We start from the raw sequence: 41,986 nt of genomic DNA, 5'->3' as shown, positions 1-41,986 counted from the left end.
GAGGCGGGGCATTCCCCGCCTCTTACACCACATCTCTGCGCGCTACCATGTAATTCCTCATAGGTCCAATAAAATAGGCTCTTTATCGATAATAAATATCGTTAGAGAGCCTATTTGACCTAAAGAATATGTGACTATCTTGGCAACAGTACTCATATTTGGCATTTTTTGTCCACGGGGTATAGAGCTAACCCCTCAAACAGCCCAAAACGCCTATTTCGATGCGCGCTCGGCCGCCTCGATCACGTGTTTGGCGAGGATCGCCGTCGTCACAGCGCCCACGCCGCCCGGCACGGGCGTGATGGCGTTAACGACCGGCTCCGCAGCATCAGAATCGACGTCACCCACCAACTTGCCAGCGGCCTCGTCCCAATTAATGCCAACATCAATGATCGTCTGGCCCTCTCGAACCGCATCCACGTCAATCGTACGCGCGCGTCCAACGGCGGCAACCACAATGTCGGCAGCACGGCACTCGGCAGCAAGGTCGTGCGTATGCGTATGGCACGTCGTCACTGTGGCATTGCGAGCCGTAAGCATGGCGGCAACGGGACGGCCAATCACCAGCGACCGACCAACGACCGCGACCTTGGCCCCATCCAGCTCAACGCCGTAATGATCCAGCAAAGCAAGCACGGCTTCGGCTGTGCAGGGGGCAAAACCCTCGCCGCGCCCCGAAAGCGTGGTGAGCAGCGAAGCCGGCGTCATGGAGTCAACGTCCTTGGCAGGATCGAGTGCCGCGGCAACCGCGTCCTCGTCAAGGCCGGCGGGCAGCGGGCGGAACATCAGGCAGCCATGAACAGACGAATCGGTATTGATGTCCTCGATGGCCGCCAACAGCTCGTCCTGCGAAACATCGGCGGGAAGCAAAACGCGGCGAGCCTCAATGCCAACCTTTTCGCAGCGCTTGAGCGCACCGCGCTCGTAGGATAGGTCGTCCTCGCGTTCACCCACGCGCACGATAGCCAGCGTCGGCACAACGCCGCGCTCGCGCAAAGCCACGCAGCGAGCAGCAAGTTCCTCAGTCAAAGCGCGAGCAACGGGGGCACCCTTCAGCAGTTCAGCCATGGCTATCCCCTCTTCCTTGCGGCGTCGGCGGCGCGGCGCGCCAGCGCATCGGCGCGCGGCAACCACATGTCGAGCAACTCATCACACGCCGTCTCGAGCTCCTCAGCACGAGCGCGATCCTTCATAGACGTGGTGTTCGCAAAGAGCGTCAAGCTCGCGCCCTGCATAGCGGAACGGCAGAACACGGCGCCGCACGCCACATCGGACAGCAGCTGACGCGAACCCTTGTCAGCCATGTCCTCGAGCAGCGCCAGTGCACGCCCGCAGGCATCCATAATGCGATACGGCGGCATAGCGGCCACATGCAGCGCATCCTGAATCGCGGTCGCTCGAGCCGGATCGCCACGCGGAATACCGTACGCCGCGGACACCTGCCCATATGCACGAACGTCCTCGGCAACCAACTCGACAAGCTCCTGGGCCAACTCATCTGCCTGGGCAAATGCGCGCGTCAGGTCATCCGCGCGATCGGCAAGCGCAGGATTGGTCGCACCATAACGAGCGACCATTCCGCAAAGCGAGGCGCCCAGCGCGCCCACAAAGGCGCTCGCGCTGCCACCGCCGGGAACCGGCTCGCGTGCGGCAAGTGCCTCGGCAAACTCTCGACAGGTTTTATCCATCATCTCTTGGCTCATACGCACGCACCTTCAAGTCATATACATCGGTCAGGCGGCAACCGCCGACCAACCGCATCGAACACGTAATGGTGCTAAGTCTAGCCCATAAGCACATGGGCGTCAGCGCACCTGGCCATCGCGGATTTCTATGACGAACGATAGGCCATGCCAACGCAAACATGGGACACATGGCCCACGTTTCGAGACTCCCGGGCAGCGGCAACTGGGGCATACATATAGGTAAGGAGCCCCATGTTGGGGCAACGCTCATCACGGCACCGGACGACGAATGGAGGAATCACCGCACAGCAAACAAAGTCATCATGTGCACGCGCAACCGCCGCCCCAGCGATCCGCGGCACACGATGTCCCTGGCAGACAAGGAGGACGCCACCATGAAGAAAAAGACCCTATCAATCCTTTCCCTTTGCATCGCCCTCTTTGCCGCATTTGCCCTTGTCGGCTGCGGCGGGAACGCATCGGGCGGGGGCAGCAGCGCATCCAAGAGCGAGGGCAAGGAAAAGGCCCCCGTCGCCAAGAAGACCGACTTTATCTGGTTTAAGGTCGAGATGCCCGAGGGCGTCGGCGTAAGCGACTCCGCCGGCAAGAATGCCGACAGGGTCCAGCTCACCTTCCCCGAAAACGAGAACGCCTCGGCCGATCGCTTTATCCCCGTTTGGAAAAAAGCGATGACAGCCGAGGAATCCCACGCCGACCAGGCAGAAAAGAAGGGGGATACGTTCCAGTGGAAGGATGGCGGGTCCGTCGAGTATAACGGCAGGACGTGGCTCGTCGGAACATACGAGGACAACAGCGGCATCTCAACCATGCTTTTTACCGACGTTGAGCCGGGAAGCGTCTACGTCCTCATCTCGAACTTCGACCAGCACAAGAAAGAAGCCGAGACGCTCCTCAACTCCATCGAGTTCCCCGATGACATGGCAGAGGCAGTTTCCGAGGCACGCGAAGTCGAGATTTCGAGCATCGAGATCAAGTAGCTGAACTCCGCATACGCCTACGTGCACGTGCCCCATTAAAACAACGGGCGCCCAACCCAGGGAGGGTCGACGATGTCGGCCCTCCCCTCCTTTGCGACCGCGCATATTGCCACTTGTCGGCGCAAATCCGGCCCTCAGAATGGGACACATGGCCCACCCTAGCGAACCGTCCACGCGTACAGTAAAGGCAGGTAATCCATGGGCGGTTACAGATCGAGGAGGACACGACCATGAAAAAGAAGGCCTTTGCGATTCTCACACTCTGCATCAGTCTCCTTGCCGCGGTTGCCCTGGTGGGTTGCGGCGGAAGCGGCGGCGCTACCGGCAGTGGCGGTGGCGGCGGCGCAGAAAAGCCAGCCGTGGATATGAGGACCGACTTCATTTGGTTTAAGGTCGAGGTGCCCGAGGGCGTCGAGATCACCGACGTTGCCGGCGACACCGCCGACAGGGCCCAGTTTAAGTTCACCGAGAGCGAGCACGCCAGCGATCGCTTCATCCCTGTCTTCGACTCTGACAAGAACGCTGACGAGCTGTTCGACTACGAGGCCAAATGGAAGGCCAACTTTGAGTGGACCGAGAATGATCCCGTCAAGTACAACGGCAAGACTTGGCGCAACGCTTCCTATACACACTCGGGCGGCGTAACGACTGAGTACTTCACCGAAGCAGGCGGCGGCAGCGTTTACGTGAGCATCGACAATGTCGAGGAGCACAAGGACGCCGTCGAGACCATGATGAAGTCTCTGGAGTTTGCCGATGACATTGCCAAGGCCAAGACCGAGGCCATGGACGTCAAGCTCGACGATATCGAGATCAAGCGCTAAGCGACTGGCGAGCGCAACGGGAAACACGGTCGCAGAGCAAACAAGCGACGGTACCCCAGCGCTTCGTACCCAGGGAGGGCCGGTAAACCGACCCTCCTTTTCTTATGCCGATAGCCGGCGAACGCGAGGGTGCCGGGCGGCAAAACCACCCCCAGCGCGGTAGCAGCACAAATAGACAAGCGCCCCAACGCGTCCGCCCACCGATTTATGGCGCCACGCAGACAATTAAGCCAACACGTTTAGACATCCGGGCAGTATAGTGAACAAAATGAGTGCATAACCGCGCCCTGCGAACGGAGGAGTTATGACCGAACACCACGCCATCAGCCGTCGAGCATTCACGTTGGGCCCAGGACTCGCAGCATTGTCGCCATTTGTAAGCCTGCCCGAAACCGCGGGATTGGGCCTTCCCGTGCGCGCGGCATTTGCAGAAGACGCTGCCACAGCGTCAGTCAGCCTCGACAATTTCGTCATTCGCCTTCGCCCCGCGGGCTATTTTCGCACCGCGAGCGTCAACCAAGACGGCAACGTTCGCGGCAACGTCTGCCACCTGTTTAACGACGGCACGTCCAGCAAGCTCATCCTTGAGAACGTAACGACCAAGAATGACGATACAAACTGGTATGCTATCCGCACCTTGCTCAATTTCGAAGAGCATAAAAAGACGGGCTACAGCATTTGGTCGGTCGACGACGACTCGGACAAAGATGGAAAGGTCATCCACGTATGGAGTGGCGAGTATGACGACAAGCCCAGCCGCGCTTTTGCGTTTAAACGCCAGTCAAACGGAACCTATATCATCCGAGACCGCACGGTCGAGAAAGAAACCGAGAAAAAAGACATTAAGTACCTGGCAATAGAATCGAACGGCGAAGACCAGGACAACAATAAGATCTGCCATAAGAGTAAGAGCATTCCGTGGGAGCTCGAACTTATCGGTTACGACATGAAAAAGAACGATGCCACGGTTAGCAGCCTCGACTGGATCACGTACAGCAGCTACGTCGATGGGCCATGTTGGATGAAATACGTCGACGACAACAAGTTCCTCGACGAACTGAGCATCCCGGGCACGCACGATTCGGGCACCTGCAGCGTGGACAACGACACCGAGCCCCAATCCTCCCAAGCAAAATGCCAGCAGGATTACATCCCCACGCAGTTGCTCGAAGGCGTTCGCTATTTTGATATCCGACTTGGAAAGAACGACGAGAACGGCGACCCCGGCATCGACCACGGAGCTTGTTACCTGCTCAAAAAAGACGGGAACTTTATGCATCTCTCCGATGTCATCGGGTACTTCAATACGTTTTTGAGCGAAAACCCGACAGAAGCGCTCATCATGCTCGTGTCGCGGGGCAATGACGAGGCTACCGACGAAAGCCTCACGACGGCCTTGGGCAAGGTTTTTGATGAGAACCCCGACCTGTTCTACACATCGAGCCGCATCCCCACGCTGGGCGAGGTGCGCGGAAAGATCGTCCTGCTGCGTCGGTTTGGGCTCGCCGGCAACAGCGTAAGCAGCCACACATGGGGCCTCGACCTCACCCAATGGGACGACAAAATCGCAGCACACACCGACAGCACCTCTATGTGTCTCGTTCGAGACGAGCGGGGCTTTGAAGCCGTGGGGAAAACGGGTGACGAAGAGCCCTATTGCACCAAGGTATACGCCCAGGACCATTACGAATGCACAGGAACCGACAAAATCGGCTGGGTCGATATGGCGCTGCAGGAGACAACCAAGCTCGCCCGCATCATGGTGGACGTCGAGGACAATGACGGGGCCAAGGTAAAGGTCCTGGAGCACAGCTGGTGTATCAACTACACCAGCTGCACGAACTACAAGCAAGGAAGCAATCCTTTTACCGCAGCACGAGTGGTCAACGAGCATCTATACAAGAGCCAGTATATAAACAGCACCGGAAATGAGAGCACAAAGGAGGACTGCCTCAAGCACATTGGCATCATTGCGTCCGACTTTGTTGATGCGGCACTGGCCCGAAGCATCTACCAGCGCAATTACGATGCGAAGCACAAGCAGACCGTTTCGTACTACCTCCCGACCCGCATGCGCATGACGTACGGCGACTCGCTGAGCGATGCCTCATTCCAGGATGGCAAGACCGTTGGCGAGGGTCATTTCCGCCTTGTCGACAGCAGCAACGTACTCAACGTGGCGGCTTCGGGCTATGCGTTTACCATCGAATATGTGGATGTCGACGCCCTGGGTAACGAGACCGCTACGGGGCTGCAGGGCTCTGTGCCCATCGATATCGATCCACGCGCGCTGACGCCCCACTTTGAAGGGCTCGAGGGCCTTAAGGCCGGCGAGGACGTGCGCGCAAAGATCGCGGCGCCGCTCGAGGGCAAGCTCGAAGGCGATGCCTGCACCGCCCAGCTCGAGTTTATGCACGATGCAAACGGCGCTCCGGGCACGGCAATGGCCGAGGATGAGGCATTTGCCGCGGGGACGTATTGGGTGCGTGCGAAAGGCCTGTTGGGCGACGCGGCGCAGAACTACGAGCTTGCTAGTGACGAAGCCGCAAGCTTTACCGTGACGGCTTCGGGCAGCGCGGGCGGCACCGGCGCCGGTAACGGTAACGGTGGCGGCAACGGCGCAGGCAGCGTCGACAAGAACAGCAAGGGCAACAAGAGCAAGGGCTCGGGCAAAAAGCTCGCCAACACGGGCGACGGCTCTGGCATTGCCGCCGGGCTCGCTGCCGCCGCCGTGGCGACAACGGTCGCCGGCGCGGCAATGCTTGCCAACGACCGCGAAGACAGCGAAGGCGCTAGCGAATAGGCGAGCCGGCTTTTCAGACGCATCGGCTCAATCAGGGGCGCAGAATACCGTTCTGCGCCCCTATTTTTGACATGAAGGAGTAGCAAAGTGTTGGTGTCCATGCGTGTCACCCCCATGAGTTTCGTTAAAACTGTCTCTATGGCCACATTTTAGTCACCGCAAGGCCCATGCGAAGGTGCCAGACAGCACAGCAATTCGTGTCCGCGCGAGGCTTTAAACTAAATACGATAAAGATGCATTCCACAAGAGGAAAGTGGGGCGACAGTGATGGGCGAACTGGTAAACCGTGGAGAATCGGCAATCGTGCCAGAAGTTTTTTACAAGCAGGTTTCCTCGATTCTCAACGCCGCTCGCGACAAGGCCTATACCGCCGTTAACTTTGCGATGGTTGAGGCGTATTGGGAAATCGGCAAGAGCATTGTTGACGAGCAGGGCGGAGAGGAGCGCGCAGCATATGGAGAGGCATTGATTGCAGGCCTCTCCAGAAGGCTTACCGCGGATTTCGGAAGAGGCTTTGGCATCGCAAACCTTCGCAATATGCGTCAGTTCTTTCTTGCGTTTCCAATTCGCGACGCACTGCGTAGCGAATTGAGCTGGACTCATTACCGCAGGTTGATGCGCATTCCCGACCCTGATGCTCGCGCCTGGTACATGAACGAATGCGCCGATTCTCGTTGGAGCACGCGTCAGCTCGAGCGCCAGATCAACACCATGTTCCGCGAGCGCCTGCTTGCCAGCAAGGACAAGGAGGCCGTCACCCAGGAAATCCAAAAGAGCGCCCCGGCTCGTCGCCCCGAGGATATCATCCGCGACCCATATGTACTGGATTTTTTAGGTTTCTCGGACGATACTGCGTTTCGCGAGAGCGATCTAGAGCAGGCGCTCATCACGCATCTTCAGAAGTTCCTGCTGAAGCTTGGCCGTGGTTTCGCTTTCGAGGCGCGCCAAAAGCGCATCACCTTTGATGGGCGCCATTTCTATATTGACCTTGTGTTTTACAACTATCTGATGCGCTGTTTCGTGCTCATCGACCTTAAGACCGATGACCTTACGCATCAGGACCTGGGCCAGATGCAAATGTATGTGAACTACTACACGCGTGAGCTCATGAACGAAGGCGACAATCCGCCCATAGGCATCGTGCTCTGCGCGGACAAAAGCGATTCGATCGTCGAGTACACGCTGCCCGAAGACAACGACCAAGTGTTTGCCGCCAAATACCTGCCGTATCTTCCAAGCAAGGAAGAGCTGGCACGCGAGCTGAGTGCCGAGTACCGCGCCATCAACGAAGCGACTAATGGCGAAGTGCAAGGATAGCAGCACGTTGCGACCGATACCCCCGACGGCGCTCCACATCACCCGGGAAAAGAGGAGCTTTCCATGACACACAGACCGAAAACAACACTGCGCGACTGCATCTATGGGCTTGCCGTCGGTGACGCGCTGGGCGTTCCCTACGAGTTCAGACCTCGTGGCACGTTCGAATGCACCGACATGATCGGCTACGGCACGCACGAGCAGACCGCCGGCACCTGGAGCGACGACACATCTATGACGCTCGCCACCTGCGACTCCATCAGAGAGCTCGGCCGCATTGACACCGAGGACATGCGCGACAAATTCGTGAGCTGGATCGCCAACGACGAGTACACGATTGATGGCGTCTTCGACTACGGAGGAACGACCGCCCGCGCCCTTCGCTCCGGCAAGGGTGGCTCCGGCGAGCGCGACAACGGCAACGGCTCGCTCATGCGCATCGCACCCCTGGCGTTTGCCGATGCAACAGACAAAGAGATCCGTGAGGTCTCTGCAATCACCCACGCTCATAGAACATCGACCGAGTCATGTGTCAAGTTCATCGAACTGTTGAGGTCCGAGATGGACGGCACGCTCCCCGAATGGACACTCTGTCTGAAAGATGCACCCGAGCACGAAATCAGATCCGGCGGCTTCGTGCGCGACACGCTTAAGGCAGCCACTTGGTGCTTCGTCAACACTAACAGCTACGATGATTGTGTGCTTGCCGCCGTCAACCTGGGCGACGACACCGACACCACCGCAGCCGTCGCAGGCGCCCTCGCCGGCGCAGCATACGGCATGGACGCAATTCCGCAGAAATGGATCGACACCCTGCGCGGTAAAGAGTTGATTGAGAGCTGCTTGTTTTAGGGCGCCATTCAAGAAATAAGGTAGGAGGCATCATGGAGAGGAAGATCGCGAATATCGATGAGTTCCAAATGGGCGAAAACGAGACCCCGATACTCCCAACGGGACTGATGGAGGAAGAAAACCTTTACGTCCTTCCCGACGGGCGCTACCTCCCCTGCGGGGTCTACCGGACCGAAGATGGCGGCTCACTCATTTATGAGCCATCCGGGCTCAGCTTCTTCGGGCAGATGCTTGCTCAATTCAAAGAGAGCTAAAGGCTTGATTGCCCGTCAGATCGACACTGCTCCAAACCAGGGGGTGGATAGGATGTCTCCCACCGCGGCCTGTGAGGTAAAATCTTGACCGCCGCGGAATCCGCCTGCGGGCAACGCTCCGATCTCCGATTGGGGTGAAGCCTATGAACTTGTTTCTTGAAATCCTGCGCCTCTCGATGTATGTGACCGGCATTGCCCGGAACCTCTACTCGATCTGGCGGGAATATAAGCAGTAACGGATAGCGAAGGGAGTCATAGAAAAGGGTCGGTTGCAGCCGACCCTTTAAGACGATAGCACCTGCGTTGCCCGCGCTTCCAAAGTTGACCGACTGAGGAGCGGGTTCCGCGGCACATCCTGATTTTACCCAGTGGCAAGGCTCTTTTACAGCCGTTCCACCGTTTATTTACATCTGCCAATCAAGACGAGACTACTACGCACCTTTATTACACACGATATTTTCAGCCTGGTATAACCAAGTTCAATAATAGAATGCAAATCCAACCACCGTGTCTGATTACAAAAAGATTTTTGCCTTTTCTGCAGCAAACTCTTCCTCGGTAAGCACTCCACTATCACGCAGCGTTGCAAGCCTCTCAAGCCTTGCAACTACATCAATCACTATCCGCCAGCGTCTCAATAGTCTGTGAAACCTGCGGATACCGCTCAAGCTCCTTCGATAGGGCATCGACTATCTCGGCAATATTCTTTGCATTTTTGCCCCCGTTTAATACGTTTGCCCTGACCTTAGATGACAACTTGACAGTAACGCCAGATCCGCCTTCAACTGGAACAACCGAAATACTGATATTTTCGCCCCAAGACCAAAGGCTCATACCAATCTCGGCTGCAACTGTTCTTGTTGTGGGCGATGCACTATCAACTTTTACTTTAGGCAGCTTTTCCATAGCTGCCTTCAAGGCATTAAACGTGTCGTCAGGAGAATACGGTACCTGAAGCTGAAGCTGCTGATCCGCAAAACCCATAATCTGGCCTCCGCTTCTTACAAGATTAAGGCTATCGGCAATGGTAGCACGTTCCCAGCAGTCTTAAATTCGTCTCATGACCTTGCGATGCAGCCCGACGCCCCGGCTCCGCTTCCCTACTTCCCAAAGATCGCAGCGAACAATCCCTTGCGCTTGGGTTTTTCTTCTCGGTAGGAACCCTCGGCAGCCGCTGCCACCTGACGTGGCTGCTCGTCGCCTCCACGGCGCACAATTTGGTACAGGAATGGCGATTTGATGTATTTGACCTCGACGGGCGTGGCGTGAACGGTGCTTTCGCCGGACAGATGCAGGCTCGGATTGAGCGGCGCCACAATATGCGTCTCGCGCTTGTCGCTAAACACCACCGCCGCCGCACGGCCCGTCTGGCCGTTCACGGCAATGCGCACCTGCTCGCCATTACGTCCATCCGACGCGGGACGATCGACAAAGTAGGCCGGCACCATAACCAGGCCGTCCTTGTGCTTGCGGGCCTTGCGCGCCCAGGTGCGGATGCTCTTTTTATTGAGCCCCAGGAAAGTCTCGGCATCGTTGCCGACAATGTCGAGCGCCAGCTTGTCAATGACCACCTGGTCCTTGGTGGACGCATCGACGGAGACAACGCGGAAGTCGCCTTCCTGCATGGCCGGGTCGAACGACCCAACCTTGGCAAAGTCCCATGGCTCCAGAATGCCCATAAGGCGAACGTCCAGGTAGTTTGCCCTGGGATATGCCCAGTCGAGCACCTCGTAGTACACCAGGGTCTCCTTGCTCAGGCCCTTGCCCGGGAAGGACGCCATCATGCGCAGGTCCGCGAGCGCCATGGGGAAGTAGAAGAGCATCATGTCGTTTTGAATCGCGTCTTCCACATCGTGACCGGCAAAGGCGTCTGGATATCGGCGCACCAGCTCAAGCGCATTGGCGCGCGCCTGCTGCGGCGTTATCTCGCAGGGAATACCCTGTTCGGGCACATATTCCGCACCAACGCCCATGGTCAGGCGCTTGCTAAACGTCCCCGGCTTGAGCAGGTCGGCGACACCGATCTTGTTGCCGCAGGACGGGCACTCAAACACGCGCTGGGTCGACTCGCCCTCAAAGGACGCTCCGCAGAAGGGACAGGGGATGCTCACGTGCGTGGCCTCTTGGAACTCCTGGGCCGTGCCGCGATCCTCCCACAGCAGATGTTCCAGGACCGACTGATTGCGCCAGTGCGAATTGAAGAAATACCAGTCCGGGTCCTCCGGGCGCTCGAGTTGCGACACATGCGTGAGCTTGAGTAGTCCATCCACTACCGTCAACGGCGTATGGCGAATGCCCAAAGCGCTCTTGGGCTCTCCGGCGTCCGCCTGCCACGGAATGACCGCACCGCAATAAGCGCACTCAAAGCTGCGCTTAGCTTGGTGCGAGTACATAGGGCCGCCGCAGTTTTGACATTTAATGGCAAACATCTCGTCCATGGAAACGTCCTCCTTTGCACAGGGGCTGTCGACATTAAGTATGTCGAGCAAACAGGCACATGCCCATACCCATGTGGCCCAAAATGGACCACCCAGGCAGACGAGAAGGCTCGCTCGTTAGCACCGGCAGACTATTGCTGCATTTTCTGAGCATCGGTGCACGGCGCCCCCGCGCGAGCTACACTATCCCCTTAAACATGATTGTGAGGACGACCGCTATGCTATTTGTAAATCGGCTGGTACATACGCTTGTTCCCGGCAGCGAGAGCGAGCCGGTCGATGCATCTTGCCGCACCAACGCGGGCTTTTCCGCAAGCCTCGTCTGCATTGGCCTCAACATCACTCTGTGCCTGGCCAAGGGCATCGCGGGCCTGCTCGCCGGCTCTGTCTCGCTCATCGCCGACGCCTTCAACAACCTCTCCGACGCCTCGAGCAACATCGTGAGTCTGCTCGGGTTCCGCCTTGCCAGCCGCCCGGCCGACGAAGGCCACCCCTATGGCCACGGCCGCTACGAGTACCTAGCCGGTCTGTTCGTCGCCGTCCTGGTTTGCGCCGTCGGCATCAACCTGATCCTCGAGTCGGTCACCAAGATCATCAAGCCCTCCCCCACCGCTTACACGCTCGTTTCCCTTGCGGCACTGGCTACATCCATGCTCGTTAAGCTCTGGATGGCCGCATTCAACCGCGCGCTGGGCAACCGTATCGATTCCGAAACACTCATTGCCACAGCACAGGACTCCAAAAACGACGTCATCACCTCGGGCTCGGTCTTAGCGGCGGCGCTTATTTCGCAAACGACCGGCTTTGACCTCGACGGCTGGGCGGGCTTGGGTGTGGGCATCTTCATCTGCATCAGCGGCATGGGCCTAGTGCGCGACGCCATCAGCCCGTTGCTGGGGCAAGCGCCCGATCCCAAGCTCGTCCAGGCAATCCGCGACAAGATCATGTCCTATCCGCAGGTCTTGGGCACACACGACCTGATGGTGCACGACTACGGCCCCGGTCGTCAGTTTGCCAGCGCCCACGTGGAGATGCCCGGCGAGGGCGACGCATTTGAGCACCACGAGATCCTAGACACCATCGAGCACGACATCAAGCGCCAGATGGGCATTGGCATCACGTTGCACTGCGACCCCATCGCCACCACCGGCGACGACCTACGCGGCTGGGTCAAGCGTGGCGTTACGCAGATCGATCCCGCGCTCTCCATCCACGACCTGCACGAGCACGACGGGTTCGTTTCGTTTGACCTTGTGCGTCCCGACGGCTTTGACATATCCGACGAGGAGCTGCTGGAGCTCGTCACGCGCATCGTGCACGAGCGCCGACCCAATGCCTCATGCGTCGTTACGTTTGACTCGGGCTTTAGCTCGCCCGACCGTCCGGCCGAGCAGCTGTAGCCCGCTTAACAGCTAGTTTCCCTGCGTGCCCGAGATGCCGTTTTGTAGGGCGTTCCAGGCATCCGTCGCCATGTCGCCCAAGTTCTGAGCGGTGTCGCCCAGGTTCTGGGCCGTGTCGCCCAGCTCTTGGGCCTTATCCCCAAGCTCCTGTGCCTTGTTGCTCAAGTCCTCCAACGTATTGGAACTCGAGCTGTCGGTACCGCTTTGGCCGTCGGGTGAGTTGCCCGAGCTATTCTTGTGCGTGAGTTGAATTTCGAGGTTGCCGCTGTCGTTATAGTAAGCAGAAGTAACGACCCAGTTGGCATCGATGACGGGCGTTGAGCCATCATCAGTCAGGACCACGGCATTCGAAAGATTGGCGCCGCGCGACTTGAGGAGCTTCTTGGCGTTGGACCAGTACTGCCCCGGGATATCGCTCAGATCGACGGTGCTAGACGAGGCGGACTCGGTTTGCTCGGCAGCGGTATCAGCCGTTGAACTCCCTCGCTTGTTGAGCATGCCCGACACAATGGCAAACACAACCGACAGCGCAAAGAAGATCGCCAGCACGATGAGGATCTTCTTGATCACGCTCGACGAACGCGACGGCTTCTTCTCCTCGTCCTCGCCATATTGCGGAATCGACTTGGGGTACTCGCGATACGGCTCGCGCGACTCGTAGCGAGGCTGCGCCGTGCGAGGCATATACGTCGTCTGCTGAGGCTGCGGAATGGGATTTTGCGGCAGGTCATCATAGGGATTCGGCGTCGAGGCGGCATAAGAATCCTGCGGCGCGTAATCAAACGGGTCCGGAGCTGCGTTGCCATAGGGGCCTTGCGAAGATACGGCATAAGAATCCCGCGCTGTGTCGCCATAGCCCATAACCCGGGTTGGCTCGGCAGAAGGCTGCGTCGCGGCGGGGTCGGTATAACCGGGGTTGGGAACAACGCGGGTCGCATCGGCGCTATCGCCAGCCTGCGCGGAACCGTAGCCGCCCATCACGGTTGTCTTGTCCTGATCCATGCAACGATTCCTTTCCGTCGCCCGTAAGCATCAAGTTATCCATGCATTCTACCCGCGCAAAAGCCCGTGACGGACAGAGCCCGTCCATATCTACAAGACAAGCGCGGCTAGAAAACAAAAGCCCCGCCGGGCCTTGGTAGGCGCGACGGGGCGGGCAAGCAGCTATGGGCAACAAGCTTAGAACAGGCCGGTGATGTTGCCGTCGTTGTCGACGTCGATGTTCTCAGCCGCGGGGACCTTGGGCAGGCCCGGCATGGTCAGAACACTGCCGGTCAGTGCGACCACAAAGTGGGCACCGGCGGAAACCTTGAGCTCACGCACCGTGATGCGGAAGTTCTCGGGAGCGCCCAGGGCCTTGGCGTTGTCGCTAAAGCTGTACTGCGTCTTGGCCACGCACACCGGCAGGTTGCCAAAGCCGTTCTCGCGCAGCTCGGCGAGCTGGCGCTTGGCGGCCGGCGTAAAGTCAACGCCATCGGCGCGGTAGACCTTGGTGGCAATGGCCTCAAGAGCGTCGGCGACATCGGCGCCGTCCTCATAGGCAAACTTGAGCTCGCTCGGCTGCTCAATCAGACGCATGACCTCATCGGCAAGCTCGAGCGCGCCCTCGCCGCCCTTGGCCCAGACCTCGGAAAGCTCAACGTTGACGCCGAGCTTCTGGCACTCGGACTCGATGAGCGCAAGCTCGGCCTCGGTGTCCGTCGGGAAGCGGTTGATGGCGACCACGCAGGGCAGACCATAAACGTTCTGGATGTTGTCGACGTGACGCAGCAGGTTGGGCATGCCGGCCTTGAGTGCCTCGAGGTTCTCCTCGTTGAGGTCGGCCTTGGCGACGCCACCGTTGTACTTCAGCGCACGAGCGGTCGCGACGACCACGACGGCGCTGGGGCGAACGCCCGTCATACGGCACTTGATGTCGAGGAACTTCTCGGCACCCAGATCGGCACCGAAGCCGGCCTCGGTAATGGCGACATCGCCAAAGCGCATCGCCATACGCGTGGCCATGATAGAGTTGCAGCCGTGGGCGATGTTGGCGAAGGGACCGCCGTGGACAAACGCGGGCGTGCCCTCGAGCGTTTGCACCAGGTTGGGCTTGAGCGCGTCCTTAAGCAACGCGGCCATGGCACCCTGGGCCTTAAGGTCGCGGGCACGGACGGGCTCGCCGGCAAAGCTGTAGCCGACGACGATCTCGCCCAGGCGCTCCTTGAGGTCGCTGATACTCGTAGACAGGCACAGGATTGCCATGACCTCGGAGGCGACGGTGATATCGAAGCCGTCCTCGCGCGGCACGCCCTGGGCCTTACCGCCAATACCGTCGATGACGTGGCGCAGCTGACGGTCGTTCATATCGACGACGCGCTTCCAAGTGATGCGTTTAACGTCGATGCCAAGCTGGTTGCCCTGCTGGATGTGGTTATCAAGCATGGCGGCCAGCAGGTTGTTGGCAGCACCGATGGCATGGAAGTCGCCGGTAAAGTGCAGGTTGATATCCTCCATGGGGATCACCTGAGCCCAGCCGCCGCCGGCAGCACCGCCCTTAACACCAAAGACGGGGCCGAGCGAAGGCTCGCGCAGGGCCACGGCACTCTTGACGCCGCGACGACGCAGGCCATCGGCCAGACCGATGGTCGTGGTGGTCTTGCCCTCGCCCGCAGGCGTTGGGTTGATAGCGGTCACGAGGACGAGCTTGGCCTGGTGATCGGTCGGCTCGTTGAGCAGTGAATAGTCGACCTTAGCCTTGTCGAAGCCGTACGGAATAAGGTGCTTAACGTCGACGCCGGCGTTCTTGGCCACCTCGGTAATAGGCAACGGCGTGACAGAACGTGCGATTTCGATGTCAGTAGGCATGGGCGGTCCTTTCGTTACCGAATGAGAAAAAGACCAATTCAGCATAGCACGGGTGCGCAATAGTAAAACGCCCATAACCGATGAACGGCGATATGTTTACCCGATGCCCGGCGATAGCCCAACAGCCCGCCAAAACAAAGCGCCCTAAACGGTAGGTTCAATCCCCAGGTGCTCAAAGGTGCGCAGGGTTGCCTGACGGCCCTGCGGCGTACGAATCATCAACCCGCACTGCAGCAGATAGGGCTCATAGACATCCTCGAGCGTTCCCGGGTCCTCGCCCACAGCGCTGGCAAGCGTTGTCAGGCCCACGGCACGTCCGGAGAACGTCTTAGCGAGTGTCTCCAAAATGCGAATATCCATCCAGTCCAGACCAAGCTCATCGATCTCGAAGAACTCGAGCGCCTGACGGCAAATACCAAGCTCAATGGGACCGTTGCCACGCACCTGCGCATAGTCGCGCACGCGCTTGAGCAAACGGTTAGCCAAGCGCGGCGTGCCACGCGAGCGCGAGCCGATCTCGAGCGCGCTCGGATGGTCTATTGTCACACCCAGGATGGACGCCGAGCGCGTCACAATCTGCGCGAGTTCTTCGACCGTGTAGTAATCCAGGCGATATGAAATGCCAAAGCGATCGCGCAGCGGGCCAGTCAGCATACCCGAGCGGGTCGTTGCCGCCACCAGCGTAAACTTGGGGATATCCAGGCGAATCGAGCGCGCCGCCGGACCCTTGCCAATCACGATATCGAGGGCAAAGTCCTCCATCGCGGGGTACAGGACCTCCTCGACCGAACGGTTGAGGCGGTGGATCTCGTCGATAAACAGCACATCACCCGGCTGCAAGTTAGTAAGGATGGCTGCCAGGTCGCCGGTGCGCGCGATGGCAGGGCCACTCGTGGTCTTGATCTGAGCGCCCAGCTCGTTGGCGATAACCGTAGCCAGCGTGGTCTTGCCCAGACCCGGAGGGCCCGAGAAGATCACGTGGTCGAGCGTCTCGCCACGGCTCTGCGCCGCTTCGATCAACACGCGCAGGCTCTGCTTGATATGCTCCTGGCCGCAGTAATCGTCCAGGCGCTGGGGGCGCAAAGTGCGATCGACATCGAGGTCCTCGGCCGTCAGCTCCGAGCCCACCATGCGCTCGCCGTGCGCCATGGATGCCGCCGGCGAGTTGCCGGGCGTCGCCCACAGGTCCTGAGAGTCATCGGCTTCCCACATCACGCATCCATTCCGAGTCGCTTAAGCGCCGCGCCGAGCAAATCCTCGACACGCATATCCTGCCCATCATACCCGCTCAGGGCAACATCGGTCTCCTGCGGGCTAAAGCCCATGGAAAGGAGCGCCGCACGGGCGTCATCGATGGCCGAGGGAGCGGCAGCGGGCACGGGCATCGCAACCTGGCCGGGAATCACGTCGACCGGCACAAAGCCCTTGTCCTTGGCAAAGGTGCTCTTGAGCTCCAGGATCAGACGCTGAGCTGTCTTTTTGCCCACACCGGGCACCTTGGCCATGCCCTTGTCGTCCTCGGCCATCACCAGCGAATACAATTGCCCCACGGTATAGGTGGAAAGCACGGCGAGCGCCAAGCGCGGGCCAACGCCCGAGACGAACACGAGCCGATCGAACATCGTGCGCTCATCCTTAGAGGAAAAACCGAAAAGTGTCATGGCGTCCTCGCGCACCTGCATACGCGTGTAGAGGCGGACCTCGCCGCCGGGCGTCGGCAACGTGGCCGCAGTGCTGCCCGAGATGCCGAGCTCAAAGCCAACGCCCGACACATCGACGACAGCAGAGCTCATCGTGGCCTCGACAAGCGTTCCGTGGAGCTGGGAAATCATCAGTATCCGGTTCCTCTCTGTTGATAGAACTCGCCACCGGTGAGGGCGCGGGTGCGGCTGAGGTTTACGTGGCAGATGGCACAGGCCAGGGCATCGGCGGCATGGTCGGGATGCGGGTCGTGGTCGAGCTGCGTTAGCGTGCGTACCATGTAGGCGACCTGCCGCTTGTCCGCGGCGCCGGTACCCACCACAGCCTGTTTGATCTGCATGGGCGTGTACTCGCCGATCTCGAGCGCGCACTCCGAAAGCGCCACAAGCGCAGCGCCGCGGGCATGCGCCGTAGGGATGGCCGAGCGAACGTTGGCGCCAAAGTAAATGCTCTCGATAGCAGCGGTATCGGGTCGATAGCGCTCCACGACACCCTTGAGGTCGCGGGCGATATGCGACAGGCGCACCGCGAGCGGACTACCCGCGCTGGTCTCGATGCAGCCATAGGCACGGCAGCGAACCTCGCCACGCCGCTCCTCGATAATCCCCCAACCCGTATGAGCCAAACCGGGGTCAATGCCTAAAATAACCAAGCCAACCTCCCCTCGTCTTTTACCAAGCGCAAGGCAAGGCCCCGCGCACTACTCACGAACGTCTGTTCTAGAATAACACAACGGGGTCAAGATGCTTAGTTGAAGTATCGGGGTTGAGAGCGAATCCCATCCCCAGTTTAGTTCTGCGAGAAGAATGGGAACTGTCGGGGATCAACCGGCGGATGCGGCATCGGCGTGCCCTGGGGCCCACCCTGCGGTCCGCCCTGGCCGCCCATCATCTTTCCGATGGCGTCCTGGACCTCGCCCTCAAACTTTTTCATGCCCTCGTGCAGGCGGCGCTGGCCGTCCTCGGAGCGCAGTTCCTCCATCTGCTCGGGTGAAATACCCAACAGGTCACCCAGTATGCCCATCATCTCGCCACGCATGCGCTCGCTTGTATCCTCGTCGGCAAAGCGGCGCACCTCGGCGCGTGCCAGCGCATCGACCGTCATGCGCTCTTTACCGCTCAGTCCCAGGTCGGACCACGCGAGCATATACGGCCAGGCACGCTCGGCAAACGAACGGGCCGAGACGATCGGCGCCGTCGGCAGCATGTGACGGGCAGCCTCGCCCTGGCGCACGAGCATCAGCAGCAGCGAGCAAGCCTCGGACTTGCCGGCGGCCATTGGGATGTCGTCGAAGGGACGGTTGCGGTCGACGTGTGACTCGAGCGCGCCATCGACCTCACCCGGTTCGAGCCCATCGAGCAGCTGCGCCGCGCGGTCGAGCATGTCGATCGGACCGTCGAGCGTCGAGAGCGCCCGCGCCAGCACGCGCTCCATGCAATCTTCCACCGCGTTGAGCGTCACGAGCTCCTGCGGCACCACGGCAGACGTGCGGTTGCGCACGCGCGCCACAAACTCGAGCGTCGACAGGTACACATCACCAAAGGGCGCGTAATCGCCCTGGTAGCCACCGCAAAGCGCCGGTGCCGCCAACGCGTACTCGGTCTTGGACAGCGGGCTCAGAGCCATCGCGCCCAGCTCGAGCGCCGTGTCCTCCAGCATAAGGCCCAGCGTGCGAGAGCGCAGGCGCTCGGCGTCGCCCGCCGACACATCGCGGTCGAGTACGCGCGCCGCATCCGGCGCATCGCGCTCAACCGTGCGAATATGCAGGCGCTCGGCAATCGCGCGAACGGCGGCACAACGAGCGGCCTCGGCCTCTTCCTGCGCCGGCGTAAAGATGCGGTTGCGGTCCAACACCAGGCCGATCACGTTGCGCGAGCCCAATGCATCGACAGCCAGCGCCGCAAGCAAAGACGACGGCAGATCGCCCTCGAGCGCCACCACGGCACGCGACGTGCCATGGGCACGGGCGTTATCGCGCACAGCGAGCACCAGCGCCTGCCACAACCACTCCTCGGAACGAAACTCGGGCAGCTCGTGGTCCTCCAGGGCATCGAGCATTACGCCGCGCTGAATCTCCTGAACCAGCAGGCTCTCTTCAAAACACGGCGCTTGGGCCACCACGCGCCCACAGTCGTCGAGTACAAACGACCCGCCGGTATACACCGACTCGTCATAGGCACCGACCGGCGCCATGCAGGCAAACCACACGCTGCGCTTGGATGCGATCTTGCGGTAGGCACCGCTGCGAACGGCGGCAATGGCGGCCGTCTCGCGGTCGGTCATATCAAACGCGTTGAACTGAAAATAGGCGATGAGGTCGACGCCGGTCGGCAGCATCTCGAGTTCGCGGTCCAAGTCGAAGATCACGGCGATACGCACGCCGTCCACGTCGAACACCGGCGGTGCCCAACGGGCATCACCGTTCCCACCACGCTGCAGAGCAATGCTCGAACGGGCCGGCACCACATGGCCGTCCTTGAGCATCATGTAGTCGAGCAGGGGCTGGCCCTCAAACGAAACCGCCGCGGGCACGATGCAGATCATATCGAGTTCTTGGATACGCTCGGCGACACCGGTCAGGCCTGTCAACATGTCGTGCTCAAAGTCGGCAGTGCCCACCAGGCCCCCGGGCATGGCGCCCATAAAGAGCGGAGCCGGCACGCACAGCACGCGCGCCCCGCGCTCGTGGGCCAGACGAGCCTGGTCCTCGATGCGGCCGCAAATGCCCTCAATATCACCCAGGCGCATATCGATCTGTGCAAGTGCGAGCTTCATGGCTCAGCCCTTTCCGTCGTAAACCATCGTTGTCGTAGTAAAAGCGCCGGCCGCATGATGCAGTCGGCGCTCGCATGTGCATGTGCTAGCTATGATACCCCGAGCGGGGACGCGCTCCTAGAACGTCGCGGACCACAGCCCATGCAGGTTGCAATAGGCATAGACGGTACCGGTCTTGGAACCGCCGGCAAAAAACGTCGCAGGCTTCATGCCGGGCTCAAGGTAATGGACCTCCAGACGGCCCTCGGCCTCAAGGGCGATCCACTCGATGTAGTGCTCGGGCACCATAGGATGCTCGACCGATCCCACGCGCGCGCGGATCACGTGACCGTCGCGCTCGCTCTCAACGACGGGCACGTGCTTCTCGTGCGCCGCGTCCTCGGTGTTCGCGGTCAGCTCCGTGCAGCCGGCAGGGGTTGCAACGTCGTTGCCAAGGGCGGCAACGAGCTTGCCGTCGGGGTCCTTAAAGAATTTCGCCATGATGTTCTCCTTTGCTGATGTGCCGATGTTCTCAATGCTTCTTATGCCCAAAGGCGCGCGAACCATCCACGGCATCGCAAATGAACACATAATGAGCGAGGCTAGCGCCCGTCGCCGCCGAGCAGCGCCAGAACATCCTCGCGGGTAAACAGCGCCGAGGAGATGCCGTCGCCGCCGAGCACGCTGTTGACCAGGTCGCGCTTGGACTCCTGCATCTGCATGATGCGTTCCTCGATCGTGTCCTTGGCGATGAGCTTGTACACGGTCACGGTATGCTTCTGGCCAATACGATGCGCGCGGTCGGTCGCCTGGTCCTGCGCGGCCACGTTCCACCACGGGTCGTAGTGGATCACCACGTCGGCAGCCGTCAAATTAAGGCCCACGCCGCCCGCCTTGAGCGAAATCAAAAAGACCGGCACCTCGCCCGCCTGGAACTGCGCGACCATCTTGGCGCGGTTTTCCTTGGACGAAGCGCCCGTGAGCTTAAGAAAGCCGATATCCTCCTTGGCCAGACGCTTGCCAATGATGTCGAGCATGCCCGTAAACTGGCTGAACAACAGGATGCGATGCCCGCCGTCGAGCGCACCGTGCACGAGCTCCATGCAAGCGTCGAGCTTGGCGCTCCCCGCCTTGTAGTCCTCGTAGTGTAGATGCGGGTCGCAGCAGATCTGGCGCAGCTTGGTAAGCTCGGCGAGCACCTTGAGTTTGTCCTTCTTAAACTCCCCAGCCTCGCGGTGCTGCACCTGCTGGGCGATGCGGTCCTGGTTGGCCAGGTAGAGCTTGCGCTGCTCGCCGGTAAGCTGCGCCATGACGGTGTCTTCGATCTTCTCGGGCAGGTCGGCCACCACGTCTTCCTTAACACGGCGCAGCACAAACGGCGACACGAGCGCCTGCAGGCGAGCGGCGCTATCGCCCTCGGCATGCTCGACGGGGCTCTCAAAGCGCTTGGCAAACGACTCGCGCGTCCCCAAAAGGCCCGGCATCAAAAAGTCGAAGATGCTCCAGAGCTCGGACAGGCGGTTTTCGATGGGCGTGCCCGTCAGGGCAAAGCGCACGCCGGCAGGCAGACGCTTTGCGGCGCGCGCCACCTGCGTGAGCGGGTTTTTAATGTACTGGGCCTCGTCGAGCACCACGCGGGCAAAGTCCTGCTCGACGTACTCGTCGATATCGCGCCGCATAAGGTCATACGACGTTACAACCACGTTATGCTCGGCCACGCCGGCAATCTGCACGCGGCGCTGGGCCTTGGCGCCCACGATGGCGCACACATCGAGCGACGGGGCAAAGCGCTCCAGCTCGGCGGTCCAGTTGTACACGAGCGAGGCCGGGCATACCACGAGCGTGGGCTTGGTGTCCCCCGCCTCCACGCGCACCAGAATATGCGCAATCATCTGGAGCGTTTTGCCCAGGCCCATGTCGTCGGCCAAGATGCCGCCAAGGCCCAGGTGTTCGAGCGAGCCGAGCCACTGGTATCCGTCGACCTGGTAGCCGCGCATCGTTGCCTTGAGCGATGCCGGCACCGTAAAGTCCATCTTGCCGAGCGTGTCCAGGCGCTCGACGGTACGGCGGAACGCAGCGTCGCGATCGGCCTCGAGCGCCGGCGTGCGTGCGAGCATGCTGTCGACGAACAGGGTGCTCGACGCGGGAAGCGACACGCCGTCGAGCAGGTCGACGGCATCGACACCCAGGTCCTCGGCAAGGCCAAACGCGGCGCGCGCTCCCTCGTCCAGGCGAATGATGTCGCCGGACGTAAGGCGCGCAAACGTTTGATGGCGCTTGTACGAATCGAGATAGACGGCAAGGTCCGCGGCCGAAAGCCCGCTCGCGCCCAGCTCGACATCGAGCAGATTGCTCTTAACGGTCGCACGAACCGAGAGCTTGGGCGCGGGGCGGACCGAGATCTGGCGCAGACGGTCGCTGAGCATGACCTCACCCAGTTCGGACAGGGCGGACAGGCCCTCGGTCAGCAGGCAGAACAAGCGGGCGTCATCGCGCTCCTCAAACGCCAGACCGCCCTCGTAGAAATCGAAGTACAGGGCCGCCGTATCCATAACGCGAAACTCCGCCACCTCGTCGCGGGGCGGCACACCGGGGCGCTGCTCTTCGAAGGGGCTGCCCGGAGCGCCCAGGCTAAAGAGATCCGCCGACCAATCGCCGTAGGTAACCGTAATTTTGCAGGTCACGAACCCATCGTCGACACCGATCGCCATAGCAAAGCTCGGCTCGGGTGCCACGGTATCGAGCGCGGCGGGCGCGGTGAGGTCGGTGTAGTCGCGCAAAATGGGCAGCGCCATACGGCAGAACTCACCCACCTGCTCGGCGGCAATATGGGCGGGCGTGCGGCACGGCAGCAAGCGCGACAAAAAAGGTGCGGCATGCTGAGCAAATGCAGCGTCGGTACGGCGCGCGCGGCGCGTGTCAACCAAGTAGGCGGCATCGCCCGACGCAAAGCAGTACATATCGGCGGGCAGGCGCAGGTCATAGCTACCACCAGCCGCCGGCGCGATTTTGGCGGCAAGCAGCGGTGGGCGCTTAGCGGATGCCTCGTCCTCCCCTTGCGGAGACAGCTCAACCGCCACGTCGTAGGTGCGATGCGTCGTCATCCCCCGCGACCAGGCGGGCTCAAAGGAGATGGTCTGGCCGCGCAGCAGGTCCAGCACATATACGATGCTATGCTCGGACAGCGGCAACTGACGCTCGGCAACAAAACCACTGCGGGCAAAGTCGTACGACGCCGAACGCGAGCTTGTGATGTCATCGAGATAGGCAACTGTCGTCGCAACAAGGTTGAGCAGCTTTGCCGATGTTTCGTCAAAGGCCTCAGGTGAATGGACAAACGTGAGCTTCTTGCCATAGGAGAACGTGCCGCCGCGCACGTAGGCATCGGCCATGCCGTCGATGTCCTTGACCACGTAGGAGACCGATCCACAGCGAATGCGGAACTCGAGCGCCCAGCTAAAGCGGTCAGCGAACAGCGGATTGTAGTACGGCACCAACGAGGGCTCCAACGCCGCTTTGGGGGCGTCGGGATCAACGGCACCGGCAAGCTTGCGGCGCATGCTCGCCAGCTCATCCATGCGCGCGTCCGAAAGATCGGAAAGCGCCGCCACAAGGCTCGGGCTCGTGGGGACGGGCGCCGGGAAGGGAAAGTTGGGGTTGACGGCCGGCGCGGCGGACGCGGCGCGCGCGGGCTGTTTCGGCTGCGCCGTAAACGTGCGAACCGGCGTGCGCAAACCTTCGACGGGCTCGGCGCCGCTGGCATCCAAATACGCCAGCGCCGTGGCAATAGCGTGCTTACACATACCGGGATAGCGGTATGCGGCGGGGCAGTCGCAGTCGTAGTCGATAACCTCGTGCTCGTCCATGTCGAGCGCCACGTGCGTCTTGTACAGGTCGCCGCGCGAGCCGCGCACCGAGCCCTCAACCGTCACGTTTTTGGAGAAGCGCGAGCCGCTGTCCTCGATCGACAGCACGGCGCCGTTGAGCATGAGCGAACGCCCCTTCATAAAGGTGCCGCTCAACGCCGCCTCTTTGCGAAGCGCCTGCACAAACGTCCCCTGCGCCATCACTTCCTCCAATCTCACCCGGGGTAGCTTAGATCACCGTCACGCGACCCTGGTTACCCACAATGGCCTTGGCCTCGGCCAGCAGCGGAATCGAACGCGCGTTGACCTTGGCAGGTACCTCGGCACGCAGCACGCGCCCGTCCACCTGCTCGATAAAGATCTCCACGCGGTCGCCGCCCGGGTTGGCGGTGAGCACCGTGGCCAGGCGCGCCATATTGCCCTGGCTAAAGCGGCTGTTGGGCACCATGACCTCAAACACCTTGGGCTTGTTGTTCTCCTCGTTGAGCTCGAGCGGCACGATCTCCTGCGCGATGATCTGGTCGCCGCGGTCCGAGCGCTCGAGTTTGCCCTTAATGCGCACAAAGGCATCGGACAGCTGCGCGCCGGTCTCGGGATCGACCTCGCCGTACAGGTACCCCTCGGCCTCTTTATAGGTCTTGGGGAACACGACGACGGTGGCCTCGCCTTCCATGTCCTCGAGCTGCACGATGCCCATGGGGTCACCGTTTTTGGTCACGCGCTTGGACACGCTCGAGACCATGCCGGCCCACCACAGCGCCTTGCCCTCGGGAATCTCCTGGTTGATGGTGCCGCCCGTAGGATTCTGAACTTCGTAGCCGGTATCGATCTGCGAGAACGAGAAGTCGCGCGCCTTGGCTAGTGCATACTCAAACGGGCGCAGCGGGTGGTCCGAGACATAGATGCCCAGAACCTCCTTCTCCTGGCTCAGCTTAAGGTGGCGGTCCCACTCCTGACCATCCGGATCGGGCACGCTCACCTCAAAGCCCGAGCCCTCAACGTCGCCAAACATATCAAAGAACGACGTCTGACCGCTCGCGCGATCCTTCTGGCGCTTCACCGCGGCATCGATGATGTTCTCGGGGTTGTTCTTATCCACAAAGTGCATCATCTGGCGACGCGGATACCCCGTGGAGTCGAAGGCGCCTGCCTTGATGAGCGATTCGATCACGCGGCGGTTGGCCTGGCTCGAGTCCACGCGCTCGACAAAGTCGTGCAGCGTCTTAAACGGGCCGCCCGCCTCGCGCTCGGCGATAATCGCCTGCGCCACGCCGGTGCCCACGCCGCGGATGCCGGCCAGACCAAAGCGCACGCCCTCCTTGGTAGCCGTGAACTCGGTACCGGACTCGTTGACATCTGGCGACAGCACGGGGATGCCGTCGTGACGGCATGCCGAGACGTAGTGCACGATCTTGTCGGTCTTGCCCGTATAGGACGTCAGAACGGCCGCCATGTACTCGTGCGGATAGTGCGCCTTGAGCCACGCCGTCTGCATAACCAGGATGGCGTAGCCGGCGGAGTGCGACTTGTTGAAGGCGTAGGACGCGAACTCGAGAACATCGTCCCAAATCTTCTGGGCGACCTCGCGCGTATAGTTGTTCTTGATGGCGCCGTTCATCCAGTGGTCGTAGGTGGTCTCGTCGGAGCCATCCTCCCAGTGGAGCACCGTCGACGTGAGCAGCTTGATTTTCTTCTTAGCCACGGGCTTACGGATACGCGAGTCCGATTCGCCCTTGGAGAAGCCGCACATCTCGACGGAGATGAGCATAACCTGCTCCTGGTAGACCATGGTGCCGTAGGTTTCGCCCAGGATGTCGTCCAGGCGGTCGTCGTAGGAGACCGCCGGCTCCTTGCCGTTCATACGGTTGATGTAGGACGAAACCATGCCGGCGCCCAGCGGGCCCGGGCGGTACAGGGCGATCAATGCTACGACGTGCTTGTACTCGGTGGGCTTCATGTTCTTGATCGTGGCCGTCATGCCGGCGGACTCGACCTGGAAGACGCCGGCGGTGTGGCCGGAACCCATGAGCTTAAAGATCTCGGGGTCGTCAAAGGGAATCTCTTCCTCTTTGATGTCGATGCCGAAGTTCTTTTTGATGTTTGCCTTGGCCTTGGAGATAACAGTCAGCGTGCGCAGGCCCAAGAAGTCCATCTTGAGCAAGCCCATGTCGGCAACGGTATGGCCCTCGTACTGGGTAATCTCGACGCCGCCCTTGGTGTCGAGCTTGGTGGGCACGTGCTCGTTGACGGGGTCGCGGCAGATCAGAACGGCGCACGCGTGCACGCCCTCGCCACGGGTGAGGCCCTCGATTGAGAGCGCCGTGTCGATGATGCGGCGGGCGTCGTCGTCCTTTTTATATGCCTCGGCAAAATCGGGGTTAAACAGGTCCTCTTTGCCGGGTTGCTTTTCGAGCACCTGCTTGAGCTTGACCTTGGGGTCGCTCGAGACCATCTTGGACAGACGCTGGCCCATGTAGACCGGGTAGTCCAGGACGCGAGCGGCGTCGTTGATGGCCTGCTTGGCCTTAATGGTCGAGTAGGTGATGACGTGGGTGACCTTCTCGGGGCCGTAGAGCTGGCGAACGTGCTCCACGACCTCGAGGCGCCGCTCATCGTCGAAGTCCATATCGATATCGGGCATCTCGGTACGCTGCGGGGACAGAAACCTCTCGAACATCAGGCCGTTCTCGAGCGGGTCGAACGCGGTGATGTTCATGGCGTAGGCGACGATAGCGCCGGCAGCCGAGCCACGGCCGGGGCCGACGCCGATGCCGTTGTCCTTGGCCCATTGCACGTACTCGGCAACAATCAAAAAGTAGGCGGCAAAGCCCTTGTCGCAGATGACTTTGTATTCGTACTCAAAGCGCTCTTTGATGTTAACGCCGCCGATCTCGCGCGTGGCCCAGTCGTCACCGTAGTGCTGGCGCAGGCCCTTCTCGCACTCGCGGCGGAACTGACTCTCGTGCGTCTCGCCGGGGTCGAGCAACGGGAAGCGCGGAAGGATGATGGAGTCCCAGTCCAGCTCGACGTAGCACTTGTCGGCGATCTCGAGCGTGTTGTCGCAGGCCTCGGGGCAATACGGGAACATCGCCCGCATCTCCTCCTCGGTCTTCATGTAAAACTCCGAGCCGGTCATGCGCATGCGGTTGGGGTCGTCGACCTTGGCGTTCATACCGATGCACATGATGACGTCCTGCACGGGCGCGTCCTCGCGGCGCAGGTAATGGAAGTCGTTGGTGGCGATGACCTTGACGCCCACCTGCTTGGCGATGTCGATGAGCGTGCGGTCCATCTGCTCATCGGTCAGGCCGTTGTCGGTGGTGATGCCGTGTTCCTGGATCTCGATGTAGAAGTCGCCGGGGTCGAAGGTGTCGCGGAAGGTCTCGGCCCACTTGATGGCGCCTTCCATGTCGCCGCGGTCGATGTACTTGGGGATGATGCCCGCGATGCAGGCACTGGTGCAGATCATGCCCTTGGCGTGGCGGCGCAGGTTGTCGAGCGTCACGCGTGGCTTGTAGTAAAAGCCCTGCACGGCGGCCTCGGAGACCGTCTGCATCAGGTTGACGTAGCCCTCCTGGTCCTTGGCCAGAAGAATCATGTGGTAGAGCTCGGGCTTATGGTCGCGGGCGAGCGTCTCGTCCGGCGTAAAGTAGACCTCGCAGCCAAAGATGGGCTTGATGACCAGGGGCGGCTTGAGCTCGTCGATGTTGCCCTTTTCGTCCCACATGGCCATGTCCTTCACATACTGGGCATGCTCGCGCGGGTTTTCCTCGGGATCGGGCTCCACCAGCTCGTCGCGGCGGTCCTTTTCCAAGAAGGCCTTGTCGTGGCTCCAAGTTTTGTACTCGGGCGTATTGTGGTTGACGGCGTCGCAGGCCAGCGCCAGATCGGGCACGCCATACATGTAGCCGTGGTCGGTAATGGCCACGGCGGGCATGCCCAGCTCTACGGCGCGATTGACCATATCCTGGATACGGGTTGCGCCGTCGAGCATGGAGAAAACAGTGTGATTGTGCAGATGGACGAATGCCATGTGATGAGCTCCGATGCGGGTTCGTGTTCTGACTGAACGATTTTACCGCACGGCACGGACAGCACCCGAACCTAGCCAAACCCACACGGGTAGTCAATTTGGGACCTTCAAAAAGGGAATGAGGGCATCCCGATGCATCGAGTATTACTGGAACCCCGGCGATACGCTGAATGATTTGTGACGAATAGTCATGTCCATCAAGAAGGCTCGACGTTTCGGGCAGCTCGTCAATCGATATATCAATTCTTGGAGACATGTATTCCTACCATTTTTAAAGAAACAACGGCGGTAATTGCCATCGCGATTGCGCCAATAACACCGAGCGCTATCTGAATGGGATATAACCCCAACACATATCCAAATATGGAGAAAAACATTGCAGAAAAGAGAGCCCTTACCAGAGACGCGACGGAAAGGATCGTCGCGCGAAGATCGTCCGCTATCGCGTCTTGGATTAAGTTTTCCGAAATGATGTACACCACTTCTGGGAGAAAACAAAGCACCATGCTAAGGCCAAACAAACACAGCGGATTTGAAGCGAACCACGGAAGAATCATGAAAAGGCCAGCCTCGATTAGCATCGAGCCGAGCATGGTATTTCTTTTCCCGAAACGCGATGAGAAGAAATCTGCTGCAATGTAGGCCGTCGCATTTACTGCATAGGATGCACCGAAAAAGATTCCTATTATGGAGACGGGAGCATCAAATGCGTCGAATACCAACTGATTCAAGTTGTAATAACTCCCATAGAATCCATCGAGCATGCTTGTGCCGATTAGAAGAAGCAATACCGCAAAAGCGGATTCTCCAACACGCCAGGTTTCGCGTCTGAACATCTTGGCCGCGTCAAACCTTCCCTTTTCAGAGCTTTCAGAACGGGTCGCTTCCGTCCTCTCAATGGGATACAGAAGGAAAAGCTGCAGGAGATAGAAAACGGAGACACATACGTAGAGGGCGCTCCAAGATACTTGGGCAATGAAAGATCCGAGCACAATTGCCATTCCCGTAGCGATTGATTGCGCGGCAAGCAGCCGAGCATTGATGGTGAGGAAGCGCTCTCCTTGACCGGCATTCCGGGCAATTTCATATAAAAGTGCTTGTTCGGACCCCGATTGAAGGGAGTAGGCGAGTGCCTCAACAAGGGAAAGCACGACAAGAAAGGGACCTGAGAGCAACAGCATGCCAGCCGTATGGAAGAAAAGCAGCAGCACGCCCACTTGAATCGAAAACTTCTTTCCAAAGAAATCGCCTATCAGCCCTGTTGGCAGCTCGAGGACGACCGTTGCAATGTTAAACAGGGCTTGATAAAGCGCGATTTCCGTGACAGACATTCCTTTCTCCGCAAGGAAAAGTAGAAACACTCCCCGATTTAAAACAAATCCCGCGAGAACGAAAAAGACGGAATAGATGTGCAGTTGCGTAGCGGCATTCTTATTCATTTAGCACTTCCATCAACTAATTTTGTCGGGCCGCTCGCTACTGACTCGAAGCCTGAAGTGTTCACAGTTTCCGATGAAGAGCTACCTTGCCTTTTTGCGGCCTGGGCACGCTTCTCGTACTTATTGCCGTTGAGCCTGTTGCGGCTGGAGCGCTTGCCCGTGGCGTTTTCGATATCCTGCATGATGGACCCCGCTAGGGCGTCAAAAAGCTCCTCCGGCGTCACCCCAAGCGTTTTGGTGAGCTGCATATGGCTCCTTATTCGTTTGAACCGTTCGAGCTATTGTACCGTCCCAGACTCTCCCATGCGTTGCGGTGCTATTTGGACGATTGAGGGCTTTATCCGGGGCGGCCGCGTGGGTTTGCCCAAAGTAGCTAAAAAAGCCCCGTCCCAAAAAGACTGCGGTGGAATCGATAGGGATTCCACCGCAGGTTGTTGAGGGCTAGAGGCTGTAGGTGACCACCTGGGGCTCGCAGGGGTTGGCGGGATCGGCCTGCTCCACGCGGACGAACTTGACGGTCACGGCCTCAAAGCCCGCCTTGTGCAGAACATCGGCGTAAACGCGCGCCTGCAGGGCGTGCTTCTCCTGCAGCTGATCCGGCGTCTCGTCCGGTGTGCCGCCCGTCTTGTAGTCGATGACCAGCGCGCATGACGAATCCGCCGGGTTCGTCGCCAAAGCGTCGATGGCGCCCTCGGCATATGCACCGTAGCGAGCGATGTCCTCGTCCTCGCAGCCCAGCGAAAAGAACGGCACCTCGGCGCGAACGCACGGCCACGCGAGCAGGTCGGTACGAACAGCCGACTTGAGCCAGCGGTCCAGGGCAACGTCGAAGCGTTCGCGCTGCTCCGGCGTCAGGCGCCACAGACGCGCCAGCGCTTCGGCGCGCGCGGTGGGCAGCTCATCGGCACCCATCTCGATGAGCCACTGGCAGGCAGCGTGGAAGGCCGAGCCCAGCGCCATGGGATTGCCGGCGGGCTCGACAGCAGCCACGTCCGCATCCGTCGTCTCCGAGCCATCCGACTCCGCATCATCGCCAGCCTCGTCCATGGGCACGCGCGCCTCGGCGGCACGGTCCTCGGCCTCGGCATGGAGCGCTGCCGCGATTGACGAGTAGCTATACGAGTCACGCGCCGGGAACGGGCAGGTGCCCATGCGCACGCCCACCGCCTGGGGATACACAAGCTCAAACGCATCGGGCTCGGGGTCGGCAGGACCGGGAACGGCGGCGTGGGCATCTGCACCGGCGCCCTCCGGCTCCGCATCGCCGCGAACAAGCCCGCCCTCGGCATCCAGTGAAGCGTTAGCCTCAAACGCCTGCTCGCCAAACGTAAAGTCCGCCAGCGAGATGAGCTCGTAGTCGCCCGACTGGGAGTTGTCGAACACCAAACGGTCGCTATCGAGCTGCGGCACGTCCAGAGCGTCAGTCGGCAAAATACGGCGCAGCACGTCGTAGGTCAAATCGGTCTCGACGTCGAAGGTCGGCGCCGTCACCTTGCCACGGCTCACGCCGGCATCCATCGCCAGAATGACCAGCTCGCGCGCACGCGTCATGGCAACGTAGAGCAAGCGGGCCCGCTCCTCGAGCGAAAGCTGCAGGTCGTCGTTGCGCAGGCGAACAAATGCCTCGGCGGGAGAACCCGTCGCACAGACGTCCTCCATGAGCTCCGGCGGCAGCCACAGCGACGTGCCCTTGCCCTTAAACGCATGCTCAAACTGCTTTTTAACGTCGTCGCCCTTCACAAAGGTTCCGTCGGCGAGCTTAACGCCGTCGAAGCGTGCCGGTAGCGCCACGACCTGCGCTCCGCCCTCGACGCGACCCATCTGTGCCGTGCCCGAGAACTTACGCACGCCAAAGCACTCGGCGACCGCCACGACCGGATATTCCAGACCCTTGGAGGCGTGCACCGTCATGATGCGCACCGCGCCGTCGCCCTCCACGTTGAGCGCGCCCGGCGCCTCCTTGCCCGCCAAGAAGCGGTCGAAGGCCAGCGCGATGGAACGCGGCGAGTTACCGAACTCAGCCTCAGCCTCGGCCACGGCGTCGAGTGCCTTGAGCACGTTGGCGGCGATGGCCTTGCCCTCGGGGCCACGCTGTGCCAGACGCACAAACCAACCGGAGGCGTTGACCACGTCGCGCGCGATGGCAGCGAACGAATCGCGGCCCACGCGACGAAGCGCATACCGCAGCACCTCGCGGGCGCGCGTCACGAGCGGCAAGTCTTGCAAACCCGGCACGTCGAAATCGCTCATGATGCCCGCGTCGATATTCCGGCGCGAGGTCTCCCCCGTCTCGCTATCGAGCTTGGTCGCCAGCGCCAGGAACTCCTGGGCGCCGAGCGCAAACATCGGCGAGGCGAGCAGCGGCATAAGGCCCTGCGCCGTATCGGCCGGGTTGGCGAGCGCGCAGACTAGGGCGCGCACCGTCTGCACCTCGGCTGCCTGGGCAAAGACCGAGCCACCCGCGATCACGCAGTCGAGCCCCTGGTCGCGGAAAGCCTGGGCATAAACGTCGGCGTTTGTCATGCGGCCCAGCAGCAGCACCATGCCGCCCTGGGGCTGGCCGGCATCGGCAAGCGCGCGGAACCGCTCCGCGATCGCGCGGGCCTTGGCCTGTGTGCGCTCCTGCGTACTGCCGCCGGCAACAAAGAGCGCCTGGCGACGCGAGGCGTCCGCTACCAGCGTGTCCTTGCGGCCGTCGCTCGCCTCAAGATCCAAAAAGCCCTGCATGAGGCCGCCGTCATCGCCGTCGAAGACGCGTGCCACGTAACGCAGCACCTCGTCATGGCTGCGGAAGTTGCGCACGAGCTTGACGAGCTCGCCGGCGGGGACATCGGCAGCAGCGCCAGCGACGGCCGCCGCCTCGGCCGTCCCCGAGGCGTCCACTTTGCGCTCCTGGCGGCGGAAGACCTCGACCTCGGCGCCGCGGAAACGATAGATCGACTGCTGTGCATCGCCCACGGTACACAGCGCACGCTCGCCCGCGCCGGTCAGGTAACGGATCAGGTCGACCTGCATCTGGTCGGTATCCTGAAACTCATCGATCATGACCATCTTAAAGCGGCCCTCGTATGCCTCTCGGATGGCCGGGTAATCGCGCAGGGCCTCGTAGGCCATGCGCAGCAGGTCGTTGTTGTCGAGGGCAGACTGGGCAGCCTTGAGCGCGCGGTACTCAGCCTCTACAGAGCGGGCCAAGCCCACCAGCGCATCGAGCGCCGGACCGCCGCAGGCAAGCACGATATTGATAAACGCATCGGCAGCCTCGGCCTTGAGCAGCTCGACCTGCTCCTTGGGGAACGCCTTGCTCGCGCGCGGCATGGTGCACGACATCATGAGTCGTGCCGCATCGGCCATGGTCTTGCCGCTCGCCTCGAACGCGTCGATGGCATCGAGCGCCATCTGCGCTTTCTCGGTCGCGGCCTTGCTCGCACCCAACGCCGCGCGATAGGCGTCGGCAAGCGCAGAGGTGTCGGCCTGGCCGCGCGCCACGCACACATCGTCCATGCCGCCCGGCAGCTGGCTCGATAGCTCCAGCAGGTCGCGCACCAGACCTTTGATGGTGGTACCGGCGCCAAACGGCCCGCCCTCGCCCGCCATGGGATACCAAGCGTAGAGGGCCTTAAGCGAGGCGGCGAGCTCAGGCGCGGCATCGGGCGCCGTCGCGCGCCCCAGCACATGCTCGACAGCCTGATCCATAAGCTCATCGGTATCGGTGAGCACCGTGAATTCGGGATCGATGCCCAGCTCCAGCGCGTGCGTGCGCAGGATACGCGAGCACATACCGTGAATGGTCGAAATCCAAGCGTCGTCGACGGTCAGGGCCTCTTCGTCCATACCCTCTTCGATAAGCGCGCGGCGCACACGGTCGCGAATCTCGGCCGCGGCGTCTTTGGTAAAGGTAATGGCGAGCACCTGGTCCAGGTGCTCGACAAACGGACCGGATTCGGGCGAGAGCGCGTAGACGATGCGGCGCGTGAGGGTAAAGGTCTTGCCCGAGCCGGCGCCCGCCGAGACAAACAGCGGACGGTCGAGCGTTTTGACGATCTGCAGCTGTTGCGGCATCAAAGTCGAAAGATCCATGGTCTACACGTCCCTCCTTACAAACGTTCCTTCGTGGTTATACGAGCAGCGCGCATGCGCGGCCTGAGCCGACGTCGGGTCGACGGCGGCAACGTTGCCCGCCTCGAGCTCGCGCAGACGCTCGGCAATGCCGGTCTCCACGCGATCGAGCAGCGCATCGAAGTCCATGTTGCCGCCCTCGCCGGGAAAGCCCTTCTTAAGGCCTGGGATGCGGCCGTCGCCGCGCTCTTCCTCAAGCAACTCGGCGCTCGCCGCACCGCGCAGCGCGGGCTTGCCGCCCTTGGTCGAAAAATAGAGTGCGGCGCGGGTATCCAGATCCAGAGCCCGGCGCATGGCCTGCGCGTAGATGAGTGTCTGAGTATGGGGCGGCAACCAGCGCGGGTCGTCGATGGGGGCCTCGCCCGACTCCTCGTCGCGCACCGTGGGATCGGCGAGCTTAAACTCCTCGACACCCGAACGATGCTTGTAGTCGATTACCACGGCGCGATTCTCGGCATCCACATCCACGCGGTCGATGCGCCCGCCGAGCGGCCAGCCGGCATACTCGACCTGGAGCTCGTTGAACGCAAACTCCAGGTAGCGCGGCGCGAAGGGCGCGAGCGCCTCGGACTCGTAGGCAAGCACACCCTCCAGCTGCGGCAAAATCTCGGCCACCTGGCGCTCCTCCACTGGAGAGAGCGGCACCAGCGGGCCCTCGGTACCGCGCTTGCCGGCGTGCTCGGCCAGGGTCTCGGCAAAGACCTCGTGCAGCAGCTCCTTCGCGCGCGGCAGATTCATGGGCGTCACGCGCTCCATGCCCTCCTGGGGCAGACGGGCATGCAAGTGCTCCAGCATGTCATGGACAAAGTTGCCCTTCTCCATGTTGCCAAAGCCCGCATCGATGGACTGAGGTTTGACGCGATACGAGACGAACCAGCATAACGGGCAGGCGGAATAGGCCTCGATCTGCGAGGCGGACGTCAGGCGCGGCACGAGTGGCGCGTCCTCGCCCTCGCCATCGCGACGACGCAGGACCAAATACGGCACGGCCTCGGCACTCAGATGCTGAGGGGCTTCACAGGCCACGCGCTCGCGCTTGAGACCTTCGCCCGCCGCGGGATCGAAGTCCCTTACGATATCACCCTCACCCACGCACTTCGCCTTGTCGGCGCCAGCGGTCTTAGCGTCGTCAGCTGCTTTAGCAGCTTCAGCGGCCTCGGCAGCGCCAGCGGCCTCGGCATGCGCCCGCAACTCAGTCCACACGGCAGCCGGGTAGCACTCGCGCGCCTGGCGATCGTGCGTCACGCGGGCAAGCGTAACCGGACCGCGCGCGGCCTGCATCGCGCGACCAAAGCGTACGCGCAACAAGGCGGCAGGCTCAAGCGTCACACCGCTGCGATCTAACTCTGCCGTCAGCGTGGCCAGCGGGCCCTCCTCATGTGAGAGCGGATAACTGTCCAGGTCGACGTCGGCAAACAGCACGGCATCGTAGCTATCGGGGCGCAGGCCTGCCGCATCGGCAAGCGATGCAAAGCGCACTTGGGCGCGCGGCGCGCGGTCGACCTCGTAGGTCTCGTAATCGTAGGCGGTGCTACGCTTGTCTACCTTGGTGCGAATGCCATCGAGCACGGGCACGGTCGCGGCCTGCGATACGTCGAGCGCGCGAGCATCGTTCATAAGGATGTCGATGACGTGGCGCAGCAGAGCCACCTCCGCCTGGCGACGGGCTTGGCCATCCAAGCTGCCCAGCGAGCGATCGGGCAACCCCTCGGCAACGGCAAGCATGGCCTTGAGCGCCGTCACGGGCTTGTCACGCCACAGCGCCTGGAACACGTCCGAGACCACGCACGGCACGTTCTTAAACCAGTTCTCGTCGCTCGCCGCCTTGCGCGCGCCCCTCACCTGGCCTTGGACGCTCTGCAGCAGGCTCTTAACGCCCGCGGTAGTCTTGCTGCGCGAGAGACGCATATTCTTATCGAAGGTACGGGCATTGACGGCATCAGCGCCCGAAAGCGGACTGTAAATCCAGTCGGTAAGCTCCGGCGCGGGCCACCACTCAGTCTTAGAAGCTGCCCCTTCGTCGGCGGCCTTCATACGCTCGATCAGGTTGGCGAGCGCCGTGAACTGCCTGCCCGCAATGGATTGAGAAAACGCCGTGAACTCAACTGTCTCGGCAGCGATATGACGAGCCGCCAGACGAGAGGCGAGCTCACCGAACAGCTGGGGTGCCCGGGCAGAAACAACGAGCACGCGTACGGGGTCGGCGGGCGTTGCAGCAGCCTTATCGTCCTTGGACTCCTTGTGCGTTTTCACCAACTTATCGATGGCGTCCGCATAAGCATGGGCACGGGCATGGGGGCCGGCGACCTCAATAAAGGCAGGCTGAGCGGCGGTCCCGCAAGCGGCATCAGACGCGACGGCGTCCTCCCTCAGCGGCGCGGCCTCGAACAGCACACCGCGGGCATCAAATGCCGCGGCAAGCTCCTCGCGCATCGCCGCCTGCTCGCAGGCAAGCAGTACGACGACCTCTCCCCCATTGTTCGCCACGGCAGACAGCAGCTCGAGCAGGCCGTGCGTAAACGACGTGATACCGCGCACGCATACGGCGCGGGTGCACGCCGGCAGGTTATCGGCCAGGGCATCGGCCATAATGTCAGCCGCCTCGCAGGGCTCGACCATATCTCGACGGTCCAAACCACCCGCGTAGGCACGCAAAAGCTCGAACACACGAGCCTCGGCATCGCTTTTTGGCTCAGGCTGGCAATTGTTACCACGGCATCGCTCGGTACCCGTCCCTGCAACGCCCGGCAACACGTCGCGGGCCATGCGCGCAAGCATGCGCACTGTGCCCTGGCTGCGCGAAAGCGGCTGCAGGTCGGCATCGTCGAGACGCGTGACCATGTCCGAAAACAGCATCTGACGCTGCAGGTTGTCGACGAAACCGCGCCCGTCGCCCAAAAGCTCCCACAGCGAGCGAAGCCACGATGTAGGCGTTTTGTAGTCAATACCCAGCGAAATCCCGGCTTCCGCCGCATCATGGCGGCACAGGTCGAGCTCGGCAAACGTTAGCGCCAGAAGCACGGCACGTCCATGGCGGGCAATAAGGTCGGCAAGCAACGCCGACTCGGCATCGCTCAAATCCGTGCCGGCATTGGTGGTATAGATTCGAACAGGCATGGTCCTCCGCTCAAACTGTTCGCAATAATCAATGTATCCATCCTACCCGCCCACGCGGACAGATTTGCCCCACGCCAACAGATTTGATCCCTTGGGGACGGAGGAAAACGGATCACCGGGTTAGACTGGCCCCTTCGGTGATCCGTTTTCCTCCGTCCCCAAGGGATCAAAAAACCGCCCCCGGAGGAGCGGTTTTGCACAATTCGTTTTTGGCGCGGCCTACTCGCCATCCTCCAGCTTAATGAGGATTTTGCGGTAGCCACCGTACTCGCCGTTGAGCGCCTTGGACACACGGCTCACCGTGGTGGACGAAGCGCCGGTACGCGCCTGAACCTCGACATAGGGCTCGCCCTCGTCCAGATAACGCGCGACCTGCAGACGCTGCGATAGATCGCAAATCTCGCGCGGCGTGCAGATATCGGTCAAAAACGCTTGGATATCTTTCTCGTCGTCCAAAAGGCTAAATGCGTGGACCAGCTGCTTGACATCAGGCTTGTCAAACATGTTCTCGATATTCATCGATCACCGCCAAACCCGCCATAAGGCATCGAAGTTGATACTGACATCGGGCATCGTTCGCCCGTTCTATGCAATAGGGCAACGCCTGTGGCTTTTGCCCGTAGCAGTTTAGCACACCACCAAACTAAAGCGACAAAACTCTCTGCCAGCGGCGCGTTTTCTAGGACGAACGCCGTTTTGAAACCGAATGCGCACGCAAGCTCCACGAATATCTGAGACAATGGGCGCCCAAACAGAGCCGTGCCCGAGCATCTGTCCGAGTTGCAAAGGCATGTGCCTCTCACGCTCCCTCACCACGCCATGCGCAAGAAAGGATTCACACCATGCGCTTTATGCTCAACTGGCTTTTGACCTCAATCGCCATCGCGATCGCAACGTTTCTCGTCCCCGGCATTCAGCCCTTCGGCATGGCCGACGCCTGGGTCTGCTTTGCCTTCGTGGGACTGTTCCTCAACATCGTCGACTCGCTCGTTAAGCCGTTCCTGACGGTCATCTCGCTGCCACTCACTATTATCACGCTTGGTATTTTTCAGCTTGTGGTCAACAGCTTTATGCTCGAGCTGGCCAGCTACCTGTCGGTCAATCTGCTGGGCGCGGGTATCTCCATCGCCAGCTTTGGATCGGCGTTTATGGGCAGCATCCTGGTATCCATCATGCGCAGCATTCTCGACAGCATCGCCGGAAACTAAAGCGACCGGATACGGACCGCCACAACACGCCAAAACGAAGGCCGTCCATCGCAACGATGGGCGGCCTTGCCATTTGTCGAGCCTCAGAGGGCAGGAAAATCTACCATTTCTACCCCGTCCCCCAATAGCAGGTGGGGCTAGATGACGTAGTCGTAGCCCTCGCTGGGGGCGACGAGCGTATCGAGCGTCACGCCATCGAGGTAGTCGTTGATGAGCTTGTCCAGGTTCTTCCACACGTCGAGCGTGGGGCACTCGTCAGAGCGCGAACAACCCTTGCAGTCGCCATCCAGGCAGGCGACCGGCGCCAGGCTGCCCTCGGTCAGGCGCAAGATCTCGCCCACCGTGTACTGCTCGGGCGGGCGCGTGAGCACATAGCCGCCGCCCTTGCCGCGCATGCCCGAGAGCATGTTGGCGCGCACGAGCGTAGCCAGAATATTCTCGAGGTACTTCTCCGAAATCCCCTGGCGCGCCGCGATCTCTTTGAGCGGGATGCGACCGGCCGCCTGATGCTCGGCCAGGTCGACCATAACGCGCAGGGCATATCTGCCCTTTGTGGAAACCAACATATATAGTGCTGCCTTTCGGTCATTTAGTCCGTAGAAATTCTAGCCGAAAAATTGGTTTTGAAAATACCCGTTCCGGTCAAGATGGTTAATCGACTCGTAATAATTCATAAATTCCTATTGCATTACTAGGCTTTGCTGTCTACTATGCTTCCCAACAGCCAAACGCACAACCTATTTGGTTTGTAGGTTTGCTGTTACATACACCGTAAAACCACACGGTATCCAGTCATTTGAACACCATGGAGGTTCACTATGAGCAAGGTCTACACGTCCATCGATCAGCTTATCGGCCACACTCCGCTTCTGGAGCTCACTCACTTTGAGGCCGACGAGGACCTCAAGGCCCGCGTGCTCGTCAAGCTGGAATACTTCAACCCCGCCGGGTCCGTTAAAGACCGCGTCGCCAAGAACATGATTGACGAAGCCGAGAAGGCCGGCAAGCTCGTGCGCGGCGGCGACTACACCATCATCGAGCCCACGAGCGGCAACACCGGCGTCGGCATCGCCTCGGTGGCGGCGGCTCGCTGCTACAAGGTGATCATCACCATGCCCGAGACCATGTCCGTCGAGCGCCGCAAGCTTATGCAGGCATACGGCGCACAGCTCGTGCTCACCGACGGCTCCAAGGGCATGAAGGGCGCCATCGCCAAGGCCGAGGAGCTGCAGAAGGAGACGCCCAACAGCATTATCGCCGGCCAGTTTGTGAACCCCGCCAACCCCGCCATCCACAAGGCCACGACCGGCCCCGAGATCTGGGATGACACCGACGGCGAGGTCGACATCTTCGTCGCCGGCGTTGGCACCGGCGGTACCGTGACCGGCGTGGGCGAGTTCCTCAAGGAGCAGAACCCCGAAATTCAGGTCGTCGCCGTCGAGCCCGCCACCTCCCCGGCGCTCTCTAAGGGCCAGGCCGGCCCGCACAAGATCCAGGGTATCGGTGCCGGCTTTGTGCCCGACGTCCTCGACACCCAGGTCTATGACGAGATCATTCCCGTCGAGAACGACGACGCCTTTGCCACCGGCCGCGCCGTGGGCCACAAGGAGGGCGTGCTCGTGGGCATTTCGTCCGGTGCCGCCGTGTGGGCCGCGCTGCAGCTGGCCAAGCGCCCCGAGAACGAGGGTAAGACCATCGTGGCGCTGCTCGCCGACACCGGCGAGCGCTACCTGTCCACGGCGCTCTTCCAGGACTAGAGCTTCTCGTTCTTAGAACGAGTCCAAGGCACGCCGGTCTCCCCCTCTCTTCTGGCAGCCTGAGCTCATCCCAACAGGGTGTCCCACAGGACGCCCGAACTTGCTACAATGTCTGCGGCGCGGAACCAGCCTCCCGCGCCGCTTTTCTTTTTTGGCCACATGCCACCAAGGAGAACCTCCCCATGCACAATAAGCGCGTGCTCGTCGCCATGAGCGGCGGCGTCGATTCCAGCGTGACCGCGTATCTGCTCAAAAGTCAGGGTTACGAATGCGTCGGTGCCACCATGCGCCTCACCTGCCCCGCACCCGATCCCGCAACAGGCATGAGTAAGGTCGACCGCGATATCGCCGATGCAAAGGCCGTCGCCGAGCGCCTGGGGATATCCCACCATGTGCTCGACCTGCAGCACACCTTCGACCGCAACGTGATCGAGCGCTTTGTGAACGCCTACCAGGAAGGGCTGACGCCCAACCCGTGCATCATCTGCAACCGCCATATTAAGTTTGGCGCGTTGCTGGATGCGGCGCTGGATATGGGCTGCGACTACATCGCCACAGGCCACTATGCCAAAACGAGCCAGGCGCCCAACGGCACCTGGCAGCTGCATCGCGGCGAGGACCCCAAAAAGGACCAAAGTTACTTTTTGTATTCGCTTACGCAGGAGCGCCTGGCGCACACGATCTTTCCGCTGGCAGGCCTAGACAAAGAGCGCGACGTGCGCCGCATAGCCGCCGAACAGGGCTTCATCAACGCCAAGAAGGCCGAAAGCGAGGACATCTGCTTTATCGCGGATGGCGACTATGCGGGCTATATCGAGCGTCGGTGCGGACATCCCGCTACACCGGGCGATATCGTATGGCGCGACGGCAGCGTGGTCGGACGCCACAACGGCGCGCTGCGCTATACCATCGGCCAGCGCAAGGGCCTGGGCGTCGCGATGGCGCATCCCGTGTACGTAACGGGCGTCGACGCCGCCAGCAACATTGTGCATCTGGGCGAGGCTGAGGACCTAACCGCCTCGGCGCTAACTGCCGATGAGTGGATCTGGAGCGCGCCGGACACGCGCATGGAGGCCGAGCTGGATGCCGGCGGCATTCGCGTGGGCGCCAAGTACCGCTACCGTCAAAAGGACCAGGCAGCAACCCTTACACGTGGCGAAGACGGGCAAATGCTGCTAACTTTTGACGAGGCGCAGCGAGCCATCGCCCCCGGCCAGGCAGTCGTCGTCTACCGCGGCGACGTCGTCCTCGGCGGCGGCACGGTGACCGGCGCCATCAAATAACAGCGCCCTGCCACCATCCCCTCTATAACTTGCGGTGAAATAGGGAATGTTTAAGCGTTTAAAACCGCCAAACAGTCCCTATTTCACCGCAACTTAGAGAGGACGGCCTCGGTCGGTACTGCTGCGCCAGCCGAGGCCGCTGCATCGTTAGCGCTGAACGTAGGCGCGAACCAGCTCGTAGGTATTGCGCACGCCGTCGATGTGGCTGCGCTCGTAGTTGTGGCTCGCGTACACGCCGGGGCCGATCAGACCATGGCGAATGTCGTAGCCGGCCGAGAGCGTGGCCTCGACGTCAGAACCGTAGTGCGGGTACACATCGATGGCGTAATCGAGCTCCAGCTCGCGCGCGATATTAGACAGCGTGGTCACCAGGTCGTAGTTGTACGGGCCGCCCGAATCCTTGGCGCAGATCGAAACCATGCGCTCGGTGCAGCCCAGGTCGTCGCCCACGCAGCCCATGTCCACGCTGATCATCTCGCGCGTGTCGGCCGGCACAAAGGCGCCGCCGTGACCGACCTCCTCGTACACGGTAAAGAGCAGTGACACCTTGCGCGAGAGCGTCACCTCGCCGTCAGCAACGGCGCGGGCCAGACCCAGCAGAATCGACGCCGACAGTTTGTCATCCAGGAAGCGACTCTTAATGTAGCCGCTCTCCGTCACCGTGGTACGCGGATCCATAGCGACGATGTCGCCGGTCTGAATACCAAGCTCGAGCACATCGTCCTTGCTGTCAACGTTCTCATCGAGCAGGATCTCCATGTTTTTCTCGATGGTCTTGACCGGCTCGTCGGCCACGTGCGCCGAAGGCTCGGTATTGAGGACCACACCCGTGTACACATTGCCGTCACGCGTGTAGACGGTGCAGTTCTCGCCATCGGCCGTAGACCACTGATGCCCGCCGAGCGTCGTGGGACGCAAGCGGCCATTGTCCTTAATGGAACGCACCATGGCGCCCAGGGTATCGACATGGCTCGCCAGTACGAGCGGCTCACCCTCGCCACCAAGCTCAACGAGCACGTTACCCTTATTAGAACGCTCAGGCCCAAACCCCATATCGCGCAGGGTCTCCATCAGATAATCAGTAGCCGCACGAGTAAACCCCGTAGGCGAAGCAATCGAGGTAAGCGCCTTAAGCTGGTCAGTAATAAAACCAAGCGTAGAATCCATTTGGGACACCATCCACAACTCCAAAGTCAACATCCCGTAATCAGTAAAAGCCCCAACAACGATACCATCACGCACAAATATTTACCTAGCGAGATGACCCATCGAGCTCCCCAGAACTGCGCCCGCC

31 protein-coding genes are annotated in these 41,986 nt (G+C 60.9%); 10 read left to right on the top strand and 21 right to left on the bottom strand.

Annotation, left to right across the window (positions count from 1 at the left end):
* Nucleotides 1–213: 213 nt before the first annotated feature.
* A complete protein-coding gene (locus DW171_RS08205; RefSeq protein WP_117564484.1) occupies nt 214–1,068 on the bottom strand; it encodes a bifunctional 5,10-methylenetetrahydrofolate dehydrogenase/5,10-methenyltetrahydrofolate cyclohydrolase in 855 nt (284 codons plus the stop codon).
* Between the two features lie 2 nt (nt 1,069–1,070).
* Complete coding sequence (locus tag DW171_RS08200; protein WP_055250908.1) at nt 1,071–1,703, bottom strand: cyclodeaminase/cyclohydrolase family protein; 633 nt, start codon at nt 1,701–1,703, stop codon at nt 1,071–1,073.
* Nucleotides 1,704–2,080: 377 nt separating this feature from the next.
* Between DW171_RS08200 and DW171_RS08195 the strand changes: the two genes are divergently transcribed.
* From DW171_RS08195 to DW171_RS08170, 6 genes are all read left to right on the top strand, one after another.
* A complete protein-coding gene (locus DW171_RS08195) occupies nt 2,081–2,683 on the top strand; it encodes a hypothetical protein (RefSeq protein ID WP_147357353.1) in 603 nt (200 codons plus the stop codon).
* 230 nt (nt 2,684–2,913) lie between these two features.
* The gene (locus tag DW171_RS08190; protein WP_055250912.1) at nt 2,914–3,507 is read left to right on the top strand and encodes a hypothetical protein; all 594 of its coding nucleotides are present in this window, start codon (nt 2,914–2,916) and stop codon (nt 3,505–3,507) included.
* Nucleotides 3,508–3,811: 304 nt separating this feature from the next.
* On the top strand, nt 3,812–6,310 hold the full coding sequence (locus DW171_RS08185) for a phosphatidylinositol-specific phospholipase C (protein ID WP_118270923.1): 2,499 nt from the start codon (nt 3,812–3,814) through the stop codon (nt 6,308–6,310).
* A 267-nt stretch (nt 6,311–6,577) separates the two neighbouring features.
* The gene (locus DW171_RS08180) at nt 6,578–7,627 is read left to right on the top strand and encodes a YhcG family protein (protein WP_118270922.1); all 1,050 of its coding nucleotides are present in this window, start codon (nt 6,578–6,580) and stop codon (nt 7,625–7,627) included.
* Between the two features lie 63 nt (nt 7,628–7,690).
* The gene (locus DW171_RS08175) at nt 7,691–8,479 is read left to right on the top strand and encodes an ADP-ribosylglycohydrolase family protein (RefSeq protein WP_118270921.1); all 789 of its coding nucleotides are present in this window, start codon (nt 7,691–7,693) and stop codon (nt 8,477–8,479) included.
* A 32-nt stretch (nt 8,480–8,511) separates the two neighbouring features.
* A complete protein-coding gene (locus tag DW171_RS08170) occupies nt 8,512–8,733 on the top strand; it encodes a hypothetical protein (protein ID WP_089572148.1) in 222 nt (73 codons plus the stop codon).
* Nucleotides 8,734–9,248: 515 nt separating this feature from the next.
* Here DW171_RS08170 and DW171_RS10440 read toward each other — a convergent pair.
* From DW171_RS10440 to DW171_RS08160, 3 genes are all read right to left on the bottom strand, one after another.
* Nucleotides 9,249–9,419, bottom strand: a complete 171-nt coding sequence (locus tag DW171_RS10440) for an SHOCT domain-containing protein (RefSeq protein WP_089572150.1) — start codon at nt 9,417–9,419, stop codon at nt 9,249–9,251.
* The gene (locus tag DW171_RS10245) at nt 9,346–9,717 is read right to left on the bottom strand and encodes a hypothetical protein (protein ID WP_199586920.1); all 372 of its coding nucleotides are present in this window, start codon (nt 9,715–9,717) and stop codon (nt 9,346–9,348) included. The genes DW171_RS10440 and DW171_RS10245 overlap by 74 nt, the downstream gene beginning before the upstream one ends.
* A 116-nt stretch (nt 9,718–9,833) precedes the next feature.
* On the bottom strand, nt 9,834–11,171 hold the full coding sequence (locus tag DW171_RS08160; RefSeq protein WP_117786696.1) for a hypothetical protein: 1,338 nt from the start codon (nt 11,169–11,171) through the stop codon (nt 9,834–9,836).
* 218 nt (nt 11,172–11,389) lie between these two features.
* On the opposite strand from DW171_RS08160, the gene DW171_RS08155 reads away from it, so the two are divergent.
* Nucleotides 11,390–12,571: a cation diffusion facilitator family transporter gene (locus tag DW171_RS08155; RefSeq protein WP_117786695.1), complete on the top strand. Its 1,182-nt coding sequence runs from the start codon at nt 11,390–11,392 to the stop codon at nt 12,569–12,571.
* Between the two features lie 12 nt (nt 12,572–12,583).
* Here the strand turns inward: DW171_RS08155 and DW171_RS08150 are convergent, their stop codons facing one another.
* From DW171_RS08150 to DW171_RS08085, 14 genes are all read right to left on the bottom strand, one after another.
* Nucleotides 12,584–13,573, bottom strand: a complete 990-nt coding sequence (locus DW171_RS08150; RefSeq protein ID WP_117786694.1) for a hypothetical protein — start codon at nt 13,571–13,573, stop codon at nt 12,584–12,586.
* A 177-nt stretch (nt 13,574–13,750) separates the two neighbouring features.
* A complete protein-coding gene (locus DW171_RS08145) occupies nt 13,751–15,418 on the bottom strand; it encodes a formate--tetrahydrofolate ligase (protein ID WP_118270920.1) in 1,668 nt (555 codons plus the stop codon).
* A 144-nt stretch (nt 15,419–15,562) separates the two neighbouring features.
* Nucleotides 15,563–16,630, bottom strand: coding sequence for a Holliday junction branch migration DNA helicase RuvB (gene ruvB / locus DW171_RS08140; RefSeq protein ID WP_117786693.1), 1,068 nt, complete (start codon nt 16,628–16,630; stop codon nt 15,563–15,565).
* Complete coding sequence (gene ruvA, locus DW171_RS08135) at nt 16,630–17,250, bottom strand: Holliday junction branch migration protein RuvA (protein ID WP_117786692.1); 621 nt, start codon at nt 17,248–17,250, stop codon at nt 16,630–16,632. Before ruvA ends, ruvB begins: the two co-directional genes overlap by 1 nt.
* The gene (gene ruvC, locus DW171_RS08130; protein WP_035137351.1) at nt 17,250–17,771 is read right to left on the bottom strand and encodes a crossover junction endodeoxyribonuclease RuvC; all 522 of its coding nucleotides are present in this window, start codon (nt 17,769–17,771) and stop codon (nt 17,250–17,252) included. The genes ruvA and ruvC overlap by 1 nt, the downstream gene beginning before the upstream one ends.
* Before the next feature lie 137 nt (nt 17,772–17,908).
* Nucleotides 17,909–19,894: a hypothetical protein gene (locus DW171_RS08125; RefSeq protein ID WP_117786691.1), complete on the bottom strand. Its 1,986-nt coding sequence runs from the start codon at nt 19,892–19,894 to the stop codon at nt 17,909–17,911.
* A 117-nt stretch (nt 19,895–20,011) separates the two neighbouring features.
* Nucleotides 20,012–20,374 carry a desulfoferrodoxin family protein gene (locus DW171_RS08120; RefSeq protein WP_118270919.1) on the bottom strand — a complete coding sequence of 121 codons (363 nt, stop codon included), beginning with the start codon at nt 20,372–20,374 and terminating at the stop codon, nt 20,012–20,014.
* A 101-nt stretch (nt 20,375–20,475) separates the two neighbouring features.
* Nucleotides 20,476–23,940 carry an SNF2-related protein gene (locus DW171_RS08115; protein ID WP_118270918.1) on the bottom strand — a complete coding sequence of 1,155 codons (3,465 nt, stop codon included), beginning with the start codon at nt 23,938–23,940 and terminating at the stop codon, nt 20,476–20,478.
* Nucleotides 23,941–23,968: 28 nt separating this feature from the next.
* A complete protein-coding gene (dnaE, locus tag DW171_RS08110; protein ID WP_117637344.1) occupies nt 23,969–27,772 on the bottom strand; it encodes a DNA polymerase III subunit alpha in 3,804 nt (1,267 codons plus the stop codon).
* Nucleotides 27,773–28,011: 239 nt separating this feature from the next.
* Complete coding sequence (locus DW171_RS08105; protein ID WP_118270917.1) at nt 28,012–29,211, bottom strand: MFS transporter; 1,200 nt, start codon at nt 29,209–29,211, stop codon at nt 28,012–28,014.
* On the bottom strand, nt 29,208–29,459 hold the full coding sequence (locus DW171_RS08100) for a DUF3284 domain-containing protein (protein ID WP_118270916.1): 252 nt from the start codon (nt 29,457–29,459) through the stop codon (nt 29,208–29,210). The genes DW171_RS08105 and DW171_RS08100 overlap by 4 nt, the downstream gene beginning before the upstream one ends.
* A gap of 193 nt (nt 29,460–29,652) precedes the next feature.
* Complete coding sequence (locus DW171_RS08095; protein ID WP_118270915.1) at nt 29,653–33,288, bottom strand: UvrD-helicase domain-containing protein; 3,636 nt, start codon at nt 33,286–33,288, stop codon at nt 29,653–29,655.
* Nucleotides 33,289–33,291: 3 nt separating this feature from the next.
* Nucleotides 33,292–36,444, bottom strand: a complete 3,153-nt coding sequence (locus DW171_RS08090; protein ID WP_118270914.1) for a PD-(D/E)XK nuclease family protein — start codon at nt 36,442–36,444, stop codon at nt 33,292–33,294.
* Nucleotides 36,445–36,663: 219 nt separating this feature from the next.
* The gene (locus DW171_RS08085; RefSeq protein ID WP_022094855.1) at nt 36,664–36,963 is read right to left on the bottom strand and encodes a YerC/YecD family TrpR-related protein; all 300 of its coding nucleotides are present in this window, start codon (nt 36,961–36,963) and stop codon (nt 36,664–36,666) included.
* A gap of 323 nt (nt 36,964–37,286) precedes the next feature.
* Here DW171_RS08085 and DW171_RS08080 point away from each other — a divergent pair, with 323 nt between their 5' ends.
* Nucleotides 37,287–37,652, top strand: coding sequence for a phage holin family protein (locus tag DW171_RS08080; protein WP_118270913.1), 366 nt, complete (start codon nt 37,287–37,289; stop codon nt 37,650–37,652).
* A gap of 137 nt (nt 37,653–37,789) precedes the next feature.
* Here DW171_RS08080 and DW171_RS08075 read toward each other — a convergent pair whose 3' ends face one another.
* On the bottom strand, nt 37,790–38,218 hold the full coding sequence (locus DW171_RS08075) for an Rrf2 family transcriptional regulator (RefSeq protein WP_117637349.1): 429 nt from the start codon (nt 38,216–38,218) through the stop codon (nt 37,790–37,792).
* A 252-nt stretch (nt 38,219–38,470) separates the two neighbouring features.
* On the opposite strand from DW171_RS08075, the gene cysK reads away from it, so the two are divergent.
* Together cysK and mnmA are read left to right on the top strand one after the other, a co-directional pair.
* Nucleotides 38,471–39,409, top strand: coding sequence for a cysteine synthase A (cysK, locus tag DW171_RS08070; RefSeq protein ID WP_118270912.1), 939 nt, complete (start codon nt 38,471–38,473; stop codon nt 39,407–39,409).
* A gap of 59 nt (nt 39,410–39,468) precedes the next feature.
* A complete protein-coding gene (mnmA, locus tag DW171_RS08065) occupies nt 39,469–40,692 on the top strand; it encodes a tRNA 2-thiouridine(34) synthase MnmA (RefSeq protein WP_255413392.1) in 1,224 nt (407 codons plus the stop codon).
* Between the two features lie 147 nt (nt 40,693–40,839).
* On the opposite strand, the gene DW171_RS08060 is transcribed toward mnmA, so the two are convergent.
* Complete coding sequence (locus DW171_RS08060; RefSeq protein WP_118270910.1) at nt 40,840–41,859, bottom strand: M42 family metallopeptidase; 1,020 nt, start codon at nt 41,857–41,859, stop codon at nt 40,840–40,842.
* Nucleotides 41,860–41,986 lie beyond the last annotated feature (127 nt).

It is taken from the genome of Collinsella sp. AM15-2, assembly GCF_003471985.1.
Taxonomy (GTDB): Bacteria; Actinomycetota; Coriobacteriia; order Coriobacteriales; family Coriobacteriaceae; genus Collinsella.
This window is presented reverse-complemented; position numbering and strand designations above follow the sequence as displayed.

What these genes read in the sequence shown, in the direction of transcription:
- DW171_RS08100 (WP_118270916.1), bottom strand. Translation starts at nt 29,459, where the DNA reads ATGCAGCTCACCAAAACGCTTGGGGTGACGCCGGAGGAGCTTTTTGAC.
- ruvB (WP_117786693.1), bottom strand. Translation starts at nt 16,630, where the DNA reads ATGTGGGAAGCCGATGACTCTCAGGACCTGTGGGCGACGCCCGGCAAC.
- DW171_RS08205 (WP_117564484.1), bottom strand. Translation starts at nt 1,068, where the DNA reads ATGGCTGAACTGCTGAAGGGTGCCCCCGTTGCTCGCGCTTTGACTGAG.
- cysK (WP_118270912.1), top strand. Translation starts at nt 38,471, where the DNA reads ATGAGCAAGGTCTACACGTCCATCGATCAGCTTATCGGCCACACTCCG.
- dnaE (WP_117637344.1), bottom strand. Translation starts at nt 27,772, where the DNA reads ATGGCATTCGTCCATCTGCACAATCACACTGTTTTCTCCATGCTCGAC.
- DW171_RS08170 (WP_089572148.1), top strand. Translation starts at nt 8,512, where the DNA reads ATGGAGAGGAAGATCGCGAATATCGATGAGTTCCAAATGGGCGAAAAC.
- DW171_RS08160 (WP_117786696.1), bottom strand. Translation starts at nt 11,171, where the DNA reads ATGGACGAGATGTTTGCCATTAAATGTCAAAACTGCGGCGGCCCTATG.
- DW171_RS08150 (WP_117786694.1), bottom strand. Translation starts at nt 13,573, where the DNA reads ATGGATCAGGACAAGACAACCGTGATGGGCGGCTACGGTTCCGCGCAG.
- DW171_RS08200 (WP_055250908.1), bottom strand. Translation starts at nt 1,703, where the DNA reads ATGAGCCAAGAGATGATGGATAAAACCTGTCGAGAGTTTGCCGAGGCA.
- DW171_RS08075 (WP_117637349.1), bottom strand. Translation starts at nt 38,218, where the DNA reads ATGTTGGTTTCCACAAAGGGCAGATATGCCCTGCGCGTTATGGTCGAC.
- ruvA (WP_117786692.1), bottom strand. Translation starts at nt 17,250, where the DNA reads ATGATTTCCCAGCTCCACGGAACGCTTGTCGAGGCCACGATGAGCTCT.
- DW171_RS08085 (WP_022094855.1), bottom strand. Translation starts at nt 36,963, where the DNA reads ATGAATATCGAGAACATGTTTGACAAGCCTGATGTCAAGCAGCTGGTC.
- DW171_RS10440 (WP_089572150.1), bottom strand. Translation starts at nt 9,419, where the DNA reads ATGCCCTATCGAAGGAGCTTGAGCGGTATCCGCAGGTTTCACAGACTA.
- DW171_RS08195 (WP_147357353.1), top strand. Translation starts at nt 2,081, where the DNA reads ATGAAGAAAAAGACCCTATCAATCCTTTCCCTTTGCATCGCCCTCTTT.
- DW171_RS08180 (WP_118270922.1), top strand. Translation starts at nt 6,578, where the DNA reads ATGGGCGAACTGGTAAACCGTGGAGAATCGGCAATCGTGCCAGAAGTT.
- DW171_RS08080 (WP_118270913.1), top strand. Translation starts at nt 37,287, where the DNA reads ATGCGCTTTATGCTCAACTGGCTTTTGACCTCAATCGCCATCGCGATC.
- DW171_RS08095 (WP_118270915.1), bottom strand. Translation starts at nt 33,288, where the DNA reads ATGGATCTTTCGACTTTGATGCCGCAACAGCTGCAGATCGTCAAAACG.
- DW171_RS08185 (WP_118270923.1), top strand. Translation starts at nt 3,812, where the DNA reads ATGACCGAACACCACGCCATCAGCCGTCGAGCATTCACGTTGGGCCCA.
- DW171_RS08155 (WP_117786695.1), top strand. Translation starts at nt 11,390, where the DNA reads ATGCTATTTGTAAATCGGCTGGTACATACGCTTGTTCCCGGCAGCGAG.
- DW171_RS08145 (WP_118270920.1), bottom strand. Translation starts at nt 15,418, where the DNA reads ATGCCTACTGACATCGAAATCGCACGTTCTGTCACGCCGTTGCCTATT.
- DW171_RS10245 (WP_199586920.1), bottom strand. Translation starts at nt 9,717, where the DNA reads ATGGGTTTTGCGGATCAGCAGCTTCAGCTTCAGGTACCGTATTCTCCT.
- DW171_RS08105 (WP_118270917.1), bottom strand. Translation starts at nt 29,211, where the DNA reads ATGAATAAGAATGCCGCTACGCAACTGCACATCTATTCCGTCTTTTTC.
- DW171_RS08175 (WP_118270921.1), top strand. Translation starts at nt 7,691, where the DNA reads ATGACACACAGACCGAAAACAACACTGCGCGACTGCATCTATGGGCTT.
- DW171_RS08125 (WP_117786691.1), bottom strand. Translation starts at nt 19,894, where the DNA reads ATGAAGCTCGCACTTGCACAGATCGATATGCGCCTGGGTGATATTGAG.
- DW171_RS08115 (WP_118270918.1), bottom strand. Translation starts at nt 23,940, where the DNA reads ATGGCGCAGGGGACGTTTGTGCAGGCGCTTCGCAAAGAGGCGGCGTTG.
- DW171_RS08060 (WP_118270910.1), bottom strand. Translation starts at nt 41,859, where the DNA reads ATGGATTCTACGCTTGGTTTTATTACTGACCAGCTTAAGGCGCTTACC.
- DW171_RS08120 (WP_118270919.1), bottom strand. Translation starts at nt 20,374, where the DNA reads ATGGCGAAATTCTTTAAGGACCCCGACGGCAAGCTCGTTGCCGCCCTT.
- DW171_RS08190 (WP_055250912.1), top strand. Translation starts at nt 2,914, where the DNA reads ATGAAAAAGAAGGCCTTTGCGATTCTCACACTCTGCATCAGTCTCCTT.
- DW171_RS08090 (WP_118270914.1), bottom strand. Translation starts at nt 36,444, where the DNA reads ATGCCTGTTCGAATCTATACCACCAATGCCGGCACGGATTTGAGCGAT.